The sequence below is a fragment of the Marinobacter sp. 3-2 genome (genome assembly GCF_003751355.1).
GTDB lineage: Bacteria > Pseudomonadota > Gammaproteobacteria > Pseudomonadales > Oleiphilaceae > Marinobacter > Marinobacter adhaerens.
In genome coordinates, this window is the sequence record NZ_RJUQ01000017.1 from 1 (window position 1) to 55,624 (window position 55,624).

Consider the following 55,624-nt stretch of genomic DNA (forward strand, 5'->3'; position numbering starts at 1 on the left):
ACAAGGGGCTGAAAATGAAATCGCCCTGGGAGTACCGGGCGGAACTGGCATCAAACGAATGAGGTGGTGTCCGGTTTAGCGGGGGCAACTACAATTACTCGCGCACACTGCAATGCTTGTGGTCATGAAACTAAGCATTTGGTAATCGCGCGGCGAGAGAAGTCTGATAGTGAACCGGCTGATCCTAGTGATCCATATGGTTTTAACGAGATAAGCTCCCGCACAATATATTCAATGCTTGAGTGCTGTGGTTGTGAAAATATCTCTTTCCAAAAGGTATTTGAATTTTCAGAGTGGCCAGAGCCCACCATCGACTATTACCCTCCAATTACCTCGCGTCCCTTGCCTAAAGCTTGGCTGAGCCATCTACCAGACGAAATGGGAGACTTGCTTTTGGAAGTCTATATTGCGCTGAGCTCAGATTGTCGTCGACTTGCTTTGATGGGAGCCAGGACGCTCGCAGATTTATACATGACAGAGAAGCTTGGTGATATTGGGGGTTTCGCTCAGAAACTTGGGCAGCTCGAAACTCAGGGCTTTGTTAGCAAGGTAAATAGAGAATACTTGGAGGCTGCGCTCGAAATTGGTCATGCCGCCACCCATCGAGGTCACGAACCTAAAGCGGCAGAGGTCGAGCACGTGATGGATATTGTGGAGAACCTTCTTCAAAACTATGTTTTGGAGCATTCTGCCGCTACATTGCGGGCAACAACTCCCCCTAGACGCAAAAAAATCTAACAGGGTGGTCAACGGGAACTACGCTGCGCTCCGTTGGCGCCCATTACAACTGGCGTTAAGCACACGGACGAAAGCATGGATCACCTAATTCAGGAAACTTCAGAATTTTTCAATCGACACTGGTACGGAGAGTTGCCAGTTCCGGCGTGGAACTTTGATTGGAATTGGAAAGGGCCAGTACCAAATTACTTGCTTGGTGGGTTGTATGCGCTATTTTCCGATGAATCTCTCGTATATATCGGGCTTGGGCGCAGCAGTGTAGCTCGCGGTATCAGTGCTAGATTAGAGAGCCATGTTCTTGCAATTAGTGGCGAAGGTGACAATTACGGATACGTGCCACAAGAGAAGTGGAAAAAGCTCGGGGTAAACCGGCTTGCAACCATAGGGTTCCCTCCCGAGTTCAGCTACCTTTCATCTGCATTAGAAGACTATCTGATTGGCAGATTGAAACCTAGTGCAAACTCCGTTGGTAAATCAATCCCTTAAAGAAACTATTAAGGGTGTTCCGAGCCTTCGGCCTTACACCGGACGCCCCGTTCAGGGCGCCATTTATAGCTGGGATTTTGCCCAAGGATTAAGCAATGAGTTCGTACGGAACGTTGATATTCTTCTGCGGGAAGATGGGAGCCGGCAAAAGCACTTTGTCTGGCAAAATCGCTCGCGAGCGGGGAGCCGTGCTTATTTCAGAGGATGAATGGCTGGCCGCCCTATTCCCTGGCGAGATCAATGATTTCAACGATTACATCAGTTACTCATCTCGGCTCAAGCCAGTGCTGAAATCACACGTTGAGCAATTGCTCTTGGCTGGTACCTCTGTGGTTCTGGACTTTCCTGGCAACACCCGCAAGCAAAGAGCTTGGTTCAAGGATATATACTCACAACACGGCATTCCTCATGAGCTGTACTTTTTGTCGGTAGACGATGAAGTTTGTTTAAAACAGCTGAAACAGCGACAGAAAGAACAGCCTGAACGAGCTCAGTTCGACACAGAGGAAGTCTTTAGAATAGTGACGGGGTACTTTGAGCCGCCGGAAGAGTCGGAGGCGTTCAACCTCCAGATTGTTGAAGGAAAGTCCGCATAACGGGTGACTGCTGCCAGACGCATCTACGTTGGCACTCCGTTTCTAGCCAGACAAATTTGGAAATGCCAGCCTGGCGGCAGGTCAACACCACTACTCTCAACCACTCAGACCCATCCTGGCCATCTGGAATGGGAGTAACTTCCTGTCGTTAACCAAAGTCACAACCTCCAGCTCATTAATGAGGCTGGGGGTCGAATACCTGTAAGTCCACCGATAATCGAACCCGTTTTCTGCTGCCTCATATCGATCCAACAATATACGGACATTCGCAATGCCGGCCATACGGATCGCCATGTAACAGAGAGCGCAAGGCTCTCCTGAGGCAATCAACGTCGCCCCTTTTAAAGAGACGCTATTTTCATTCCGTGAAGCGTCCCTTATCGCCTGTATTTCTGCGTGTGCGGTACAATCCAGATGCTCGGCAACCTGATTTACCCCCTTGCCGACAACGTCTCCATCTTGATTGACGATCACAGCGGAAAACGGCAAACCACCGGCTTTTACACTGCTAATAGCCAGATCAATGGCGCTTTCGCCACAGGTTGCCAGACGCTCTTCATCAATTCGGTCACGCATCGGTGACCTCATTTCTTGACGATAACGCCGGGGCTGAAAGGCTCAGCTCTGAAGCAAGGCTCTCGGCTCGAGCTTTGGCGTTGGCGACTGACACGCGGTGCCGCTCGTCGCCAAATTCCTGATATTCAGCGGCGACCTCATAAATGGTGTCCACCCCGAGGTATTTGCTCAACGTTCTGAGGTGCGGAACCAGGTGGCCAGACTCTTCCCTTATTCCGCCTTTTTCAAAGCCAAACTCTCCGCTGGAGGTCACAATGATCAATGTCTTACCGGATAGCAGGGGCTGCAGCGGGAAGTCCCCTCGTTCGAGATCGAAATCAAACGTTTTGCCAATGCGAACGATCTGATCGAACCAGGCTTTTAGCTGAGCCGGCATACCGTAGTTGTACATGGGTGAGGAGATCACAATAACGTCGGCTGCTGAGACCTCGGCGATCAGGGTATCTGAGAGTGCCAGTGTCTCCTGCTGCGCCGGGGTCCTATTTTCCTCAGGGGTAAACACCGCGCCAATCCAATCCTGGGTAATGAAAGCGGGTGGGTTCACGCCAACGTCACGATAGATATATTCATCTTCAGGACGGTTCTGTTTCCAGGTATCAATGAATCGGCGGGCGACATTTTTCGATATGGAATCGTGATCCGGGTTCGGGTTTGTCGCGGCTCTGACGCTTGAATCAATGTGTAATAGTGTGCTCATGTTCATTTCCTTGGCTGATTGATGACAGGAGCTAGTTTGTGGCGCTGAATGGACTTGCACAAACGGAAAAATTACACTTGCAGATGAATTAAACTCATCCAAATGTTCATGAACTCGTGATTGACCTGGAGATTCACATTGCAGGTGTCATTACAGGCGCTGAAAGCCTTTGAGTCGGCTGCCCGCCGGGGTAGTTTCAAGTTGGCGGCAGAAGAACTTTCGCTGACGCCGACAGCCATCTCACACCACATTGGCAACCTGGAAAGCCGATTGAATGTGAGCCTGTTTCATCGGCAGGGAAGACGGATATCCTTGACGGGAACGGGTATCCGATTAGCCAAAGCGACCTCAGAAGGGTTTCGCAAAATCGACAGCGCTTTGGAAGAGGTGGTGAAGGCAGGTAATACGGTCAGGGTGACGACGACATCATCCTTGGCAGCGATGGTACTGATCCCTTCCCAGCACGATTTCGAACAAGCCAACCCCGAGATTTCTGTGGAAATATCGACCGGCGAGTCGGTCGACAGCCAATCCTACATCATTCCCATTCGATTCGGAGATGTCTCAGTTGCTGAGCATTCTGATGTCATTCGATTTGAATCATTCAATGTATTTGGTGCCTATGGAATGACGCCTCCCTCCTGGGAAAATGCCCCCATAACCCTGTTTACCACGGAGTGGAAAAACCAAGCGTTACCGGCCCCTCCCCTCACCGATTGGTTAGAAAAGAATGAACTGCAGGGGGCAAATATTCAACTCAAAACGTTTGATCAGGAGCTTTTCGGGATCCAACAGGCTATGGCAGGTAACGGGCTGGTGTTCTGCTCTACAACGCTCGTCGAAAGGCTGTTGAAGGCCAACGTTCTGCAGCACTTCGACACGCAATCGGTAACATCAGATTTGTGCTATTACGTTCCGGGTAGGGATAGCTTCGAAACGAGGAGTGCGGCCAAATTCCTGAATTGGGTCGAAGATATCCTGAACCAGTAATACATGCAGTCACTTTCATTTTTCATGGACATCAGCCCCATAAAAACCGGAGAACGCCAATGACCGCCTACGTGATCGGTAACATCACCGTAAAAGACCCCGACAAATGGGCAGAATACCGCAGCCTTGTTCCGGAAACGCTGGTTCCCTGGGGTGCGGAACTGGTACTTCGGGGTACACAGGCAAAGGTGCTAAGCGGGCAATACCGGCACACCGATACGGTGGTTATCCGCTTTCCCAATGCGGATTCCGTCGTCGATTGGCACGACTCTCCTGCCTATCAGGCATTGGTGCCGTTGCGCACCCAGGCAGCGGATGTGGATCTGGTGACGTTCGAGGCCGACTAATAACTACTGCCACCGCGGGCAGCCTGGCGCCTATACTGGACAGCAAAACCAACAGAGAAGCGCCATGGAAAACAATTCAACAAGCCTGAGCATGACCGTTCTGATGACGCCGGACAAAGCCAATTTCTCCGGCAATGTGCACGGCGGCACCCTGCTAAAGTACCTGGATGAGGTTGCCTATGCCTGCGCCAGCCGCTACGCGGGGACCTATGTTGTTACCCTGTCCGTCGATCAGGTGATGTTCCTCCAGCCCATCCAGATTGGCGAGCTGGTGACATTTCTGGCCAGCGTGAACTACACCGGCCGTACCTCCATGGAGATCGGCATCAAGGTGGTTACCGAGAACATCCGCGACAAGTTGGTTCGCCATAGCAACAGCTGCTTCTTTACCATGGTGGCGGTTGATGACAACGGCAAAGCCGTTGCCGTGCCACAGCTGGTTCCGAGCACCGATGATCAGATACGGCGATTTGCCAACGGTAAGGAGCGCAGGGCCATTCGTGCCGAACTGGAGGAACGCTACAAGGCACTGCATAAAAAATGAGTCCGGTGCTCTAAACGTCACGCGATGGTATGGTTCAGGAACGGATCGACGCCAGTATTGAAGACGAAGGGATCAACAGGAGATGACCCTATGCACCAAACCGGAAGCTGCCTCTGCGGCGGCATCAAGTACGAAATCCATGGCCCCCTCACAGATGTTCTGAACTGCCACTGCACCATGTGCCGAAAGCTGCACGCGTCAGCATTTCGAACCCGCGCCAAGGTAAGGTCAGCGGACTGGCGCACGGTGCAAGGCGAGGAGCTGATCAAGTTCTACGAGTCGTCGCCCGGCGAACACAAGGTCTTTTGTTCCAACTGCGGCTCCAGCCTTTACACGAGATTTGATGCCCAGCCAGATGTGCTTGGGTTCCCGATGGGATCTCTGGATACTGATCCGGGCGTGAAGCCGGAGCGGCACGTTTACGTCGGAAACAAGGCGCCGTGGTTTGAGATTACGGACGACCTGCCCCAATACACAGAAAATCCCTGAATCGAGAAACAACAACCTTCAATTTTTTGGATCAAGGAAGATTATGAAAGTATCCCCCCTCCCCCTCGTCGTTCTCTGCCTGTTTATGGGCTTCACCTTCTGGGTGATGGCCGGCGCCGAGCAATCGCTCCTGGCCTTCGGCGCCCAGTTGATGTCGAGTCCCGATACCGCACAGGTTGTTATTGATCTCTACATTCTCGCGGTATTGGCTTGCATCTGGATGTACCAGGATGCCAAACGTCGAGGCAAAGGATTGGGTTACCTGATTCCGTTTTTCGTTCTGACAGCAGTGTTTGTCTCCGCCGGGCCCTTGCTGTATCTGGTTCTTCGAGGTGGGCCCGAGACTGAAACCGGTAGGCTCTAACCGTTCGCATCAGCCAAATCAGAGTCGGCCATCTTTGAGCACCCGAGCTACAATGCTAACGTTGAGTGGTTTCAGTCAGCCAGACTTCGGAGGGCCCCATGGCAGGCGGATGGTCTCGTGATGGTGCGGTTCAGGAACAGATCGACGCAAGCGTTGAGGATGAAATCCAGCGCGCACGCAGCCAGTTGGCCAAAGGCGAAAGTGCCGAGGAATGCGATGAGTGCGGAGCACCAATTCCAGAGGCCCGGCGCAAGGCCATTCCAGGTGTTCGTTTGTGCATTGACTGCCAGTCGGCCCATGAAAAGGAGCACAACCAGTCTGGCGGCATCAATCGCAGGGGCAGCAAGGACAGCCAGCTGCGATAGAGACGGCCCACAAAGTAGCCTGGGCGGCGGTTAAAGAGGAATATCACAAGGAGGGCGACAGGTGGGTCAAAGGCAAATCCCGAGATTGAATCGCCATAGCACACCCTCCCGGACTAGCGTTTGAATATGGACATTTCAATCGAACCGGGGCGGGCTGATCATCTTGATGGCATTCACGCTCTGGTCCTCGAATGGGGTTACACAGCCAGCAGGCTCCGAACGAAAGCATGGCTCGAGGCAATCGCTAACTCTCCCGACCATCAGCTTTTCGTCGCCCTTTCCGGAGGTTCGGTCGTTGGATGGATAGCAGTGGAAAAGCGCCTGTTCCTCAGCGAGCTGTTTGTCGCGGAAATTACAGGCCTGGTTGTAGGCTCCCACGCACGGAGGGCTGGTATCGGCCAGTTATTGGTCCAGTCTGCTGAAGACTGGTCCAGCTCTATGGGACTCCCGCGGGTGGTGGTACGCTCTAATGTAACGCGCCTGGAGTCTCATGGCTTTTATCCGGCGGTTGGTTATACGCAAGCCAAAACAACGCATGTCTACATCAAAGACCTCAAGCAGCCCGGATCGGAGCCCTGAACGCCCCGGCATGAAAAACGGCGCGCTCCCAGAAAAGGAAACTGCATGACAATCTATGGCGATACCCAATCCGGCAACTGCTACAAGGTTCAGCTCGTTTGCCAACTGCTGAACATCGACCATCAGTGGATTGATGTCGACATTCTGGCGGGCGACACAAAATCCGATGATTTTTTGAAAAAGAACCCGAATGGCAAGATTCCTCTGCTGGAGCTGGATAGTGGCGAGACGCTGTCAGAGTCCAACGCCATCATCAACTACCTCGCGTTCGGCTCTGATCTGTACCCGAATGACCGCCTCGCTCAGGCCCGCGTTCTGCAATGGCAGTTCTTCGAACAATACAGCCATGAGCCGTTTATCGCCGTTGCGCGCTTTATCAACAAGTACCTGGGACTGCCGGCAGACAAAGCCGACGAGTATGCCGCCAAGCAAACCGGCGGGCACAAGGCCTTGCAGGTGATGGAGCAGCAGCTGGCACAAACGCCATTCCTGGCGGGTGAGAAGGTCACTACTGCAGATATCTCACTCTATGCATACACCCACCTCGCGGATGAGGGTGGTTTTGAGCTGGAAGCCTACCCTGCGATTCGCGCATGGCTGGATCGCGTTGCGGCATTGCCGAATTTCAGGCCTATGGCCTAATCCAGCGCTTGCCTCAATCCCTCACCGATGACTCGGGTAAACTCCCGGATTCTTTTGACCCGTTTCAGGTCAGGATGCGTGAGAATCCAGAGAGGAATACCCAAGTCCGTGATGGGATCAGTCAGACGGCAAAGCTCTGGATCGGCATCCCCCAGGTAGTCTGGTAGCACGGCCACTGCCCTGCCTGATCGTGTCGCGATTTGCATGCCCAGCATTGAGTCGACGCGGTAACTGCAGCATTCACTCACACCGTTTCGGGCCATCCAGGTTTCGAGAGCCCGATTGCCCATGTGCGTATCCGGGCCGATCCACTGGTAACCGGTTAAGGTGTCCAGAGGTGCCCGCCGGTTCTGCCAATGATGCCGTTGCCCATAGACGCTCTGCCGGATAACTCCAACCTTTCGCCCAACCAGGGTTTCTGGGGGATTCCCGGTGGGGCGAATGGCGACGTCTGCTTCGCGTTTGCTCAAACTGTGCACCTGATTCGAGATGACAACTTCCAGCTTGATATCGGAGAAGTCTCCACGAAACTGTTCGAACGATGTGGCCAGCAAACCCGCAAACAGAGTGTCGGTTGTGGTGACCCGGATGGTTCCTGAGAGCTTGAGGTCTTTTCCTGCAAGTCGGCGCTCAACGCCAGTGATATCCTCTTGCACCCTTTTCGCGACGGTGAAAAGGTCTTCTCCGGCGGCACTTGGCGTGTACCCCGTTCGCGCTCGTTCAAACAGAACTACACCCAGCTGACTTTCCAGATTAGTGAGCCGGCGGAAGACTGTCGCATGGCTGATTCCCAGCTGCCTGCCAGCTCCTGATAGCGTTCCCGTGTCGGCAATAGCCGACACAATCTGCAGATCATCCCATCGAATTTGTTGTTCATTCATGCAAACTAGATTCTCGGCTATTGAGAATTTATGTGTATTTAGGAACAGCTTAGGCTATCACCAGATGAATGCAAAAGGAGTGATGGGCTATGAACGTGTTGATTATTCTCGCTCACCCCGAGCGCAAATCGTTCAATGGCGGGCTGGTTGATGTAGCAATAGAGTCCCTTCAGGCTGTTGGACACACGGTGGAACTTAATGACCTTTACCGGCAAGAGTTTGATCCGGTTGAGCGTGCCGGCCACTACCGAGAGCATGTTGATGACACCTATTTCGCCCCGTTGACCGAACAGCGGGCTCATTATGAACGAGGCGCGCTGGCTCCTGAGGTCCAGAGAGAAATCAGCCACCTGGAGTGGGCCGACCTTGTGATCTTCCAGTTTCCCCTCTGGTGGCACGCGCAACCGGCAATACTCAAGGGTTGGTTCGATCGGGTTTTGGTATACGGAGGGCTCTACTCCGGGAGCCGACGTTACAACCGGGGGCACTTCCGAGGCAAAAAAGCCATGTTGTCGGTAACCACCGGGTCTCCGGAGCGGGCCTTCAGGCCCTTCGGCCGCGCTGGCAATATGGTGGAATGGCTGTGGCCCATGCATTCCTCGCTGTATTACGTGGGGTTTGATGTTCTGCCGCCCCAAGTTAGCTACGGCATTCAAGGAGGCGGTATTCGTTACGAAGATGAGTCCAGGTTCAGGGAGCAGCTTGAACGGAAGAAAGCGCTCTGGGCGGAGCGGTTGCCGGAATTATTCGATGAGTCACCCATTCCGTTTACCGGCTGGGAAGACTGGGACGAGGACGGTATGCTTCAACAGACTCATCCTATGCGGTGGCGGCTCTAGGAAATAGAGCATGTTACGAAGAGCTCCATAACCTCATCTGCGGAATGACCGCGACAAGGAATTAGGAATGAAAGGCGAGTGCCTTTGCGGCAGAGTGAAATTCAAGATTGAGGGCAATATCCCCAACCTCTACCAATGCCACTGTTCCCTCTGCCGGAAGGTAACGGGATCGTCGGCGAATGCGGCAACTTTTGTGACGCAGAAGGATTTTCGCTGGCTGTCTGGTCAGGACAAAATCTCTTCTTTCCAGAAGCCAACAGGCTATCGCAGTGATTTCTGCTCGGTATGCGGTAGTCCAGTACCAAACCAACTGAGGGGCATGGAGTTGGTTTGGGTTCCTGCAGGACTCCTGGAGGCGTCATTTGAAGGGGCCATGACCGTAAACGTGCATCTTCACATGGGCTCAGCTGCCTCCTGGGAGCGTGACTCCGGGGAGTGCGTCCGCCTGGAGGCAGGGCCCGAGAGCCTTGAATCTTTGCAGGAAGCTTTACAGGAAAACCCCTGTGCCTGAACTGAAAACCATCGGTCTTTTTCTCGTTACCGCGCTGGCTGAAATCGTTGGCTGCTACCTACCCTATCTCTGGCTTCGCGAGGGAAAGAGCATCTGGCTTCTGGTACCCGGGGCCCTGAGCCTGGCGGCATTTGCCTGGTTACTTTCCCTGCATCCTACTGCCGCCGGTCGGGTTTATGCGGCCTACGGCGGTGTGTATATTTTCATGGCCATTCTCTGGCTCTGGGCTATTGACGGCATCCGGCCAACCGTCTGGGATCTGGTGGGATCCGGCGTAGCACTGCTCGGCATGGCGATTATCATGTTTGCGCCTAGAGGCGCATAAATCTGCATCGCGTACCGGATAATCACCACAGATCTGCTTAAGCCGTGACCTCCTCTCGGCGCGCTGACGTACAGTAGTCATATGATCGACGTTCCACTTACCAAAAGGAAGACGCTAGCGCCTCCTTACACTATGCAACGCTTTTCATATTGGCTTTTCGCACTGCTGCTCCTGGTGACCCCGCCAAGCCACTCGGAGACGGCCGACTGGCAAACAGAGGTGTCCAGAGAGGCTGCAAACCTTGAGCGCCTTCACTCCTTGATTGTTGTCCATGAGGGCCAGGAAGTTCTGGCATTGGATTTGAAAAGTGCCGGGCTCGACACGCCAACCAACATCAAATCTCTCTCAAAGACAGTACTCGCCGCGCTGGTGGGTATCGGCATCGAAAAAGGTGTGTTCGAGGGAACCAATCAACCGGTTGTTGAAACGCTCGGTGACCGCGTACCCGCCTCCGCAACCGAGGGCGTAGACCGGATAACTCTGGGGCACCTGCTGTCTTTGCAGGCCGGGTTGCAGCGGACATCTGGCCGTTACTATGGTCCCTGGGTGAACAGCGATAACTGGGTGCACCATGTGCTCACCCGGCCGTTCGTGGATGAGCCGGGCGGTCGCATGCTCTACTCCACCGGCAGCAGCCACCTGCTCTCGGCGGCGCTCACCGAAAGCGCCGGGCGCAGCACGCTCGACCTGGCGCGGGAATGGTTGGGCGAGCCACTGAATATAACCATTCCTGCCTGGGGCCGGGACCCCCAGGGGATCTATTTTGGTGGCAATAATATGACTCTTTCGCCAAGGGACCTGGCAAAAATCGGCGAGCTTTATCGCAATGAAGGCCGCCTTGGTGATCGGCGCCTGTTTCCGGAAAACTGGGTGCGGGAGTCCTGGATTGAACGCGGAAGGTCCGCCTACACAGATGATCCCTATGGCTACGGCTGGTTCCAGCAGCCGCTCGCCGGCGAAATGGGGTATTACGGGCGTGGGTACGGAGGCCAGGTACTGTATGTGATGCCCGCTCGCAAACTGACCGTGGTGATGACCTCTGACCCTACCCCACCCTCGCCGGGTTCAGCCTTTTTGCGCCGCCAGTTCCAGTTAATTGAGGACCACATAATTCCTGCCGTGAAAAACTGAAGCGGCCGTCACGCATACGTTTCCTCAACTATACTCACTGGTGGCGAACACCAAGGAGGAAACGAAATGAACAGGATCGCAATTACACTGTTTTCAGCTCTGTTGATCGCGCCAGTAGCAGCGATTGCAGAGAGCATGAAGTCTGAGGCGCCGGCCAACGCTGGCGTATATTTCGTGCAACCAACTGACGGCGCAACCGTAGACGAAACCTTTAAAGTCGTCTTTGGTCTGCGGAACATGGGCGTGGCACCTGCGGGCGTGGAAAAAGCAGGCACCGGGCACCACCATCTGCTGATCGATACCGACGTACCGTCCGATCTGAGCAAATCCCTCCCGGCAACAGATCAAATCAGACACTTTGGTGGCGGGCAAACCGAAACCGAGATCACGCTATCACCGGGTAAACACACGCTGCAGCTTTTGGTCGGTGATCACATGCATGTGCCGCACAACCCGCCAGTGGTTTCCGAGAAAATCACAGTGATGGTGGAGTAACGTTCTACCCTGAACGGGATGGCCAGTGCAGAGTTGCATTTCAGTCAATCCCCTGGGCGTTCGATCATGGTACTGTGAGCGCAAATAATCCGAACGAATCCAGGGGATAGCTGATGCGAAAGAACATTCTGATTACCGGTGCCAGCACCGGTCTCGGGGAAGGCATGGCCCGCGAATGGGCGGCCAAAGGCTGTAATCTGGCGCTCTGTGCGCGCCGGGCAGACAAGCTGGAAGCTCTCCAGCGGGAATTGCAGCAGACCTATCCGGATATCCGGGTCCTGGTCCGAGGCCTTGATGTCTGCGATTACGATCAGGTGTTCGAAGTGTTCCGGGGCTTCCGGGATGAACTCGGTAGTCTTGATCGGGTGGTGGTTAACGCAGGTATTGGCAGCTCACAGCCCATCGGCCGTGGGCATTTCGCTGCCAACCGTCACACCGCCGAGACCAACTTCATCGCTGCTATTGCCCAGAGTGAGGCAGCCATGGAGATCTTCCGCGAGCAGAACAGCGGTCATCTGGTGTTGATGTCGTCTGTCAGTGGTGTTCGCGGTTTCCGTGGGCCACTGAACGTATACGCTGCCACCAAGGCCGCCGTAGCCTCTCTGGCGGAAGGCCTGCAACTGGATACCAGGGGCAAGCCCATTAACGTCAGCAACATCATGCCGGGCTACATTCTCACCGATATTAACCGCGATACGAAAAATGCCCCCTTCCGGGTGGATCTGGAAACCGGAGTGAAGGCTCTGGTGAAGGCCATCGAATCGGAGAAGCGCCGGGCCTATGTGCCCTGGTGGCCATGGACGCCGCTGAGCTACGTGATCAAATCCCTTCCCTTTGGATTATTTGCCAGAGCAATGTGAGCAGCTTGGAATATTCAGAATGAACAAATCCTTTGCCCTGGCAGCGTTGATTGCTGTTCTGCTGGGGTTCCTTGGCTTTCAATACTACATCACCTCCGTGCCGGATCTGGCAGAGCCCATTACCGTGGAGGAAACCCGATTCATCGAGCCGGACCAATCCCTTCTGTTAACGCTCCGGGGTGGCGAGGGCCGCCACTTTACCGTAGGCCTGCGCGGAGACATGGCCAACGATCCGGAACAAACCGCCTTGTTCTTTATCAGCAATCCGGATCTGGTGCCCTATGTGTACTGGCCGGGTCTTCGGAGCAACGACGAAAAACGGGTACTGGAGCTGCTGGAAGATATGGTTGAGAAACAAAAGCAGGAGGAAGCGGTCAGGCAGATTTACGAAGTGCTCAAGAACCGGAACTGAAGCCGCCGGATTCTGGGCGGGCTGGAAAAATGGCTGGGAAAGCGGGTCCAAGAACTCCCCCAGCCAGCGCCACGGTTGTGGCGACTTTCTAGCGCACTTTTGAAAGGAACTTCTGGGTGAGCGGGTTTTGCGGATCGGTAATCACCTGGCGTGCTTCACCGATCTCTGCGATCACGCCCTCGTGGAAGTAAGCCACCCGATCAGAGACATCCCGTGCGAACCCCATTTCGTGGGTCACACAGATCATGGTCATCCCCTCTTCTGCCAACAGGCGCAGGGTATCCAGAACCTCGCCGACCAGCTCCGGGTCGAGCGCGGAGGTCACCTCGTCAAGCAGCATGTAGTCAGGCTTCATGGCCAGAGCACGGGCAATCGCCAGGCGTTGCTGCTGGCCGCCGGACATTTTCGTGGGATAGACGTCGAACTTATCACCCAGGCCGACGTGCTCCAACTCTTTCTTGGCGATTTCAATCGCCTCTTCCTTGCTCATCTTCTTGACGATTCTGGGCGCCAGTGCGGCGTTCTCCAGTACAGTCATATGAGGAAAGGAATTCCATTGCTGAAAGACCATGCCCAGTTTCTGGCGCAGCTTGTCCTTGTTGGTCTCTTTGGCATGGACATCCACATCATCAACGAGGATCTTGCCCTTGTTGATGGGCTCAATGGCATTGATGCAATACAGGAGAGTCGACTTGCCACTGCCGGAGCCCCCGATAACGCTCACGACCTCGCCTTTCTTTACATCCAGGCTGACGCCTTTCAGTACTTCAAGATCGCCGAAGGATTTATGGACATTCTGTACGCTGATCATATTGCCATTTTCCTCTCAACATACCGGCCGTAGTGGGACAGCGGGTACGAAATAATGAAGTAAAAGATACCAACACCGATCAGAATCTCGAGCGGTTGCTGGGTTCTTGAAATCAGTTGCTCCGACGTGCGCAGCAATTCCATGTAACCGATGACCGAGACCAGGGCCGAGTCCTTGATGACACTGAGTGCAACACCCAGCCACGAGGGGAACACAGCACGCAAACCAATCGGCAACCGAATGTGGTAGATGGTTTGCCATTTGGTCATGCCCAGTGAGCGCGCTGCCGTCTGCATTGAGGGACTGACACTCTCAAAGCCACTGCGGAAAACCTCGCTCATGAAGGCCATGGTATACAGCGAGAGCACAATGGAGCCCGCAACAAACGGCGCCAGTGGATTCCCCATCGCACCGACAAAGGTGGAAAACAGAATAAGCTGGATGATCAGGGGAACACTTCTCAGCACGTCGAGCACGCTACCGAAAAGGACGTTGACGGCCTTGTTGCTCTCGGCACGGAGAAAGCCGACGATCAATCCCAGAATAGTGCCCACCACGATGGCGACAACGGAGATGATGATGGTATTCCAGACACCGGTCAGGATCAGACCGCTATCGCTCCAGGACAGGGGTGTGAATAAAGAATTCATCAGATTTCCCCCTTGAAGAGTCTACGAGCAAGCAGTGATGATCCGAACAACACGAGTTTGGTGATCACGAAGTACATCACGGCCGCCACAATGAAGAACTCCAGCGTTCTGAACGACAGTGACTGCAGACGCTGAGTCGTGCCAGAAAGCTCGCTCATACCCACCAGAATGCCCAGAGAGCTCATCAGGATGGACCAGACAAACTGGTTGGTCATCGGGTGGTAGATGCGTCTCAGCATCTGCGGAAGGATGATGTATCGATACGTCTGGATACTGGTCATGCCCAGCGACTTGGAAGCGCTGTACTGGGTGCTCGGGATCGACTGGAAACCACCCCGGAACGTCTCCGTCAGGTAGCCCGCGTTGATAAAGACCAGTGCGCTCAGTACCGCCACGTAGGGGCTGAGGTGGATACCAAATGCTCCAAGGCCAAAATAGGCCATGTAGATCTGGAACAGGGCCGGCGTATTCCGGGCGATCTCGACCCAGACCGTAGCAACCTGGCTGAAGAACTTCGTGTTATTCATTTTGGCGATCGCCAACAGTATTGCGATCACAACGCCCAGAAGCATCGCCAGAACGGATACGTGCAGGGTAACGAAGGCACCGTTCAGCAGCTGGGGCATGTTCTGGAACACAACGTTCCAGTGAAATTCGTAGTCCATACCTTGGCCATTTTATGAATGGTAGGAAACTCGACCAGAGCCCGGTAAGAAGGGCCTTGATCAGAATTTTAGATCAGGACACCCGATGGTGAGTGCCCGACCCGGGAACCAATGCAATGACGGCCGCCTGTTTGGCGGCCGTCGGTTCGGCGCTTACTTGTTGTCCCGGAGGGACTTGATCAGATCGGCCGGCGCATCAGTACCGAAGTGCTTGTTGTAAGCTTCGTTCATGTTGCCGTCGCGAATCTGGCGTACCAGGAACAGGTTCAGGTAGTTGATCCAGGCAACCTCATCACGCTTGGCGATGATGCCCACAACGTCGTCGTAGTTGGGAACGTAGGGGCCCGCTTCAAAGTCTGCGAACTCTTCGCTACGCAGTTTGGTCGCAATGTTGGTGTTGGTAGAGATGATTGCGTCGACCTTGCCCTGGTAAAGACCCAGGTACGCATCGTTCTCGGATTTGAAGGAGGTGTAGTTGTCCTTGCCCCAGCCCTGCTGCTCGGCATACGCGAGGTATTCGGTTTCGTAGGTGGTGCCGAGTGCCGCACCGACTTTCAGGTTCTTCAGGTCGTCGAAGGATTCAATGTTCTTGTCCTCGTTGGCGATAACCTGGAATTTGAACACGAAGTACGGGTAGGTGAAGCCAACGGTCTTGGCGCGCTCCAGTGTATCGGAGGTAGAGCCGATAACCACATCAGTCTTGCCGGACACCAGGGAGGGAATCCGCTCGCCCCAGGTCAGGTTGAGAACATTGACGTCTACGCCGAGCGCCTCGCCCAGGTCGTTACAGTAATCGACGTCAAAGCCTGCAGGCTCGTTGTTCTCGTCAAAATATCCCATTGGTGGGAAATCCAGAACCACGCCACAGTTCAGAGTGCCACGTTGAATCACGGTGTCCAGCTGATCGGCTGTCGCGCTTACGGAGGTTACCGCAGCACAAGCGAATACAAGCGGTGCTAGTTTGCGAATCATAGTTATTCTCTCTTTTTCTTTCGTGGGCGAAAAGTGTGTGTCCGTTATGCCTACACAACACGAGTTATGTGCAAAAAGCATACGTAAAAATACTACCGTAGATTATTTAGTGAAAATTTTTGAAATTTGCCATTTGGTAGGCAATTTTCCTTAATTTCCTCAATATAACCGGATTTTTTGAGCCTGCAACTCGTGATAGCGGCCAAAAAACGAACAAACAGTCATTTTTCATGTTCTTAGGTCTATGATTTAACTGATGTTTACACCTCCTTAATCAAAAAGACGAATTTATTACTATAGCAGGCCATTTTAACGGTCTCTGAGCAACACAGCGGGGTTTAACCGCATTGCCCTGAGCGTGGGCAGTAATCCACCCAGCAGCGCCAGCGAACTGACACCTCCGGCAACCAGCGCCCCAATCCACCATAAATCGCCGGCCGGCAGCTTCAAGGCGAGGTCAGCCACAGGTAAAGCAATTAGCGCACCAAGCGCCGTCGCGAAAACCGTTGCCAGGAAGGTCAGCAAACCGGTTTCCAGTAGCATGGATTGGCGGATCGCTCCGTGACGGGCGCCAAGGCAGTGCAACAGGTTGGCCTCGTAAAGCTGCCGCCTGCGGCTGACACTGACCACGCTGGAAAGCACAAGCAGGCTGGCGAGAAGACTGACCGATGCCACAGCCGCCAGGCCCGCGGCTGCCTTGTTCAGCAGATCGCCGGCGGTTTCCAGCCAGTCAGCGGTGCGCAGCGTGATTACATTGGGGATGTTCTGTGCCAGCCATTGCTGGGATTCCCTGGCCGCCTCATCGCTTTGGTAGACCGCACCAACGTAAAGGCTGATCAAGTCGTCCAGTGCGCCTTGCTGCAATATGCCCTCGAACCAGAATCGGGTCTGCAGCCCTTTTTGCCGGTAAATTGCACGGATTTCGACGTCGATGCTCTTATCCTGTGCAGTAAAGGTGAGCTGGTCGCCCACCCCCAGTCCAAGCTGGTAGGCCTCCCGATCCTCCATGGCCATGTACGCAGGCTCCCCCTCGGGGGCCGGCGATTCCCACCAGCTGCCTTCCACCAGTTCCAGTGCTTCGGGGTTGCCCGAGAGATAACTCAGTTTGTATTCATCGCCCATGGCTTCTCGCCGAGCTTCGGCATTATCAGCGAGAACCTCCGCAATCGGCTTCTGGTTAATAGTGTCCAGACGGGAACGGACCATCGGAAGCAACTCGACGCGGCTGGAGGCATCCACCGCTTCCAGGCCGTTTTGCAGCGGTTCCATCTGGTCCGGGAACACTTCATAGAGGATTAGCGCCGGCGACTGTTCCGGTATGGTGGTTTCAACCGCCCTCAGGAGCGTGGTAACCATCAACGTGCAGGCCACCACAAGCGTCAGCGCGGTACCCAGTGACAGCAGGGTTGCCCGGAGCGGCGAATCCGGCCGGTGCAGATTGGCCAGGGCCAACCGCCGGGCAAACCTGCGGTCGGCAAAACCGCCGTTTTCCAAAGCCTTGGCACCGCGGCGCAACCCCTTGATCAAACCTTCCAGGAGGCCCCAGAGCAGCGTAACCGCCAGCAGGAACAGAAAGCCCAGATGAGGCGATGGGAGCCAGAACAGAGTAGCGCCGATGTAGACAGCCAGCAGTAGATAGCTGGCAATCCGCCAGCTGCGGGGCTCGTTGGGAGCCGCCTCGACCTGCCCCCGGAAAAGCCCGGCCGGCGCAGCAGCGAGGGCTCGAGCGAGTGCCGGCAGTGCAAACACGTAAGCAGTAAGAACAGCGAACAGCCAGCTCAGCAGCAAGGGAACCAACCACAAGGACAACCAGCCGCCGGCCCCACCGGGCCCTGCCAGAGCAAAGGCATCGCCCGCCAGGTTGATCGCCAGGGCGGAAAGCCCCAGCCCGATACCACCGCCAATAAGCCCCGCAAGGCTGCCCAATACACCAATCTGCAGGAGGTATATGCCGACAAGCGGTTTGCGACGCAGGCCAAGTGTTTGCAAGGTGGCAATTGTGCCCAGCTTTTCATCGAGGTAGGCGTGGATGCTGTTGGCAACGCCGAGGCCACCGATGAACAATGTAGTGAAAGCGATAAGGATGAGTGCTGTGGCAATCTGGTCCAGACGCTCGGAAATCCGTTCGCTGCGCTCGGCAAACGTAGTGATTTCCCATCGCGCATCCGGGAATGCCTGCTCGAATTCCTCAAGCCAGGTGTCGAGATTCTGTTCGGTTTGTACCCGGTATTCGTAATCCACGCGGCTACCCGGGCGAATCAATCCGGTTGCCTCCACGGCCTGCTCGGAAATCATGATCGGCAGACCTCGCCAATTGGCGTTCAGGCTCCGATCCGGTTGCTTCTCGATAAGGCCGCTGATTCGAAAGGTGGCGGCGCCGATCTCAATCCGGTCACCAATCGACTGGCCCAGGCGTTCTGCCAGCAAAGGATCGATGATAGCGCCCCACTGCCCTTCCTTCTGGCCTGTAAGCGCCCCCAGAGGCTTATCCGGCATTAGCTCCAGCTCGCCGTAGAGGGGATAGAGAGCATCCGGAACCAGTATCTCCGCCCGGAAGAAGCCGTCGCCGCCGCTTCCGCTGACGATGGTATCGAATTCCCGAACCAGTGAAATTTTGCCGGTAGCACGAATCCATTCGAGCGCATCATCGGGCAGCGGCTCGCTGGTATCCAGCTCCACATCGCCACCGAGCAGCGCGCGGGTATCCGCCAGCAAGCTTTGCTCGATCACCCGGTAGAGGCTGGCTGTCGCAGCCACAAGGGTAACGCCGAGAATCAGGCAGGCCAGGAAAATCTTCAACGCAGAGATACGTGACCGCAGATCGGTGATCGCGAATCGGAGCATCCAGAGCGGGTTTGTGGAGCGTTCAGGAGGCATAGAGACGCCCACCGTCCATCCGGACCCTGTGCTGACAACGCTCGGCAACGCGCTCGTCATGGGTCACCAGTACCAGCGTGGATTTGCTGTCCTTGTGCAAGTCGAACAGCAGGGAGAGCACTTTCTCACCGGTTTCATGGTCCAGATTGCCTGTGGGCTCATCTCCCAACAACAGGCTTGGCTGGTGAACCAGTGCCCGAGCAATCGCAACCCGTTGCTGCTCGCCGCCAGAGAGCTGCCCCGGGTAGTGCTGCAGCCGATGGCTGAGACCAACGGCCTCCAACATGGCGAGAGCTCGCTCCCGCGGCCTGGCCTCGCCGGCAATCTCAAGCGGCAGACTCACGTTTCCCAGGGCTGTGAGGCCAGGCAGCAGGTGAAAGGACTGGAAAATAATGCCAAGGTGCTCACTTCGCCAGTCGGCCAGAGCATTGGCGTCCATGTCGCCCAGACGTTGATCGCCGACCAGAATTTCTCCACTGGTCGGTCGCTGCAGGCCGGAGAGCAACAAAAGCAGGGACGTTTTCCCGCTGCCAGAGGGGCCTGTGATTGCCAGTGTTTCTCCCGGGGGCACCATGAGGGAGGCATTTTTGAGTACGGCGACCTTGCCGGACTCTGTGGGGTACTCGAGAAAAATGTCGGTCATTTCAACACTGGTGGACACTGGCGCTCCTCTGGTTTGATGAATTTCCTGCTCTGTTGCGTACTGGTAAATGATCGGCATCCGCATAAAGTTTAGAGTACGAACCCTTTTTAAGAGTGGCGCACTCACGTTTTTTGGCGCCTTCACGGAAAAACAGGAGTCCTGACCATGACCGGACCGCTCGATGGCATCCGCATTATCGATCTGACAGCCATGATTTCCGGGCCTCTCGCGACCATGATACTGGCGGATCAGGGTGCCGAGGTTATCAAGATCGAGAATCCGGCGGGTGGCGACTTTACGCGCTCCGCGGCCAATCGGCAGGGCGATATGTCGGCGCTGTACCTCAACAACAACCGCAACAAGAAATCAGTGGCGCTGAACCTGAAAGAAAAGGCGGGACGCGACGCGCTGCTTCGACTGGTAGCGTCGGCCGATGTCTTTGTGCAGAACTTCCGGCCGGGCGTCATTGAGCGGATGGGGCTCGGCGAAGAGCAGCTGCGCAAAGTGGCCCCGGATCTCGTGATGGTATCAATCAGTGGCTTCGGTGATACCGGCCCCTATTCCCAGCGACCGGTATACGACCCGCTGATTCAGGGCCTCTCCGGATTGGCCACCGTGCAGGCGGGCGCCGATGAACTGCGTCCGCAACTGGTGAGAACCATCTTGCCCGACAAGCTCACCGGTGTAACCGCAGCCCAGGCGATTACCGCGGCCCTGTTTGCCAGGGAACGCACCGGGGAAAGCCAGCATGTCCGGCTGTCCATGCTGGACGCGATCATCGCGTTTCTCTGGAGCTCCGACATGGGCAGCCAGACCTTTGTTCACAGTGAGGTGCCTCAGCAGGAGGCTGCGAGCCTTCAGGATCTCATCTATGAGACCACAACCGGCTACATCACCATTGCGGTTCAGAGCGATCGAGAGTGGCAGGCCCTTATTCGAGCTGTGGACCGCCCGGAGTGGGCGGAGGATCCAAGGTTCCTGACTGCCCGGCTGCGCCAGGAGAATATTGATGCGAGGCTGGAGCTGATCCAGTCGGTCATCAAAACCGATACGGCCGAACACTGGTTGGCAAGGCTCGAGGCCGAGCAAGTGCCCTGCGCCCCGGTGTTGACCCGCACTCAGGTACTCGACCATCCCCAGGTACTGGCCAACGATCTGCTTTCCCACTACGACCACCCCCAGGCCGGCCGACTCCGCCAGGCCAGGGCGCCGTCGCGATTCTCGGCCGCACCGGAGCAGCACTGGCAGGGAGCTCCGCGCCTTGGCGAGCAAACCGGCGAACTGCTGGCAGAGTGCGGGTACTCCGCCGAAGAAATTCAGGCGATGTGTGATTCTGGCATCGCAGCCGTGCCTGCCAAATAACATTCTGACGTCGCAAATCCACTGCAGCCGGACGATCCAATGCCCGTACCCGTGGTTCACCATCCAGACTACAGCTTCCCATTCCCGGCAAAGCACCGATTTCCCATGGAAAAATTCGGGCTCCTTGCCGATTACGCCCGCTCGAGAGGGCTTCTCACTCAAGCCAATAGCTTTCGCCCTGCCCCATGCCGGCAGGCGTGGCTGACCCGTACCCACTGCCCGGATTACCTCGCCCGTTTCGCCGGCGATCAACTCTCGGCACGGGAGAAACGGCAGATGAATCTGCCCTGGAGCAAGGGCCTCGTCCGACGCACTTTCCTGGCTCCTTCAGGCACGGTTCTGACGGCGCAGTTGGCCCTTCAGCATGGCATTGCCTGTCACCTGGCCGGTGGTACCCATCATGCCCATTACGATTACGCCGCCGGCTTCTGCATCCTCAACGATCTGGCGATCGCCGCCAATGTGCTGTTGCAGCAGGAGGACATTGAACGTGTGCTTATCTTCGATGTGGATGTTCATCAGGGTGACGGTACCGCTGCATTGTTGGCGAACGAGCCGAATGCCTTTACCTGCTCGATTCACTGCGAGCGCAACTACCCGTTCGAGAAAAAGGTGAGCGATCTCGATGTCGCCTTACCGGATGGCCTCGAAGACGGGGCCTATCTTGAAGTTGTCAGCGAAACGCTGAACAAAGCACTTGCGTTATCCCGGCCGGATATCGTGCTCTATGACGCGGGCGTGGATGTATTCAGGAATGATCCCCTGGGCCGGCTGAACATTTCCGAACAGGGAATTTTTGAGCGGGACTTTCAGGTGCTCAGTGAATTGAAACGTCGGGACATTCCAGTAGCGACGGTGATTGGCGGCGGCTACGATGATGACCGGGTGAAACTGGCCAAGCGGCACGGGATTGTTGTGGAAGCCGCCAGCCGGGTGTTTTCAGCCGACTGACCTAGTCTTTATTGCTCAAAGCAGAATTAGTCCTCATCACTGAAGGCAGACCGATGGAACTCAGCTGCCTCCTCGGCCTCCGGCACGCCGATCTCATGCACTTCCGGCACCTCTCCTCCGGCCAGCACTTCGAGCACGGCGTGCACCCCTTTGGACAGCGAACTCAGGCTGTAGCCACCCTCCAGAACCAGCGCTAATCGTCCCTCACAGTGTTTGTCGGCAATCGCCTGAACAATGCCTGTGATTACTTTGAAGCCATCGTAGGTGAGGTTCAGGGCCATGTCGTTTCTGTGCGGATCAAAGCCGGCAGAGACCAGCACCAAATCCGGCTGGAAGTAATCCGCCGCCGGCATCAGGATCTCCCGGAACACTTTCTCAAAGGCAACGTCGCCAGCCGTTTCCGGCAGTGGCACGTTGATGGTGTAGCCCTCCCCCAGCCCATCACCGATCTCTTCCAGGTGACCGGATCCGGGATAGAATGGCGCCGCGCAGTGGGTATCGAAAAACAGGACATCGGGGTCTGCCCAGAAAATGTCCTGGGTACCGTTGCCATGATGGGCATCCCAATCGATGATCAGAATCTTCTCACAGCCGAGTTTGGCCTGGGCATGGGCCGCAGCAATGGCCACATTATTGAGCAGGCAGAATCCCCGTGCCCGAACCGGTTCCGCATGATGGCCGGGCGGGCGGATCAGGGCAAACGCGCTGTTACACTCCCCTTTCACAACGCTTTCAACGGCGGCAATGGCGTTGCCGGCCGCAGCCGTGGCGGCTTTGATGCTGTCGGGTGACACCGCCGTAGTATCTTTATCAAGCCACGCCCGTTTCCCGTCCAGTGAGAAGATGTGGTCAAGGTAGGAGGTGGTGTGTACCCGTGCCAGCTGATCGTATGTTGCGGCAGCCGCACCCGATTTGAATTGAGTACCTGCCACAGGGTTTTCATCCAGATACTCCTTGATGGCGCTGATCCGCCCAGGGTGCTCCGGATAGCTCCATTTGAAATCCAAGCCCTGAAGAATGGATCGCACCCGCTTTTCCACCCGGCTGGGCATGAACGGAAGATCCACCTCGGGGTTATGCCCGAGCATGATCTCATCGTAAAACACATTCACACTGCGATCGCCGATCATGGCCTGTTTCCTTTTCTTATCCTTGTGATTCCGCCAGCGCCTGCTTCACCACCGAGGTGAATGCTGCAGCTCTTACCCCGGTCGGTTTGAAACCCAGCTTGGTCCAGGCAGCCTTGGCTTCCTTGTTTGAAGCAGAGTATTCGAGGATTAGCTCCGAGGCGTGATGCTCCTCCGCAAAAGTCACAAGATCCCGCAACAGTGCCTTCAGGATACCAAGCCCCCGGAAGTCCGGCTCTACCCAGATATCATCAATAACGCCAGACTTGAATTCTGCCGCTTCCGACTGCTCCCAGATGCCCTGGCTTCTCCAGATATAAACATAACCCATGCCCACGAGCCCGGCGCTTTTGCTTTCAGCCACAACGAGTCGTCTGTTGGGATCGTCCAGGGCGGAGTGCAGGGTTCGCAGAAGCCGTTTGTACTCGCTTTCCTTCAAGACATGGGGAGGCGCACCCGAAACATGCAGGGCCAGTTTGGCGAGGAAGCCCACCATCTCGGGCAGATCCTCTTCCCGGGCCTCTCTGATCACAAATCCACGCTTCGCTTGATTTACCGCCACTTGCAACTCCCGTTCGACCTTTGCCAAAAGCATGCCAGCCCAATCCCGGAATGATCTGCATTTTCGGGGCGTATACATTTGCGCTACTCTCCAAAGCGTAGTCGCTGGTTGATCGAGCTACAAAAGCGGCAACATCTACACGGTTCTTTTACTCATTCCTGCCCGGGGTAAGTTTCGATGAGAAAACTCCTGTTGATTCTGGGGATTTCGGTGATCGTTGCATTGTTGTCGACGGTCACATCCCGGCCCATGCTGATTGAAGAGCGGCTGATCCAGATTCAGGCGGAAAATACTCTCCGGGAATTCCCTCGGATCGAGAAAGAGCCACTGGAAGTTCAGGCAGCCTTGCTGGATATGGCAGACGACGAACTGCTGCTACTGAAGGCCCGGGCAGCGTATTTGCGATACCCGGCGATGACACGCGAAGTATTTCCCCTATATGGTCCCGAACCGGAATTCCGGGAAATTCTTCGGCTCTATGGCGAAAACATTCTTCCGCCGATTCACTATTTCCTGAGCAAACCTGTTGGCTCTATCGAGCTGATGAACGATCTGGCGAGCAAATATCAGGCGGCTCTTGAGTTCTTTACCGGAGGCGAAGAAACCGATAACAGTACCGGCGGCCAACAAAATACCTCCCGAAAGGAAAAGCTGACTCCGCAAGAGCGCGGGTGGTACGCCGTGCGATTTATTCAGGAGGAAGGGCACGATTTCCTGGGCCAGTTCGTATTTAACGAGCAGGGCGACGTCATCTGGGTTCGAACCGAACGGGTGCTGGAGAACATCAACCAGTTCTTCGCAAGTGGTATACGCAACCTTGAGATTCAGCACCGCACCGGTGACGACGTGACCGCCTCTGATATCGGCTGGGCGTCGGTGGATGTTCTGGTTTTTGCCAGCGCGTTGAAGGTACTTCGGGTAGGACGGGCTGTCGCTGTTTCATCCAGAGGCGCTGCCAGGGGTACCCGGTCCGCAGCACTGGCCGCTCGCCTCACGACTAGCGGGCGCATGCTGATGACGACCGCCCGCTACGCAAAATGGCCCGCCGTGATTGGCGTGGGGTATCTGGTGGTCACACACCCCGGTATCATCAATGACGTCCTGGCAGAGGTAGCGGAAGTAATGGGCTACCCGGTAAAGCTGGTGCAGTTTCTCGGGTGGATGCTGATACTACTGCCGGTGTTGTACATCGGCAGTTGGGTATTTCGATTGATTGTGCGCCCCGCACTCGGATTGCTCGGAGCCCTGATCACTGGCCTGGCACACGTTGGCCGGAAAAAATCACTTAACACACTGGACTGATTCAGAGACCGCTATGTCCTTTTCCCGCATCTACGAACAGGCCGTTCTTCAGAAAGGCGGCGAGGGCGAGGTTCTCGCACGGCTGCCGAGAGTTGCGGCACCCGGCGAGCTTGGGGCTCTTGGTGACGATCGATACCTTTCGGAAATCACCCGGTGCATCTTCAAGGCCGGTTTCGTCTGGCGGGTGATCGAAAACAAATGGCCGAAGTTTGAAGAGGCCTTCGAAGGCTTTGTACCGCTTTACTGGCAGCAGGTTCCTCCCGAAGTGCTTGAGCGTTTGGCGGGCGACGAGCGGATCGTCAGGAACGCGCAGAAAATTCAGACCGTTCCCGAAAATGCGCGGATGATTGTCGATGCCTCCCGGGAACACGGCAGCTTTGGCAAGTTCCTCGCCGATTGGCCCAGCAGTGACCAGGCCGGCCTGCTGATGTGGCTTAAACGCAACGGAGCGAGGCTCGGTGGCAACAGCGCCCAATACTTTTTGCGGCGAGTGGGTTGGGACGGCTTTATCCTTTCACGGGATGTTATTGCCGCGCTGCATAGGGAAGAGGTTTTGGATGCCTCACCCACCAGCAAGAAAGGGCTGATGCAGGCGCAGGAAGCGTTTAATCTCTGGCATGAGGAGAGTGGCCTGCCCTACAGCCACCTCTCGAGAATCCTCTCGTTTACTATCGACTGATCTTGTCACGCGATTTCATTACCTCTTGTTTATTTAATGATAATTGTTATCATTCGCCTCCGCATTAACAACGAAGGCGTATTTTTGTATGAAAGTCATTCGCTCCCGACGCTGCAGCTCTGCAGCACTGGTTTCACTCCTCGGCGCAAGCTCTCTGGCCATGGCGCAATCGCAAACCAACGACGCGACCATACTCGAAGCTCTCGATGTGGTTTCTGATGCGATTACCGCTCCGGACTATATGCCTCTGGAAAAAACGCCGGCCGTTGGAAAACTGAACGTTCCGGTTGAAGAGCAACCCTATTCGGTCTCAATCGTCGATCGCAGCTTCATCGAAGATTCCGGCGCCAAGAACATCCAGGACGCCCTGCTCTACACCCCAGGGGTTAACGCGGGCAACTTCGGTTTTGACACCCGAATCGATTCCGCAAAAGTGCGTGGAGTAGACGCCGGCCGCTACCTGGATGGCTTGCGTCAGATCTACGGTTCCTACAACACCGTCCGCACCAATGTGTACGCCCTTGAGAGCATCGAAGTGCTCAAGGGCCCCTCCTCAATGCTTTATGGCCAGAGCGATCTGGGCGGCATCATCAATGGGGTATCCAAGCTCCCGGAAGAGGAACCGGGCGGCGAGATCTGGGCCCAGTATGGCACCTTTGATCGCAAGCAACTGGCCGTGGATGTAACCGGCCCCGTCAACGAGACCGGTGATTTGTTGTACCGTCTGATCGCACTGGGACGCGACAGCGACACACAGGTGGATTATGTGGAAGACGATGGCTACGTGCTCTCCCCTTCACTGACCTGGCGCGCCACCGATGATACAAGCATCACCCTGCTTTTGAACCGTCAGGAGAACAAAGGCCAGGTGTCTGCCCAGTTCCTGCCACAGGCCGGCACCCTGGAGCCGGGTTCTCAGGGTTTCATCGGTTCCGAGCGGTTTGTTGGCGAACCGGGTTGGGATCGTTACGACCGGGAGAAGACCGAGGCTACCCTGTTTGTCGATCATCAGCTGAATTCCAACTGGGCGGTTTCCGCTACGGCCCGTTATACCGATTCCAGCGCAGAAACTCGTGAGCATTGGATCACTATTCCAAGCGTTCCTGACGCCAACGGTGAGGTATCACGAACCATTTACACGGCAGACACTGAAACCCGTATCTTCAACATGGACGCTCGTCTCGAGGGCGATGTTGATCTGGGCATGACCCGCCACCGTCTTATTATCGGAGCCGACCGCCAGGATGCCCTCTGGGAACAGGACAACTACTTCTACGGCTATGGTCTGGGCGGAACATTCGATGTTTACGACCCACAGTACGGCAACCTGAATGACAGCATCATCAACCCATCCGACCGGCCAGACAACGAGATTGAGCAGATTGGCCTCTACGTTGCCGACCACATGGAAATCGGCCCTGTTGTCGTTTCCGCCGGCCTTCGCCACGACTGGGCCGAGAACCGCAGCCTGGCCGTCTCCGGATCAGACACCGTCAGTGATGAAGAAGCCACTACCGGTCGCGCGGGTCTGATGTACCGGTTTGAAAACGGGATTTCTCCGTACATCAGCTACGCTGAAGCCTTCAGCATGAATCTCGGTACCGACGGCACTCCCGAGGCCAATACCCTGAAACCGACAACCGGCGACCAGCAGGAAGCTGGCGTGAAGTATGTTTCACCGGACGAGTCCCTGGGCATCAGCGCCGCGTATTTCGATATTACCCAGGAGAACCGCGTCAGTGATGGCAATACGCCAGGAGGTGTCGAGCAGACCGGCGCCGTGATCGACGGCTGGGAGCTGCAGGTGAACAAACGCTCGCAGCGTTTCGAAACCCAGTTGGCGTATACCGACATCAGTGCCAAAGACGATGGCACCGGCAACCGTCTTCCCTATGTGGCCGAGCGTCAGGCTTCCTGGTGGAACCAGCTCTATATCGCCAGCAACTGGCGGTTCGGTGCCGGCGTTCGATATGTGGGCGATAACGTTGGTTCAGGCGGCGGGCCCGTCGTGCCTTCCGTTACCCTTTACGACGCCATGATTGGCTACACCTGGCAAAACTGGGACTTCACCGTCGATGCTAAGAACTTGGCCGATGAAGAATACATCACTTGGTGTCGCTCCGAGGGTGCAGACTGCGGATACGGCGAGCGGCGCACTGTGAACGCAAACGCCAAGTATCGTTTCTAACACTTCACCCCGAGGTCTCTGATCGCCGCAACCCGAACATTTCCGCGGCGATCAGCTCTTCTTTTTCTTCTTCTTTTTGGCCTTCTCGTACAACTCGCGCAATGCCTTGGGATTCTTTCCTTTACCCGAGCCGTGGGACTCCAGAATACGTGTCCAGATCGCCTGCTTCTGTTCCGGTGACAGCTGTTTCCACTCTTTCTTCTCCTGACGGGTTCGGCCGCAGGCTTTGCAAATGGCCTTCTTGTTGAACTCGCAGACGTCGATACAGGGTTTCTTGGTGACGGGCTCCATGGATACTTGCTCCCCTCCTTCTTTGAGAAGTGGCTCTACTTAACACTGTAGACGTCGACACCTGGATACAAGGCGTGGCACCAGTGGAAAACCGAGACAAGCTCCTAGTAGGGAATAAACGCTTCCTCATCACCCACGACTTTGGCAAACCGCCCGGCCCTCCAGTCCTCTTTGGCCTTTTCGATTCTGGCTCTGGTGGAAGAAACAAAGTTCCACTCAATAAACCGCTTACCAAGGGGCTCACCACCGATCACAGCGATACGCGTTTCTTCAGTAGCAGTGACCTCAACGCCGGAGCCTCGGGAAAAAACCGTCATGCTATGGGCAGGCAGTTCGGAGCCGTGAGCTCGCAATGCCCCACTGGCGACATAGACGGCCCGTTCGGTCGCCTCCGGCAACTCCAGGGTCTGACCGGCTTTCAGGGTAGCTTCAAGATACAGCGTGTCGCTGAATTGGCGCACCGGTGAGCTCACGCCATAGGCACTGCCGATCATTACCCGGACCGGGACACCGTCAATGTCGATGGCCGGTATCTGATCGCCCGGATAATGATGAAAGGCGGGGTCGGTTTCCTCATGGGATTCCGGCAAGGCGAGCCAGAGCTGGAGCCCATGCAGAGGATGATCCTTGGCCGTGATTTCAGGACGCTCCCGCTCGGAATGGGCGATGCCACTACCGGCCACCATCAAGTTGATATCTCCCGGCCGGATGGGCTGGTAGCTGCCCACCGAATCCCGGTGCAATATTTCGCCTTCAAACAGGTAGGTTACGGTGGCAATGCCAATGTGCGGATGCGGCAATACGTTGATGCCCTCGCCGGCCGGAAATGCCGCCGGACCCATCTCATCAAAGAAAATCCAGGGGCCGACCATTTTCCGTTTTGCCGTTGGCAACAGGCGACGCACAGAAAAGCCGCCCAGATCAGCAACCCTTGGGCTCAAAATGACTTCAATGGCGCTGCACGGCGCATCGGCCGAATCACAGCTCTGTTCGACAGAATTCATCAGATTGCTCATGCATCGCTCCCTAAGCTTCACATCTGCTTGAAGAGATGGGCATTGCTGCGACTGACCGGCAGTCTTCTGCCAATGCCATCCATAAACACCTCATAGTGTCCTTCTTCATCTCGTTCCACCCTGGAAATACGGCCAACCTGAACTATGATCGCCCGATGAATACGCCAAAACTGATCAACATCGAGGGTTTCCGTTAATTCTTTGATGGTTTTGCGAATGAGGAACTCCCCGTTCTCGGTCACCACTGTTGTGTACTTGTCCTCGGCGATAAAGCAACAGACATCGTCCAACCGTATAACATGAACCTGCTGGCCGCGGGTGGCGTTAATCCAGCGAAGTTCGCTGGAGCCTGCAACCGGCATTAGGCGTTTCAGCTGCGCAGCATCCAGCTCATACTTCACTGTTCTTTCATCACGCTTTCTCAGTCTTTCAATGCACTGATACAAGCGGTCTCCGTGCACGGGTTTAAGCAGATAGTCCACCGCTTCATGTTCAAATGCCTCCAAGGCATGTTGATCGTAGGCTGTAACAAATACGAGGTTCCCGGAAAATCCCATATCACGCAGGACACCCGCTGTCTCAACGCCGCTCATACCGGGCATCTTGATGTCCAAAAACACGGTATGCACATCAACTTCATTGATTCGTTCGACCGCTTCCACGCCCGACCCCACACAGATCACCTGCTCTGCTTCATCCCAGAGATCCGTGAGCAGTTTCTGAAGGTGAAATCTGAGTAAGGGTTCATCGTCAACAACCATAACGTTCATGGCGAGTCCCCGGGATTAATCGGCCACCGAACCGTAGCAACGCAACCGGTTACTGAGCCCTTTTCATCAGTATGGTTGGCCAGTATCAGCGATGCATTCTTTCCATAGAGCAGCGACAAACGCTGATGAATGTTGTCAACGGCGATTCCATGCCCGACGCCATTGTTCTTACGAGAATCCTTTCGCAATCCCAGCCCCGTATCACGGATGGTAACGCAGCACCGCTCAGGTCCAACATCTACCAGCACCCGGATATGACCGCCTTCAAGTTTAGGTTCAATGCCATGGATAACCGAATTTTCAACAAGCGGCTGCAGCGTAAATGGCGGGCAGCTCACTCCAGCGATGTCATCCTGCACGACAACTTCAAAGGTCAATCTGTCTCCCATTCTAGTGCGCTGTATCGAAAGGTAAGCTTTCACAAACTCCAACTCTTCAGACAGAGGAATGAGCTGACGCTCAGCCTTGGTCATGGAACCTCTGAGCAACCCTGTAAGGTCATCCAGAACTGTTTTCGCCGTCTCCGGTCGCACGTCAATGAGTACACGTATATTGGCGAGTGTGTTGAATAGGAAGTGCGGCTCAATTCTTGATTGCAACACCTGATAGTTGGATTCCGCCAGCTGTTTTTCCTGCTCAAGCGTTCGCATTCGTTGAGCCTGTAGTTCTCTGCGTTTACGGGTCAAACGATGTGAGTTGTAGAAAACGTAGGTCACCAACAAACTGAACAGGATCTTGAGTATAAGATCAGAAGCCGGCGCCTCCCGCACTTCTTCGAAGGAGCCATAAAGCTGATAAAACAAGTGGACGATGCCAATAACGACTCCCACCAGGTAGCCAATGACCGTGGCCACCAATATGGAAGTCCGGTTTTCAAGATAATGAACACTGACCCGTATCGCACACAGGCAAGACACCCCGAATACTAGAGCAACCTGCAGTGTCAGCCAGAACTCGCCCGCGTCCGTTAGCCAGATTACCATCGAAATCGCGTAGCAGATTGCAAGCGTCTGAAAGGTATCTCGGAGCAGGTCATGGCGCTGCCAGAGGCGTTGAATCTCAGTAATCATGATGTCTGCCCTGCTCCATTAAAAGCCAGATGCATACCCGTGGCCACGAACCAGAGAATGCCGCCAAGCCCGAATACCGCAGCGCAGAACCCTGCCAGTTGCGGCAGTGCAGTAGCCGTGCCGGCAAAACCGACCAACAGTGCGCTCCACTGAATAGCCTCTGGCAACGACTGTTTCTGCCGTGAGGCAAAAAAAACCAGAATCAGCCATACGCCACCTACGAGTTCGTTCCCGCCTCCTAGACCGTTGACGACTATATGGAGCGAAACAAAGGCCCCTGGCGCGAGTTCCGGATGGGCCTGTGCAAGAGTGATCACCATATTATGCCCTACGGTCGCCACCAGCCCCGCTGAAATCACGAGACCTGCCCAGAGATACGCCACGAGCGATGCAGCTTGGCTCAGGGTTGTTCTCGGCACCAAAGCCGACAATCCGAACTGCATGTTGAGCAGCGCAAAGCCGAACAAGAGGTAAATAACAAAATACCATGTATACAGAAAACCGCTGTGCTCCTGCAGGTAAATGAGCTGGGAAGTGATGTCTGCCGATAGATTCCCGAACTGAACTTCCGTCAAGAGCGCGAGGTAAAAGACCATCCCGAACAGAAACGTTAATCCGGCAAGGATACCGGCAAGCCCTCCCGTTCGTTCGCGAGATGAGAAACACAGCTTCATGTCGTTTGCTCCTAGAACTGATAAAAGATTGCAACACCACCAGACCAGAAGCCCTTGCGCTCCACGATTGAACTTTCGCCAGCCCCGTCGCCAAGATGTTCATAACCAAACGCGAACACCGAATGCCAATCGCTACCCAGTTTCTGGACGTGAGAGACCGAAGTCCGCATTACGACCGATTTCTCTCCTTCGTATGCCGCAATATTTGCAGACGCCTCTTGCTGGCTAACGCCGTAGTAGTAATCAACCAGCCTTCGCGATTGCTGACGCACGTCAATGCTTGGCACCAGCGCTCCCCCCCATGCGGGCAATTCCCGGGAAACTGCAATACCCCATTCATGACCGCCATGCCGGTCCAACACATCGGCCGACGCAAAAATGGCAAGATCAACCCAGGGTGTCGCCTGCTCCCATTTGATCAGTAACTCACCGGTGTCATCTCGGTCGTCCAGTGCTGCCAGCACCTTGTTATCGTCCGGGTCGAACACAGACTGGCGTAACTGCGCCATCACCTTGAGCCTGCTAGAAGACGTGGGCGAGGTAACAAGCCCGATACCTTCCGGGTTTGCCATCATCATCCCCCACCGCAGATCGGCATAGGGTACGACGACATGCTGATCATTCTCCCCCTTTACATGGCGCTGGATAGATCCGCCGGAAAGGCCAAGGCTTGCGTCCCAGTCGGAGGCGCTGACAGGGCCTGCAAGAATACACAAGACAAGTGCTGTAAAAGTGAGCCTTGACCGGAGGGCAAGGTGAGTCGCTAACGGGTTCATTTCAATGATCTCCATGTGAATGAATTCAGGGGTGGAATACCCAGACGCACGGACTTTCACACGGATGGAGAATCTCCAAGGAAGCGTGAGATAAACGGTTGGTATGGACGACAAGCCGGCATAAATAGAGATGGACGGTAACGCGCATTCAACCGCACTAGACTGTGCTAGAGTCGTTGGAAACTCTGTTCTGGGATTTCATGTATGAAAACCATTGGCCTTCTCGGCGGCATGAGCTGGGAATCCACGCAAACCTATTACCGGCTTATCAACGAGGGCGTTAAAAACCGCCTGGGCGGGCTGCATTCAGCCAAACTGGTGCTCTTCAGTGTGGATTTCGCCGAGATTGAAGCTCTGCAACACAAAGGCGACTGGCCGGCCACTGCCGACATTCTTGCCGGGGCCGCTCTGTCAGTGCAGAAGGCAGGCGCGGATTTCCTGGTGATCGGTACCAACACCATGCACAAGGTTGCTCCGGAGATCGAACAGGCGATCGGGATTCCATTGCTACACATCGCGGATGCCACAGCGCAGTTACTGAAGAAAGAGGGTGTGACCCGAGCAGGCCTGCTGGGCACCCGCTTTACAATGGAGCAGGCGTTCTACAGGGAACGACTGGAGGCGGCCGGTATCGACGTTCTCACCCCGGATGAAGGCCAACGGGATGAGGTGCACCGTGTTATCTACGAAGAGCTTTGCCAGGGCGAGATCAAGCCTGACTCGCGCCACATCTACCTGGATATCGTTTCGTCGCTTTCCGGGCGCGGGGCCCAGGCGGTCATTCTCGGCTGCACCGAGATCGGATTGCTGATCAGCCAGGCCGACACTGAGGTTCCACTTTACGACACCACGGAGATTCACGCCGCCCGAGCCGTGGAGCTGGCGTTACATCATCCGTAGAAGACCGACCAAGACGAACACCTGCAAAAACTGGATAATGGCCGCCATTAGAAGCCATGGCGCGCCAAATTCTCCGATCCAGGACTCTTTGCAATGGAAATCAACGTCAACTTTCTCGAGAACCTCAGACTTGAAGCCAAGTTTGACGATTTCACCGTCGTAACGGACCAGCCGATTCGCTACAAGGGCGACGGCTCGGCGCCCAGCCCGTTCGACTACTTCCTGGCCTCCTCTGCCCTGTGTGCAGCCTACTTTGTCCGGGTCTACTGCCTGGCACGGGACATTCCCACCGAGAATATCCGCCTGTCCCAGAACAACATCGTGGACCCGGAAAACCGCTACAACCAGATCTTCAAGATCTCCGTGGAACTGCCCGAGGACATTTCGGAGAAAGACCGCCAGGGCATCCTGCGCTCGATCGACCGCTGCACCGTGAAAAAAGTGGTCCAGACCGGCCCGACCTTCGAGATTGAAACCGTCGAGAACCTGGACGCGGACGCCCAGGCACTGCTGATGACCCAGCCGGAAGGCGGCACCCAGACCTTTATCGAAGGCAAGGACCTGCCCCTGGAGCAGACCATCGCCAACATGACCGGCATCCTTGAAGACTTAGGCATGAAGATCGAGATTGCCTCCTGGCGGAACATTGTGCCGCACGTGTGGTCCCTGCACATTCGCGATGCTGCCTCACCCATGTGCTTCACCAATGGCAAGGGAGCTACCAAGGAAAGCGCCCTGTGCTCTGCCCTGGGCGAATTTATCGAGCGGCTCAGCTGCAACTTTTTCTACAACGATCAGTTCTTTGGTGAGGACATCGCCAACAGCGACTTCGTCCACTACCCGAACGAAAAGTGGTTCAAGCCGGGCCCCAACGACGAGCTGCCGGAAGGTATTCTGGATGACCACTGCCTCGCCATCTACAACCCGGACGGCGAGCTTGGCGGCTCCAACCTGATTGATACCAACTCCGGCAGAGCCGACCGGGGCATTGTCTCCCTGCCCTACGTGCGAAAATCGGATGGCGAGGTGGTGTATTTCCCCTCCAACCTGATTGAGAACCTGTTTCTCAGCAACGGCATGAGTGCGGGCAATACCCTGAACGAAGCACAGGTTCAGTGTCTGTCGGAGATTTTCGAACGGGCGGTAAAGAAGCAGATTATCGAAGAGGAGATTGCCCTTCCGGACGTGCCCCGGGAGGTACTGGAAAAATACCCGGACATCCTGGAAGGCATTGAAGCCCTGGAAGCCCAGGGTTTCCCGACTCTGGTAAAGGACGCCTCACTCGGCGGCCAGTTCCCGGTAATGTGCGTTACCCTGATGAACCCGCGAACGGGCGGCGTGTTCGCCTCTTTCGGCGCTCACCCGAGCTTTGAAGTGGCCCTTGAGCGAAGCCTGACGGAACTCCTGCAGGGCCGCAGCTTCGAGGGCCTCAATGATGTGCCGGCACCCACCTTCAACAGCCTGGCAGTGACCGAGCCAAACAACTTTGTGGAGCACTTTATCGATTCCACAGGCGTGGTGTCCTGGCGGTTCTTCAGCGCCAGGTCCGATTATGATTTCGTTGAATGGGATTTTTCCGGCACCAACGCCGAGGAAGCCGAGTGTCTGTTCGGTATCCTCGAGGAGCTGGGCAAGGAAGTCTATGTCGCCGTCTATGAGGAACTGGGCGCGCCAGTCTGCCGAATCCTGGTTCCAGGCTATTCCGAGGTGTATCCGGTGGAAGACCTGATCATGGACAACACCAACATGGCTTTGGACTATCGGGAAGACATCCTCAACCTGCACCGCCTGGACGATGAGCAACTGGCCGATCTGGTGGAGCGCCTGGAAGCCAGCCAGCTGGACAACTACATGACGATCATCACCCTGATCGGCGTGGAGTTCGATGAAAACACCATCTGGGGCCAACTCACGATCCTTGAGCTGAAGATCCTGATCTGCCTGGCCCTGCAGTGGCATGAAGAAGCCCTGGAATTCGTCGACATGTTCCTTCAGTTCAACGACAACACCGTTGAGCGCGGTCTGTTCTACCGAGCGATGTATGCGGTTCTGGAAGTCACCCTTGACGACGAAATGGAGCTGGGCGACTACATCACCAACTTCACCCGCATGTTCGGCGAGGAAACCATGGAAGCTGTTGTTGGCTCAGTGGAGGGCAGCGTTCGTTTCCACGGTCTGGAAGCCACGAACATGCAACTGGATGGGCTGGAGAAGCATCAGCGGTTGATCGAGAGCTACCGGAAGCTGCACGCGGCGCGTGCAGCGAGGGCGGGCCTGCAGCAGTAATCGGACGCCGAGCGAGCCGCGCCGCATTGGCGGCGCGGTCAGTCCTGATTCACACTTGATCATTACAAGTAGCCTATTTGCGTTTAATGCCCGTACACCCTTGTACATTTGTGGCATACGCCAAACAAGGAGCCTTGCAATGAGCAATCCGGTGATCGCTGATAACAAGCCCAAGAAAGTCAGCCTGAAAAAAGGCGAGGAATACGCCTTCTGCGTTTGTGGCCGTTCCAACAACCAGCCGTTCTGCGACGGTTCCCACGGAGATACGGGGTTCAAGCCCAAGGTCTTCAAGGCCGAAAAAGACGAAGAGGCCGTTCTGTGCCAGTGTAAACAGACCGGAAGCGCGCCTTATTGTGACGGCACTCACCAGCAGTTCAGCGATGACCAGGTTGGCAAGGAGGCGCCGGAGCCCGATGATGATGGCGGCGAGGAATCCGGTGATGCGCCGAAGGCCAAATCCACCAAAGAAGAACCCACCGTTGAATTTATTCATCAGTTGGCCCGTGAGGGGCTGAGCAGTATGGGCCACCATGGTCCGACAACTGCCATGGGCGTGCCCCGCCACACCCTGCCCCACTGGGACGACCTCCAACTGATGGTGGCGCAGATGGCCAGTAAACCGCTGGCAGACGACGCCGACGTCTCGACCGAACTGGTAATCGGGCCAGAAGCCCGCAAGCCACTGACACTGAGCATGCCGCTATTCGTTTCCGACATGAGCTTCGGGGCCCTGTCGGAGGAGGCCAAGATTGCCCTCGCTCGTGGCGCCGAGCTAGCGGGCACCGGCATCTGCTCTGGCGAGGGCGGCATGCTGCCCGAGGAGCAACAGGAAAATTCCCGATACTTCTACGAGCTGGCCAGCGCGAAGTTCGGTTACAAGGAAGAATTGCTCAAGAAAGTGCAGGCGTTTCACTTCAAGGGTGGCCAGGGCGCCAAGACCGGCACCGGTGGCCATTTGCCGGGCAACAAGAACACCGGCAAGATCTCAGAGGTTCGCAATATTCCTGAGGGCGAACCGGCGAACTCCCCACCCACTTTCGACGATTTGCGCTCAGTTGAGGATTTCCAGCGCTTCGCCAGCCATGTTCGGGAAGTGACCGGAGGTATTCCCGTGGGCTTCAAGCTGAGCGCCAATCACATCGAGCGGGATGTGCAATTCGCCCTGGATGCCGGTGCCGACTACATCATTCTCGACGGCCGTGGCGGCGGCACCGGTGCTGCACCCGAGATCTTCCGTGATCACATCAGTGTGCCCACCATTCCTGCCCTGGCGCGTGCGCGGCGCTATCTGGATGACCGCGGGGCAAGCGGACGGGTCACATTGATCGTTACCGGTGGCCTGCGGGTCCCTATCGATTTTGTGAAGGCCATGGCGCTGGGCGCTGACGGTATTGCCGTTGCCAACAGTGCCATGCAGTCCATCGGCTGTGTTGCGGCGCGTATCTGCAACACCAACAACTGCCCGGCAGGCATCGCGACCCAGAACAAGGACCTGCGCCAACGGTTGAACGTCGACCAGTCTGCCAAACAGCTGCAGAACTTCCTTGAGGCCTCTGTCTCACTGATGCAGGTGATGGCACGAGCCTGTGGCCACGACAGCCTGAGCAAACTGAACATAGATGACCTGTCCACCTGGCATCGGGAGATGGCCCTGCTCAGCGGCGTTCGCTACGCCGGTGTGCTTGATCCTTCTGCCTGAGGTTCTTCTTCGCTGGCCGCCAGGACTCGAACCCGTTCGAAGTCCTCCTCGGTGAACACACCGTTCACCCCGGAAATGGCGGCCAGCTTCATGCCATGCTTCAGTCCCAGCTTGTAAATCTCCCGCACTTTCTCCCACTCGATATTCCGCCCGAGAGTGAAGTTCTCGAAACGCGCTTCCAGAGCAAGCACAATGGTTTCCGCCAGGCAGGCATAGGCAATGCCGTTCGGGAGCCCGATGTCTTTCATGTGCACTTCACCCGGTAGCTGGATCTCGCCGGATTCGATCACCAGCACATCCGGCCGCTTGGCGACATCCTCCGCCGGGATATCCAGTGGGCGGGCGACGTCGGTTATGACGCAGCCCGGCTTCACTTTCATGATATCCAGGATACGTTTGCCGGCCCCGGAGGTGGCGGTCACGATCATGTCCATGTCAGCCAGATCGCGTTCGGCAGAGCCGGCAACATGTACGATGGCACCCGGCGTTTCCTGTTCGATGCTTTCCTTGAGAGCCAGCAGTTTGGCCGGCTCCGGTGCCGCCAGATAAATCTCGTCCACAGCCTTGGCCAGCAATCTGGCGCAGACAGACCCGATAGCACCCGTAGCGCCCACCACCATGGCCTTGCCGGCCGCTTTGCCACTGGGGCCAATACTCACCCGACCTATTTTCTTCATGGCGTCATGGGCTGCCCACAGGGCACCGGATGCGCTGTAGCTGTTGCCGGTCGTGATCGGCAGCGGCGCCCGCTTGGCCACCGTTATACCGGCATCACCCACGACCTTGGTAAACGCACCCAGGCCCATGATCTGGGCGCCGAGTTTCTTGGCCAGTTTGGCCGCCTGCAGCAACCGGGCGTAGGTAAATTCCGGCCCGTGGGCCATGATTTCCCGAGGGGTGCCACCAACGGTAATGAGCCAGCCCTCCACCTCATCGCCATTGGGTGACCGGATTCCGGATACCTTGGAGTAGATGAACGGTGGCGAATACGCGATGGCCTTTTCCACCAGGTTCATCACCACAGGCGGCGATACGTTGGCAACCCAGTCCAGGGGCGGTGTTTTGGTGAGGTATTGCTGCGACAGGGGGTGAATGACAAACGCAAACCGGTTAACCCGGCGATAACCGTTCGGGTAAAGGATTCGCGGCTCAATCTGCAGGCTCTGAATAACATCCAGATAGTCATCGGGGCCCAACTGGTCCGGCGTCCTGGAAAGCGCCGCACTGATCATCGCCTCCATCACATTCACGCCAACGGGGCGGCCCTCCAGCCAGGGACTGTAATCCACTACCATGGCAACCTTGCGCGAACGCATCCAGTCCATGGCCGCGTCCGTTACCCGCGAGGTAATCACGGTTTTTCCATCCAGCTCTTTCGCCGTGAAATTCTCCAGGTCGCCAATCGAGGCCACGATGACATGCGCCTCGGACACCGCGTGATGGAGCGAACCTTTAACCAGGTTCTCACCCAACCGATACAGCGGTGTTCGGAGAATGGTTTCAACCGCTTTCACCGCTGCAGGCCTGAACATGATGGGGGCAGTAAGCGAGGTATAGGTTTCCAGCTGTTTCAGGGAAGTCAGCAGCCTTGGCACTCCGAAATCCGTGTAAGGATCGGCAAAGAAGAGATTCTCGGTATGTTCGGAAAGGGCCCTGGCAATCCGGTAACCGGCCTGCCCATTCAAAAAGAGCACCCGGGCATTGTCGAAGAAATGCCCGAGCTCAGACTGGGTATGACGCACAGCCCATTCCTGCAGGATAGCCCGCAACCCGGCACCGGTGGTTACCGGCTTATCCGGCACACAGGCCTCAAGGCGGGCAGTATCCGGGTGTTCAAGCTGCTCCCGGCCCACCTCGTAATGATCGTGTACCATGCTCAGACCGATGGCATCTGCCTGCGGATGCACGGACTCCAGAACCGCCTCGGCCCGGGAGAGATCGCCGTCCGTACCGATCCGGATAATCCGGAAAGGCTGCGCAAGAAACGACGTCTCGATATCATAATCGTACTCACCAGATCCCTGGCTGACGCTGACAACGGTTTTCATATTCAGGTCTTCCCGTTTTCCTGTTGTTATCATTTACAGCCTAATTCAGGAGATCGGTTTCTGCCTTAGCGCAGATCAAATTCCAGACCGCTATTCAACGTCTACAATAGAGTGGCGGGCCGAACGACCAACAGACTTTCAAGGATCAACCAGGAGCTCACCATGACCATTCAGGAAGAACTCAACTCTACCGTCCGGGAACTGGTTCAGCCCGGCAAGGGAATTCTCGCGGCGGATGAAAGCCACCCGACCATTGCCAAGCGTTTCAAGGCCGTTGGCGTGGAGTCGAGCGAAGATATGCGCCGGGAGTACCGAAGCCTTATTTTCTCGGCTTCCGGGCTCGGAGAATTCATCAGCGGGGTCATTCTGTTTGAAGAGACTCTCGGCCAGCAGAGCCTGGATAATGTTCCCATGCCAAAGCTCCTGGCCAGCAAAGGCATTGTGCCGGGCATCAAGGTAGACAAGGGCAAAGGCCCTCTTGTGAATGCCCCCGGTGATGAAATCACCTTTGGCCTGGATGGTCTGGAGGACCGCCTGGAAATCTACAAAAACCAGGGGGCCCGGTTCGCCAAGTGGCGGGATGTGTTCCATATATCGGACACCCTGCCCTCACGGCAGGCGATCGAGGCGAATGCCGAGGTTCTCGCCCGCTATGCGGCGATCTGCCAGTCCCTGGGTATCGTGCCGATCGTTGAGCCGGAAGTACTGATTGATGGCAACCATTCCATCGAGCGCTGCGCGGAAGTCAGTGAGGCGGTGATTCGGGAGGTGTTCCACGCCCTTTACCGACACAAGGTGGCACTGGAATACATGATCCTCAAACCCAGCATGGTGACGCCGGGCAAGGAAAGCCCGAAGGCATCCCCGGAAGCCGTGGCGACAGCGACTCTCGATGTTTTTCGTAGGGCGGTACCGGCTGCGGTACCCGGCATTTTCTTCCTCTCGGGCGGTCAGACACCGGAAGAAGCCACTCTCAATCTGAACGCCATGAACAGCATGGGCGCGCAGCCCTGGGAGTTGAGCTTCTCTTACGGACGGGCTTTGCAGGAACCGGCACAGAAGGCCTGGGCCGGCAATCTGGACAATGGTCCGGAGGCTCAGGCAGCAATGCTGAAGCGGGCCCGCCTGAACGGTGCCGCTCGCGCGGGCCATTACCGACCGGAGATGGAAGACTGACCGGCAACAGCCCTGCGTGCCCGTGTTCCCCTAGTCGCAGCCGGAGACGCAGCTCGCCATGCCATTGAACGCCATGGTGCGGCCACTGAGGGGCACATGAACCGGCACTGTCACTGAATCCCGGAACAGAGCCGTGCGCGTTCCTTCCTGCACCATGCCACCGGAGGTCGCAGGTTCGTTGGCGTGGGAGGCGATAACCGCCTTCGGTTGCACGAGGTCATTGATTACGTAGGCGGCCTGTTTCGGTCCGGTGGTGAACGTATCACCGATGTTCATCACCACAAGCCCCGCACCGTAGTGATCCTTCACGACCAGTCTTTGCTCGGCAGTAATGCCAGTGTCACCGGACAGGTAGACCACCAGGCCGTTGGAGAACCTGAGCACGTAGCCCGTGGGTGGTCCGACACTGGCGCCAACACCCGCGGCAGCCAGATACTCTGCCAGTGGCCCGGTGAGGAACGAAGGCGATACGCCATTACTGTGCACAGCCGGCACGGTCGTAATTGCCACGCCGCCAACCTCACGCTCGCCACCGAACCGAACCAACAGCGAGTTTGCAGGATCACCGCCGGCATCTTTCAGCTTGGCAGCAAAGAAGGCGGGCATTTCGCTACCCGTAACAATTTTTGCACCGTGTTTCACTGCAATATCGACGGTATTGGATTGTGGCAATGTTGAAACGCCGGTGTCCGGAGACCCGCAAGTGCCCTGATTGGTCTTGCTGATACGCTGATCACCCACATGGTCCCCATGCATGTGGGAAACCAGAACAACATCAATTTTGCCCAATCGGGGATCATCCGGACCGGCGACCGTTCTGCCGGCGTCATAGAGAATTCGGGTGCCATTGGGATCTTCAAAGACCAGCGCCCGGTCCCGGCCACAGAACTCACCATCGTGGCTTCCCAGGGGTGTGACTCTCACCACGTGGTCGTCTGCGGCAGCCGGCATAGCGGCGCCGACTAGCATACAGACTGACACTCCGGCAAAGGCCATCGTGTTGCGCAAACCTGCTCTGAACATGTTGTTCGTCCTCCCACTCGTTTTTTATTGGTACGGGTATTGATACGAACGACAATCCCGTTGATACCAGTTTAGGCGGCGGGAAGGTCAACGCGTGGGGATTGAGTCAGTGCGCTTGAATGAGGATCAGGCAGCGCGGGAGTCCGTCAGGATAACCCGCTGTTCCAGGCATGCCATCATGGGCGCCACCTGACGGATTTTCCTGGCTTCGGGCCAGAGCGCCTCTGCCTCGGCGAAACCCTGGCGGAGAAAGTTAAGCCATTGTTTGATACGACCGGTCACATAGCGGTCCTCAAGCCAGCCCTGAAGAACCGTAGCGTACTCACGAACCAGGGCTACAGCTTCCGGCCAGGTCATATCCGGGACCGTTTCGCCCTGCTGGCTGGCCTTGATCTGCCGGGCGAGGTCTGGCCGGGCGATCAGGCCACGGCCAATCATCACGTCATCGCAGCCGGACACCTCACGGCAACGCCAGTAGTCCGCGACACTCCAGATTTCGCCATTAGCAATTATGTGGGTTTTGACAGCTTCCCGGGCCCGGGCGATTTCCTCCCAATAGGCCGGCGGCTTATATCCGTCTACTTTACTACGGGCATGAATGACAATCTCCGCCGCGCCTGCCGCTTCCAACGCCTGGGCACAAGCCACACCCATGGATCGGTCGTCATACCCCAGCCGCATCTTGGCTGTGACCGGCACATGCGCTGGTACAGCCTGACGCACAGCAGCCACGATCTCATGCATGAGCTCCGGCTCGCGCATCAACACACAGCCACCCTTGTGCTTGTTGACCGTTTTGGCCGGGCAACCAAAGTTGATATCCACCTGGGTGGCACCGAGTTCTGCCGCACGCACGCCGTGGCGCGCCATCTGGTGAGGGTCTGAACCCAGCAGCTGAACGGCAACGGGGGTGCCCACGTGAGTGAGCGACCGGTTGTACAATTCGGGGGCGTATTTGTAGAACACTCTCGGTGGCAGCATGCCATGGGTGACACGAACGAACTCCGTTACGCAACGGTCGATGCCGCCTACCCCGGTCAGGGTTTCACGGATGGGTGCGTCAACCAGCCCTTCCATTGGGGCGAGAATGATGCGCATGAGTGCTCCAGCAATTACAGGGTCTGTTCGGGGTGAGACTGATCAAAAATCAGACGGAGCGGATTGTAAGGAATTTGGCGGGAAGTTGATAGACGGACACCCCGAAACCGGGGTGTCCAATCGCTTGCTTACAGGTCTTATTCGACGTCGAATCGGTCGGCGTTCATGACCTTGGTCCAGGCTGCAACGAAGTCTTTCACGAACTTCTCTTCGTTGTCGTCCTGGGCATACACTTCTGCGTAGGCACGCAGGATCGAGTTGGAACCGAACACGAGATCAACACGGGTCGCAGTGAACTTGGTATTGCCACTGTTGCGATCCACGATGTTGTACGAGTTCTTGCCAGTCGGCTCCCAACGATTCGACATATCAGTCAGATTGACGAAGAAATCATTGGTCAATTGGCCAACGCGATCGGTGAAGACCCCGTGCTTGGTGCCGCCGTAGTTGGTACCGAGCACCCGCATGCCACCCAGCAGGACGGTCATTTCAGGCGCTGTCAGTCCCATCAGCTGGGCACGATCCAGAAGCATTTCTTCCGGTTTTACCACGTAGTCCTTCTTCTGCCAGTTGCGGAAGCCATCAGCCAGCGGCTCCATCGGATCGAAGGATTCGGCATCCGTCATCTCGTCGGTAGCGTCACCACGGCCCTTCAGGAAGGGCACGTGAACCTCGTGGCCGGCTGCTTTGGCTGCCATCTCGATGCCAAGGTTACCGCCAAGCACGATCACGTCAGCAACGCTGGCGCCAGTGTCAGCCGAAATCTGCTCGTAAACCTTTAGCACCTTATCCAGACGATCGGGCTCGTTACCCTCCCAGTCCTTCTGGGGCGCCAGGCGAATCCGCGCACCGTTTGCACCACCACGCATGTCTGAGCCGCGGAAAGTACGGGCACTGTCCCAAGCGGTGCAGATCAGCTCGTTCAGGCTCAAACCGGCCCCGGCAATCTTTTGCTTGACCACTTCCTCAATATAATTGGTCTCGCCCTGGGGAACAGGATCCTGCCAGATCAGATCTTCATCAGGCACACCCGGTCCGATGTAGCGGGACTTGGGCCCCATGTCGCGGTGGGTCAGCTTGAACCAGGCACGGGCGAAGCAGTCTTTGAAGTACTCGGGATCTGCCATGAACTTCTCGCAGATTGCGCGGTACTTCGGATCTACCTTCATTGCCATGTCGGCATCGGTCATCATCGGCTTGCGACGGACGGACGGATCAGTCGGATCAACCGGCATGTGCTCTTCTTTGATGTCGATCGGCTCCCACTGGTTTGCACCAGCCGGGCTCTTGGTCAGCTGCCACTCGTAGCCAAACAGCAGATCAAAGTAGCCCATGTCGAACTTGGTCGGATTCGAGGTCCAGGCACCTTCGATGCCAGAGGTAACCGCGTTGGTCGCCTTGCCGTCGAGGTTCGGGTTCATCCAGCCAAAGCCCTGGGTTTCAACGTCAGCCCCTTCCGGCTCCGGGCCGAGGGCATCGGCGTCGCCATTACCGTGAGCCTTGCCCACCGTATGGCCGCCAGCGGTCAGCGCTGCGGTTTCTTCATCGTTCATCGCCATGCGGGCAAAGGTCGTTCTCACCTGCTCCGCGGTCTTCTGCGGATCCGGCACACCGTTCACGCCCTCAGGATTCACATAAATCAGGCCCATTTGCACTGCAGCGAGCGGGTTCTCCATGGTGTCGGGCTTGTCGACGTCTTCATAACGGCTGTCAGACGGCGCCAACCACTCTTTTTCCGCACCCCAATAGATGTCTTTTTCCGGATGCCAGATGTCCTCGCGGCCATAAGAGAAACCAAAGGTCTTCAGGCCAAACGACTCATAGGCAACATTACCGGCCAGGATAAACAGGTCGGCCCAGCTCACCTTGTTGCCGTATTTTTTCTTAAGCGGCCACAGAAGGCGGCGTGCCTTGTCGAGGTTGCCGTTGTCGGGCCAGGAGTTCAGCGGAGCGAACCGCTGGTTACCGGTGCCGGCACCACCACGACCGTCGGCCAGGCGATAGGTACCAGCGGCGTGCCACGCCAGTCGAATCATCAGGCCGCCGTAATGCCCCCAATCGGCAGGCCACCATTCCTGACTGTTGGTCATCAGCTCGTGCATGTCTTTTTCGAGGGCTTCGTGATCAAGCTTTTTGACTTCTTCCCGGTAGTCGAAGTCTTCACCGAGAGGATTGGTTTTGCGGTCGTGCTGATGAAGGATGTCGAGATTGAGGTTCTCAGGCCACCAGCCGGCTACATCGGCTTTTTCCTGAGTGTTTGAACCGTGCATTACGGGACACTTTCCGCCCGCACTGTTGTTGTCTGTCATTTTTCTCTCCTCATTGGGGTTGGCAAAACGACACTGCTTTGATTCAGGCACTTCTAACTATAGGACACACCCAATAATCTGCTCTGAGTATTTCTTATGTCCCGGATAGCGTGCGCCTATAGGATTTCCCGCAATGCTTGCGGGTTCTCTGCCTTACTTGGCACAAGCGTAATCACTTGAATATCTCGCCAGAATGTCTAGAAAGTCCGGCCATGCGATTGAACGACTGAGTGACATTACATTGGACATGGATCTGCTCCTGCCTAACGAGAACAGCTCCACCGTAGCGCGGGACCGATGGCGCAATACAATTAATTAAAAATAAATTTGTGAGAGTTTTTATTTATGGATGGAGCTCTGGTCGGTCAGAGCCGCTCAATGGATGAAAACTTGCCGGCGTCGTCAAAGACGATGCGGAAACTGCCGCGAATGCCATCGCGAAGGTAAAAACGGGAGAGGATACGGGCCGGGAATCGGACAGAGCGTCCGTCCCGGGCCGTGGTGTGAACATCTGTGGCAACGCCCTGATAGAGCTTGATCCACTCATCAGGGCTGATGCTGATATCCACAATAATCTGCTGCATTGGCGATCAGTTCGCCAGTTCAAGCAGCAGGCGGTTCAGACGGGTGACATAGGCACCGGGGTCCGGGAGTTGCTCTCCGCTGGCCAGGGTGGCCTGGTCCAGGATAACGGCTGAGAGCTCATTGAACCGCTCTTCGCCCTTCTCGCTTTCCAGTCGCTGGACCAGCGGATGATCAACATTGATCTCGAAGATCGGTTTGCTGTCCGGTACTTTCTGGCCGGCCGCTTCCATGATCTTCTTCATCTGGGCGCCCATATCGAAATCGCCCACCACCAGACAGGCCGGTGAATCGGTCAGGCGGTTGGTTACACGCACCTCCTGCACCCGGTCGCTCAGGGCATTCTTGATGCGCTCCAGCAGGTCCTTGTGCTCTTCAGCCGCCTCTTCCTTGTGCTTCTTGTCTTCCTCGGTCTCGACCTCGCCCAGGTCCAGATCGCCACGGGCAACATCCTGCAACTGCTTGCCGTCGTATTCGCTGAGGTAACCCATCATCCACTCGTCGATGCGATCTGTAAGGATCAGCACCTCAATGCCCTTCTTGCGGAACACTTCCAGATGCGGGCTGCTCTTGGCGGCTGTGAAGTTGTCGGCGGTGATGTAGTAAAGCTTTTTCTGCCCTTCCTTCATCCGGCCGATGTAGTCATCCAGCGACACTTTCTGTGTGCTTTCCCCGGTGTGGGTAGAGGCGAAGCGCAGCAGGCCGGCAATTTTCTCGCGGTTGCTGAAATCTTCCGCCGGGCCTTCTTTCAATACCGTGCCGAACTCCCCCCAGAACTTCTGATACTGCTCGGAATCCTTCTTGGCCAGCTTGGACAGCATATCGAGGACCCGCTTGGTGAGAGCGGTGCGGATGCTTTCCACGGTGCTGTCGTTCTGCAGGATCTCACGTGACACGTTGAGGGACAGATCGTTGGAATCAATCACACCCTTGGCAAAACGAAGGTAAAGCGGCAGGAACTGCTCGGCGTCGTCCATGATGAACACGCGCTGCACGTACAGTTTCAGGCCACGAGGCGCTTCACGGTTGTACAGATCAAACGGTGCACGGGCCGGGATATACAGCAGGCTGGTGTAATCCAGCTTGCCTTCCACCTTGTTGTGGGACCAGGTGAGCGGGTCTTCAAAATCGTGGGCGATGTGCTTGTAGAACTCCTTGTACTCCTCGTCTTTGATCTCGGTACGGGGGAGTGTCCAGAGCGCTGTCGCATCGTTGACGGTTTCGTACTCGTCCTTCTTCTCACCTTCCTCGGATTCGGCCTTCATGACAACCGGGAAGGAAATATGATCCGAGTACTTCTTCACCAGACTGCGCAGCTTCCAGCCGTTGGCGAATTCCTTGGCGTCTGGCTTCAGATGCAGGACGATCTGGGTGCCGCGGTTATCCAGATTGACCTGCTCGATGGAAAACTCGCCGTCACCCTTGGACTCCCAATGCACACCTTCTTCTGCAGGCGCACCCGCGCGGCGGGTAAATACATCCACCTTGTCGGCCACAATAAACGCCGAATAGAACCCAACACCGAACTGACCGATCAGCTTGCTGTCCTTCTTCTCATCGCCGGACAACTGCTGGAGGAATTCGGCCGTACCGGAACGGGCAATGGTGCCAAGATTCTGGATAACATCGTCACGGGTCATACCGATACCGTTGTCGGTGAGCGTGACGGTATTCGCCTCTTCGTCAAAATCCAGGCGAATCTTCAGCTCAGGATCGCTTTCATAAAGGCTGTCGTCCTTCAGCGCTGCGAAACGCAGTTTGTCTTCGGCATCTGAAGCGTTGGAAATCAGCTCACGAAGGAAGATTTCCTTGTTGGAATACAACGAGTGAATCATCAGGTGAAGCAGTTGCTTCACTTCGGTCTGGAATCCAAGCGTTTCTTTATTGGCTTCAACCGTCATGGCGTTTTAGTCTCCTGAAACGAATAAACAGGCACGGCGTTGTGCCCGAGTTACCTCATAGTTTTGAGAGTGAGCGCGGAGGCACAAAAATCTCAGTCTGAGCAAAAAGTGGGGGCACACCGGGGCATTTCAAGCCCCGGAGTATAGGCAAGATCAGTCTTCGAGGAGGAAGTGCGCCCTGGCAGTCGCAATGGGTTGCGAGCGGGATTTCTGCCAGGCGCTGACCATCACGTTGGCAACGCGGTTGCCCTGGCGGGTCAGGCGGCATTCGGCGTAGGTCTCGCGATTGAGACCGGCCCTGAGGTAATCCAGGGAAAAGTCGACGATACGGGGCATGCGCAGACTTTCCTGGGACATGATCAGGTAGATATTGGCGGACATCTCCATGAAGCCACCGATCACGCCACCGTGGATGGCCGGCAGGATGGGATTACCCAGGTTGGAGTCTTTGCAGGGCAGACGGAAAATCAGGTCGTCTCCAAACTGCTCGCACTGAAGACCAATCCAGGTGGCGTAGGGAATGCTGCTGAGCATGCGGCTGAAGTCACCGGTCTCCTGGGTGTAACGCAGGATTTCAGGATCGGTCATTCTTCACCTCCGGTAATCAGGTCCCGGTAATGTTTCGGGCTGGCATCCTTCCCGATACGCATGAAGGTGGCCACGCAGTTGGCGATGGTTTCACCGCCTTCCTGGTAAGCCTCACAGCGGGTAAAAATGATGTTCCGGGTTACCCGGTAGGTTTCAGCCCGGGCATAAACCGGCTTGCGTGGCTGGGCCGGGCGCATGTAGTCCACGCGCAGGTCCAGCGTCGGGCAGAGTTCAAAATCTTCCAGGGCACAGAGGATCACGCACCCTGACGTGGTATCCATCAGTGTGGTGATGGCCCCACCGTGAATTACCCCGGTGTCCGGGTTACCGATAATGCGGTCACTGTAGGGCAGGCACAGTGTCAGGCTGCCTTTTGTGGCCTCGGTAACCGACAGACCAAGCTCGTTGGCCTGGTTGAGGGTGGCTATAAAACGGCTAACCCGTTTCCGTCGGATATCATCATTCATTCAGATTCAACCTGTGGATCAGCTTTTAGGTTTTGGGCTGTTTTCCGCCTTGCCGGGCAGCGGCTCCTCGAAGACCTTCCCTGCCCTCAATGCTTCCAGTGCCGTCGAACAGAACTCGCGTCGATAGAGAACGACAACAACCAGCGTGGACGCCGCCATGAAGACAATCGGGTGAATAAACCAGCCTACCACGGCAAGTGCGTAATAGTAGGACCGCAGCCCAAGGTTAAAGGCATCGCCGGCAAGATTGCAGATGTTGCCGGCACTTCGTGCAAACGCCTCCCTGCCAGCGGGGCTGGTTTTGGTGTCGTCTGGCGGAGGGGCACTGCCCACCATCACCGACACAAAGTTGTACATCCGCATGGACCAGGTGAATTTGAAAAAGGCGTAGATAAAGACCACCAACAGCACCACCATACGAAGTTCCCAGATTTCCCGGGTCGGCAATGTTCCGAAGGGCATGGTACTGAATACTTCCATGACTTCCTGGGTGTAGCCGAGGGCGGTGATAATACCCGCGAGAATCAGCAGGCAGCTGGAGGCGAAAAACGCACCGTTGCGCTCCAGGTTTCCGACCACAGACGCATCGGCAATCCGGTTTTCCCGCCGCAACATGACGCGCATCCAGTCCTCCCGGTAAAGGTCGAGGGTGTTGGACAGGCAGGGACGGTCCGCAGCACGGCGTTTCGAGTATTCGGTATAACCCAGCCAGCAGACGAGGAACCAGAGCAAAGCGATCAGTTCGAGTAAATTACTCATGGGTTGCCTTGGGTGCGAAGTTGGTGAAACAGAGCAGGAACAGACGCTTATGATACGCCAAGGGCCTGCTCGTCACCACCGCCGGGCAGGTTGCGGTAATCCACTGATGGCCGATCATGTGCTATAAACTGCCCATTCAGGAAGCGGGCAACTGTTTTGAACGAACCCGACATCGCATCATCCAAAAGGGAGCTTACTGTGAACCTGTCTGCCATCAAAAACAGCCTGGTAGCCATTGCGCTGGCACTGACACTCAGCGGCTGCTCGGTCAATCCGGTTACCGGGGAAAATCAGCTTTCGCTGATCGGTGAAAGCCAGGAGCTCGCCATGGGCGCCGAGCAGTACGTGCCCACCCAGCAAACCCAGGGCGGTCGGTTTTATGTGGACCCGGAGCTGACGCTCTACGTGAGCGAAGTTGGCCAGAAAATGGCCAGGGTCAGTGACAGACCAGACCTGCCCTACGAATTCGTGGTTCTGAACAGCAGTGTACCCAATGCCTGGGCCCTTCCCGGAGGCAAGATCGCCATTAACCGTGGCCTGCTGACAGAGCTTGAGGACGAGGCTCAACTTGCCTCGGTTCTGGGACACGAGATTGTTCATGCGGCGGCCCGGCACAGCGTACAACGCATGCAGAATGCCCAGATGATCAGCCTCGGTGTTGGTGTCTTGGGCATGGCAGTAACGGATAACGAATGGGCCGGCCTGATCATGGGTGGTGCTGCCCTTGGGGCGCAACTTGCCCTGGCGCAATACAGCCAGGGCGATGAACTGGAATCCGACCATTACGGCATTCTCTACATGAAAGAAGCCGGCTATGACCCACAGGCAGCGGTGGAGCTTCAGGAACTGTTCCTGAAACTATCCGAAGGGCGTCAGTCCGGTTTCATTGATGGCCTGTTCGCAACCCATCCGCCCTCAGCGAAACGCGTGCAGGAGAACCGCGAACTGGTGCAGAAGGTTGGCGCGGGCGGCTACCGCGGTGAGGACGTCTATGAACGCAAGATGGCCAAACTCCGTTCGCTGAAACCGGCTTACGATGCCCATGACAAAGCCATGGAGATGGCCTCCAAAGGCGAGATGAAGCCTGCGCTGGACAAGATCAACGAAGCCATCCGTCTGCTGCCACGGGAAGCCATGTTCTATGCCCTTCGCGGCCGCATTTATCAGGACCAGAAGGAAACAGAGAAGGCCGCGGCCGACTTTGAAAAGGCGGTGGAGCTCTACCCCGAGATGTTCAAGTATCGCCTGTACAATGGCCTGAATGCTCTGAGGCTCAACAATCTGGACAAGGCCAGGGAGAATCTGACCAAAGCCAATGAAACCGTCCCCACTTCCATTGCCTTCCTGCGACTGGGCGATGTTGCGGTAAAACAGAATAACCGGAATGAAGCCATTGCCTATTACAGCAAGGCCGCCGAAGCCGGTGGAGACGTAGCTGAAGAGGCCAAACGTAAACTGGCGGCACTCACGCAATAATTGCCGCCGGAATCGTTGACTTTAGAAGGCCGGAGTCCCGAGGGGTTCCGGCTTTTTTATTGCCCGGGATCAAGATTGCCGGTCTGACGCACATCTTCTGTCATCGCCTCCATTGACTTTTAGAGCAATAACTCTAAAAATCAGATGACATCAACAACGATTGGATGACGGACATGCTAGCGAAACGTATCCAGCCCATGGTCTTCCAGGCGCGCCGACTGTACGTGGAACTGATGTTCCAGGTGATGGGGCGAGCCCTGCAGGCTGTGAGCGAGGTGGACGAGAAGGTTCAGAACGAAGCCCGGGCACTGCCTGACGGTTTCCTGTTCGAGATGATGGTGATGCCGGATGGCTCAAAGCTGATCGTCGAGCATACCGGCCAGGGGCGTTTCCGTTACCACGGTGACAAGGCCCCACGGCCGATCGACCTGTCGATTCAGTTCAAGCACATCGCCCACGCTTTCCTGGTGCTGTCTTTCCAGGAAAAAACATCAGTGGCTTTCGCCAATGACCGCATGCTGGTGGATGGCGACATCAGCTATGCCGTGCGGATGACGCGGGTACTGAACCGGCTTGAGTCCTTCATCCTGCCGAGAATGGTCGCCGAGCGCGCCGTAAAGGAATACCCGGCCGACCTCCACCTGCCGGAAAAGCTGATCAGCGCCGCGCGCATTTACCTGAAAGTTGCCACCAATTTCGTTGAGACAGTGAGAGCGTGATGACCAATAAATACTATGAGTTCTTCTGCCCGGTAAAAGTCATTGCCGGCAAGGCTGCCCTTGAACACATCCCTTACGAGCTGACCGGAATGGCTGCCAAGCGGCCAATGATCGTAACCGACAAGGGCGTGCGGGCTGCGGGCCTCCTGGAACCCGTGATCGCAGCTTGCGAGGAAAGCGGGCTGGAAATAACCACCATCTATGATGACGTTCCGCCCGACTCCTCGACCACGGTGGTACGCGATATCGCCGGCATCTATCGTCAGGAAAAGTGCGACTCCATCATCGCCGTGGGCGGCGGTTCGGCGATCGATACCGGCAAGGCCGTCAACATTCTGGTTTCCGAGGGTGGTGACGATATCGCCAAGTACAGCGGTGCCGGTGTGCTCAAGCATCCGCTCAAGCCCTTCTTCGTGGTGCCGACAACAGCCGGGACCGGTTCGGAAGTTACATCGGTTGCGGTCATCACCGATGAAGCCAAGGGCGTCAAGCTGCCCTTCACGTCGTCGTTCCTGCTGCCAAACGCGGCCATCATTGACCCGCGCATGACCCTCACCCTGCCGCCGCACATTACTGCCGCGACAGCCATGGACGCCATGACCCACGCAACCGAAGCGTTCACCTGCATGGCGAAAAACCCATTGAGTGACGCCTACGCGACCGCGGCCATCAAGAAAATCAGCCACTCGCTCCTTCAGGTCATGGACAACCCGAAAGACAGCGACGGACGACTGGAGCTGGCGCAAGCCTCAACCATGGCCGGCATCGCCTTCTCCAACTCCATGGTGGGTCTGGTGCACGCCCTGGGGCACGCCACCGGCGCCGTCTGCCACCTGCCCCACGGCCTTTGCATGAGTCTTTACCTGCCCTACGCCCTGGAGTACAACCTTGAAACCATCCGGGAACCCCTGGGTGAACTTTTGCTGTATCTCGAGGGCCCCGAAGTCTTTGCAGCAACACCGGCAAGCCGACGGGCAGAGGCCAGTATTTCCGCGATCCGGAAGTTGCGGGATGCTTTGTACAAGCGCTGCCAGCTGCCCCGGACACTCAAGGAAACCGGTAAGGTAACCGAGGCACAGCTGGACCACATCGCTGAAATGGCGTTGGATGATGGTTCCATCATGTTTAATCCGAAGGAAGTAACGCTGGAGGATGCCCGCTCGGTTCTGCGCCGCGCCTGGGCGTGACTGTTTCGCCGGGGGCTCTGCCTGGCCCCCGGCGTTTGCCTTGTGTGAAGATAGAATTCACATCATTGAAATTGATCAAGCAAGAGAGGAGAATTAGCCAATTCTGGCAGGGATGATAGCCGGGTTCATTATCCACCTACAGTACTGTTCCGTAGAGAGCCCCACCACATGCAAAACCGATATCCCCGCCCTGTTAATGCCACTCTTGGCGTCCTTCTTCTTGTACTGACTGCACTTTCCTCGCCAGTTTTTGCCTCACAGGATGCCTCTGGCGAACAAGAGGTTTTCCGCTTCAATATTTCGCCCAATGGTTACCCACCCTATCTCATCGGTGACCAGAGCCAACCATCAGGAATCATTTGGGATGTGGTGTCCGAGGTAGCCCAGAGGCTCGGATACCGGGTAATCGCTGAGCAAATCCCCCGTAAACGTGTAGATCAGATGCTGCTTGATGGATACATCGATGCCACACCAAGGGCTCGCGAGTGGGCTGACGACCCGGAGAAATTCCTGTTTACCGATGCGATAGTCGACATCGAGGAAGTGTTTTTTGTACCAGCACAATCCAGCTTTTACTACGAGAGCCCGGACGATCTGATCTCCAAAACCATTGTCACCCATCTCGGCTACCGATATCCGCTGCTTGAGCCCTACTTCGAGGAAGGTCGGATTCGCCGCTTTGATGTTTCCAGAGACAAGGACATGTTCACCTTCGTGCTGCACGGTGACCGCTTCGACGCCGCCGTCGCCGACCGGCTCGTCGGAAAGTGGATTCTCAGAAACGAGGGGCTGCGGCAGCATTTCGACATCAGCAACGAAAGCATCAGCAATTACGGGTTCCGGCTAATGCTGCGGAAAGACTGGCAGTCCTTTGCCAGCCAGTTCAACGAAGAACTGGCGAAGATGAAGGCGAATGGCGAGCTGGATGCCATTCTCGCCAACTACCGCTGAAGCCGCCCGGCGCTACTCGAGGCGTCGCAACAACAGCATCGGCGATACACTCAACACCGGCCGTAGCTGCCAGCGGCCGAACAGGGCAAGAACAACGGCGCTTACGATTGGAATCGGCAGCACCACGTGCCAGTGCCACTGGAATGTGCCCTCGAACATCCTGAACTGAAGCGCCCAGACTGCCGCCTCGGCGGCGACCACTCCGAGCACACCTGCGAAACCACCCAGCAACGCAAATTCGAGCATGGTGCTGCGAACCAGCAACCTCTGGCGCCCGCCAAGTGTTCGCAGCAGCGCGCCTTCCCGCTGTCGATCCTGAAGCGTCGCACTGACGACTGCAGCCATCACCACAAGCGCGGCGGCAAGGATCAACGCCAGAATGGCTTCAATCGCCTGGGTGACCTGCCGGACGATCTCCTGGATCCGCTCAATCACATGATCAATTTCCAGAACGGAAACCGTCGGGAACTGCCGGGAAAATTCGTTCAGGGCATCTTTCTTGTCCTTGGGCAGGTAAAAACTGGTAATCCAGGTCGCTGGCATCTCGGTGAGCCCGCCCTCCGGCGGGAACGCCATATAGAAATTGGGCTTCATGCTATCCCACTGAACCGTCCGAATACTGGTGACGGCTTCTGTCACCTTTTCCGAGCCAATGGTGAACGTCAGTTCGTCGCCCAGTGACAGCCCCAGCTTTCCGGCCAGTTCCGCTTCCACCGAGACACCATCCTTCTGGTTTTCGCCAAACCAGGCGCCCTCGACTACCTCGTTGTCGTCCGGCAAGGCCGACATCCAGGTCAGGTTCAGTTCGCGGTTAAGAGCGTTAACATTTTCATCCTTGCTGACTGTCTCCTTGACCGGCTGACCATTGAGTTCGGTCAAGCGCCCTCGCACCATCGGGTAAAGTTTGTCCAATGGCTGGCCACGCTCCTGCCAGAACGCATCGACGTCCTCGACCGCCTCCGGTGCAATATTGATCAGGAAATGATTGGGTGCGTCATCCGGCAACTGGGCCTGCCAGTCTGCCAGCAGAGAGGTCCGCACCAATATCAGCGTGGCCGCCAGCATCAACGTCATCGCAAATACGGCAATCTGGGAAAGACTGGCCCGGCGATGTCGGTACAGCCCCACCAGGGCCAAACGCCAGGCGTTACCACCGCCACGGACCTTACGCAGTGTTGCCACCAACAGCCAACCCACCAGGCCGAGTGCCCCGAGCAGCAACGCAAGCCCCCCCAGAAGGGAAACCACCAGCGCAAGTTCGCCTGCATACATCCATACCAGCCCGAAAACCGCCACAATGGCAATTATCATATCCGGCAGGGCCTCACGACCGGTTTCACCGGGCTGGCTGCGCAGTACACGCATCGCCGGAACGTTGCGAAGCCTGCGAACGGGAGGATAGGCAAACGCAAACAGAGAGACCAGTGCCGTCAGCAAGGCGGGCACCAATGCAGACGGATCGAGCTGAAATTCCACCGGGCGCTCAAGCACTTGGCTGAGCATGTGAATCAGCAACCAGTACAGCGGCATCGCGACCAACAGTCCGCCCACAATCCCGGTGACACCCCAGAGCGCGAGGCGCTTGAGGTACAAACCGCCAATCCCTGCACCGTTGAGCCCCAGCGTTTTCAGAAGTGCCACGGTATCGCGCTGGGAAAGGGCATACTGCCTACTCGCCACAGCCACTGCCACGGCTGCAAGCAGGACCGCAAGACTGCCACCCAACAGAAGGAATCGCTCGGCTCGCTCGAGTGAGCGCGAAAAGGTCTCGCCATCCCGGACACCCGCCCATTCATGACTGGGCTCGAGTCTGGGTTCCAGCCATTGGTAGTACGATTCCAGCGCAGCTTCATCACCGGCAAACAGGTAGACGTATTCAACCCGGCTGCCCTCCTGGATGACCCCGGTGGCGGCCACATCATCCACATGCATCATCACGCGGGGGGCCAGTGCCGACAGCCGGAAACCGCCGTCCGGCTCCCGGATGAGCAGGCCGGACACGGTAAGATTCAGATTACCAACTTCAAGCGACTCGCCGACTTCGAGATCCAGCAGCCTGAGCAAGCGCGGGTTGATCCAGACCTCTCCCGGCCCGGGCCCCTGATTTACCAGCTCCCGGGTACCTGTCGGGTTCCGCTGGATTTCGATATCGCCGCGAAGCGGATATTCATTGCTCACGGCCTTGACTGACACCAGCTGGAA

60 protein-coding genes (1 of these 60 cut by a window edge) are annotated in these 55,624 nt (G+C 56.4%); 32 read left to right on the forward strand and 28 right to left on the reverse strand.

Going from position 1 to position 55,624, the window contains the following annotated elements:
* Positions 1–66 precede the first annotated feature (66 nt).
* The 3 genes from EDB94_RS20800 to EDB94_RS16810 all read left to right on the forward strand — a co-directional run bounded on the left by EDB94_RS20800 (position 67) and on the right by EDB94_RS16810 (position 1,820).
* Positions 67–738: a DUF4145 domain-containing protein gene (locus tag EDB94_RS20800; protein WP_219908268.1), complete on the forward strand. Its 672-nt coding sequence runs from the start codon at positions 67–69 to the stop codon at positions 736–738.
* Positions 739–813: 75 nt separating this feature from the next.
* Positions 814–1,224: a hypothetical protein gene (locus EDB94_RS20635; RefSeq protein WP_146162218.1), complete on the forward strand. Its 411-nt coding sequence runs from the start codon at positions 814–816 to the stop codon at positions 1,222–1,224.
* Between the two features lie 95 nt (positions 1,225–1,319).
* The gene (locus tag EDB94_RS16810) at positions 1,320–1,820 is read left to right on the forward strand and encodes an ATP-binding protein (protein ID WP_108018995.1); all 501 of its coding nucleotides are present in this window, start codon (positions 1,320–1,322) and stop codon (positions 1,818–1,820) included.
* Between the two features lie 96 nt (positions 1,821–1,916).
* Here the strand turns inward: EDB94_RS16810 and EDB94_RS16815 are convergent, their stop codons facing one another.
* A complete protein-coding gene (locus EDB94_RS16815) occupies positions 1,917–2,396 on the reverse strand; it encodes a nucleoside deaminase (protein ID WP_108018996.1) in 480 nt (159 codons plus the stop codon).
* Positions 2,389–3,093, reverse strand: a complete 705-nt coding sequence (locus EDB94_RS16820) for an FMN-dependent NADH-azoreductase (RefSeq protein ID WP_108018997.1) — start codon at positions 3,091–3,093, stop codon at positions 2,389–2,391. The genes EDB94_RS16815 and EDB94_RS16820 overlap by 8 nt, the downstream gene beginning before the upstream one ends.
* Positions 3,094–3,237: 144 nt before the next feature.
* Between EDB94_RS16820 and EDB94_RS16825 the strand changes: the two genes are divergently transcribed.
* The 9 genes from EDB94_RS16825 to EDB94_RS16865 all read left to right on the forward strand — a co-directional run bounded on the left by EDB94_RS16825 (position 3,238) and on the right by EDB94_RS16865 (position 7,413).
* On the forward strand, positions 3,238–4,083 hold the full coding sequence (locus EDB94_RS16825) for a LysR family transcriptional regulator (protein ID WP_260312626.1): 846 nt from the start codon (positions 3,238–3,240) through the stop codon (positions 4,081–4,083).
* A gap of 59 nt (positions 4,084–4,142) precedes the next feature.
* Entirely contained in the window at positions 4,143–4,430 is a 288-nt protein-coding gene (locus EDB94_RS16830; RefSeq protein ID WP_108018999.1) for a DUF1330 domain-containing protein, read from the forward strand.
* Between the two features lie 64 nt (positions 4,431–4,494).
* Positions 4,495–4,974: an acyl-CoA thioesterase gene (locus tag EDB94_RS16835; protein WP_014576853.1), complete on the forward strand. Its 480-nt coding sequence runs from the start codon at positions 4,495–4,497 to the stop codon at positions 4,972–4,974.
* 90 nt (positions 4,975–5,064) lie between these two features.
* Complete coding sequence (locus tag EDB94_RS16840; protein ID WP_108019000.1) at positions 5,065–5,463, forward strand: GFA family protein; 399 nt, start codon at positions 5,065–5,067, stop codon at positions 5,461–5,463.
* A gap of 43 nt (positions 5,464–5,506) precedes the next feature.
* Positions 5,507–5,827 (forward strand): DUF2834 domain-containing protein, encoded by a 321-nt coding sequence (locus EDB94_RS16845; protein ID WP_108019001.1) that lies wholly within the window; start codon positions 5,507–5,509, stop codon positions 5,825–5,827.
* Positions 5,828–5,925: 98 nt separating this feature from the next.
* Positions 5,926–6,192, forward strand: coding sequence for a DksA/TraR family C4-type zinc finger protein (locus tag EDB94_RS16850; protein WP_108019002.1), 267 nt, complete (start codon positions 5,926–5,928; stop codon positions 6,190–6,192).
* The gene (locus EDB94_RS16855) at positions 6,189–6,281 is read left to right on the forward strand and encodes a ChaB family protein (RefSeq protein WP_108019101.1); all 93 of its coding nucleotides are present in this window, start codon (positions 6,189–6,191) and stop codon (positions 6,279–6,281) included. The genes EDB94_RS16850 and EDB94_RS16855 overlap by 4 nt, the downstream gene beginning before the upstream one ends.
* Before the next feature lie 37 nt (positions 6,282–6,318).
* Positions 6,319–6,771, forward strand: coding sequence for a GNAT family N-acetyltransferase (locus EDB94_RS16860; RefSeq protein WP_108019003.1), 453 nt, complete (start codon positions 6,319–6,321; stop codon positions 6,769–6,771).
* Positions 6,772–6,816: 45 nt separating this feature from the next.
* Positions 6,817–7,413 carry a glutathione S-transferase family protein gene (locus tag EDB94_RS16865; RefSeq protein WP_108019004.1) on the forward strand — a complete coding sequence of 199 codons (597 nt, stop codon included), beginning with the start codon at positions 6,817–6,819 and terminating at the stop codon, positions 7,411–7,413.
* Here EDB94_RS16865 and EDB94_RS16870 read toward each other — a convergent pair.
* Positions 7,410–8,294, reverse strand: coding sequence for a LysR family transcriptional regulator (locus EDB94_RS16870; protein ID WP_108019005.1), 885 nt, complete (start codon positions 8,292–8,294; stop codon positions 7,410–7,412). The genes EDB94_RS16865 and EDB94_RS16870 overlap by 4 nt on opposite strands.
* A gap of 89 nt (positions 8,295–8,383) precedes the next feature.
* On the opposite strand from EDB94_RS16870, the gene EDB94_RS16875 reads away from it, so the two are divergent.
* The 7 genes from EDB94_RS16875 (at position 8,384) to EDB94_RS16905 (ending at position 12,867) form a co-directional block, all read left to right on the forward strand.
* The gene (locus EDB94_RS16875) at positions 8,384–9,133 is read left to right on the forward strand and encodes an NAD(P)H-dependent oxidoreductase (protein WP_108019006.1); all 750 of its coding nucleotides are present in this window, start codon (positions 8,384–8,386) and stop codon (positions 9,131–9,133) included.
* 67 nt (positions 9,134–9,200) lie between these two features.
* Positions 9,201–9,644 carry a GFA family protein gene (locus EDB94_RS21030; protein WP_108019007.1) on the forward strand — a complete coding sequence of 148 codons (444 nt, stop codon included), beginning with the start codon at positions 9,201–9,203 and terminating at the stop codon, positions 9,642–9,644.
* Positions 9,637–9,969, forward strand: coding sequence for a YnfA family protein (locus tag EDB94_RS16885; RefSeq protein ID WP_008169514.1), 333 nt, complete (start codon positions 9,637–9,639; stop codon positions 9,967–9,969). Before EDB94_RS21030 ends, EDB94_RS16885 begins: the two co-directional genes overlap by 8 nt.
* Before the next feature lie 174 nt (positions 9,970–10,143).
* On the forward strand, positions 10,144–11,100 hold the full coding sequence (locus tag EDB94_RS16890) for a serine hydrolase (protein ID WP_260312618.1): 957 nt from the start codon (positions 10,144–10,146) through the stop codon (positions 11,098–11,100).
* Positions 11,101–11,175: 75 nt separating this feature from the next.
* Complete coding sequence (locus tag EDB94_RS16895) at positions 11,176–11,595, forward strand: DUF4399 domain-containing protein (protein ID WP_373274854.1); 420 nt, start codon at positions 11,176–11,178, stop codon at positions 11,593–11,595.
* 113 nt (positions 11,596–11,708) lie between these two features.
* Positions 11,709–12,455: an SDR family oxidoreductase gene (locus tag EDB94_RS16900; RefSeq protein ID WP_108019009.1), complete on the forward strand. Its 747-nt coding sequence runs from the start codon at positions 11,709–11,711 to the stop codon at positions 12,453–12,455.
* Positions 12,456–12,474: 19 nt separating this feature from the next.
* A complete protein-coding gene (locus EDB94_RS16905; protein ID WP_108019010.1) occupies positions 12,475–12,867 on the forward strand; it encodes a hypothetical protein in 393 nt (130 codons plus the stop codon).
* 88 nt (positions 12,868–12,955) lie between these two features.
* Here EDB94_RS16905 and EDB94_RS16910 read toward each other — a convergent pair whose 3' ends face one another.
* From EDB94_RS16910 to EDB94_RS16935, 6 genes are all read right to left on the reverse strand, one after another.
* Positions 12,956–13,678: an amino acid ABC transporter ATP-binding protein gene (locus tag EDB94_RS16910; protein WP_014576841.1), complete on the reverse strand. Its 723-nt coding sequence runs from the start codon at positions 13,676–13,678 to the stop codon at positions 12,956–12,958.
* Entirely contained in the window at positions 13,675–14,328 is a 654-nt protein-coding gene (locus EDB94_RS16915) for an amino acid ABC transporter permease (protein WP_008169529.1), read from the reverse strand. The genes EDB94_RS16910 and EDB94_RS16915 overlap by 4 nt, the downstream gene beginning before the upstream one ends.
* Entirely contained in the window at positions 14,328–14,993 is a 666-nt protein-coding gene (locus tag EDB94_RS16920) for an amino acid ABC transporter permease (protein ID WP_008169533.1), read from the reverse strand. The genes EDB94_RS16915 and EDB94_RS16920 overlap by 1 nt, the downstream gene beginning before the upstream one ends.
* A gap of 153 nt (positions 14,994–15,146) precedes the next feature.
* Positions 15,147–15,965, reverse strand: coding sequence for a transporter substrate-binding domain-containing protein (locus EDB94_RS16925; protein ID WP_008169535.1), 819 nt, complete (start codon positions 15,963–15,965; stop codon positions 15,147–15,149).
* 309 nt (positions 15,966–16,274) lie between these two features.
* Complete coding sequence (locus EDB94_RS16930; RefSeq protein ID WP_108019011.1) at positions 16,275–18,842, reverse strand: ABC transporter permease; 2,568 nt, start codon at positions 18,840–18,842, stop codon at positions 16,275–16,277.
* Positions 18,832–19,485, reverse strand: coding sequence for an ABC transporter ATP-binding protein (locus EDB94_RS16935; protein WP_206076561.1), 654 nt, complete (start codon positions 19,483–19,485; stop codon positions 18,832–18,834). The genes EDB94_RS16930 and EDB94_RS16935 overlap by 11 nt, the downstream gene beginning before the upstream one ends.
* A 165-nt stretch (positions 19,486–19,650) precedes the next feature.
* On the opposite strand from EDB94_RS16935, the gene EDB94_RS16940 reads away from it, so the two are divergent.
* Both EDB94_RS16940 and EDB94_RS16945 read left to right on the forward strand, forming a co-directional pair.
* The gene (locus EDB94_RS16940; RefSeq protein WP_108019012.1) at positions 19,651–20,847 is read left to right on the forward strand and encodes a CaiB/BaiF CoA-transferase family protein; all 1,197 of its coding nucleotides are present in this window, start codon (positions 19,651–19,653) and stop codon (positions 20,845–20,847) included.
* A gap of 39 nt (positions 20,848–20,886) precedes the next feature.
* Positions 20,887–21,798 (forward strand): histone deacetylase, encoded by a 912-nt coding sequence (locus EDB94_RS16945; protein ID WP_104271370.1) that lies wholly within the window; start codon positions 20,887–20,889, stop codon positions 21,796–21,798.
* Positions 21,799–21,824: 26 nt separating this feature from the next.
* Here EDB94_RS16945 and EDB94_RS16950 read toward each other — a convergent pair whose 3' ends face one another.
* A complete protein-coding gene (locus EDB94_RS16950; protein ID WP_108019013.1) occupies positions 21,825–22,928 on the reverse strand; it encodes a histone deacetylase in 1,104 nt (367 codons plus the stop codon).
* Positions 22,929–22,944: 16 nt separating this feature from the next.
* A complete protein-coding gene (locus tag EDB94_RS16955) occupies positions 22,945–23,487 on the reverse strand; it encodes a GNAT family N-acetyltransferase (protein WP_260312619.1) in 543 nt (180 codons plus the stop codon).
* A gap of 177 nt (positions 23,488–23,664) precedes the next feature.
* Between EDB94_RS16955 and EDB94_RS16960 the strand changes: the two genes are divergently transcribed.
* The 3 genes from EDB94_RS16960 to EDB94_RS16970 all read left to right on the forward strand — a co-directional run bounded on the left by EDB94_RS16960 (position 23,665) and on the right by EDB94_RS16970 (position 27,656).
* A complete protein-coding gene (locus tag EDB94_RS16960; protein ID WP_108019015.1) occupies positions 23,665–24,789 on the forward strand; it encodes a hypothetical protein in 1,125 nt (374 codons plus the stop codon).
* A 13-nt stretch (positions 24,790–24,802) separates the two neighbouring features.
* The gene (locus EDB94_RS16965; RefSeq protein WP_108019016.1) at positions 24,803–25,468 is read left to right on the forward strand and encodes a DNA-3-methyladenine glycosylase I; all 666 of its coding nucleotides are present in this window, start codon (positions 24,803–24,805) and stop codon (positions 25,466–25,468) included.
* A gap of 88 nt (positions 25,469–25,556) precedes the next feature.
* The gene (locus EDB94_RS16970) at positions 25,557–27,656 is read left to right on the forward strand and encodes a TonB-dependent siderophore receptor (RefSeq protein WP_108019017.1); all 2,100 of its coding nucleotides are present in this window, start codon (positions 25,557–25,559) and stop codon (positions 27,654–27,656) included.
* Between the two features lie 51 nt (positions 27,657–27,707).
* On the opposite strand, the gene EDB94_RS16975 is transcribed toward EDB94_RS16970, so the two are convergent.
* The 6 genes from EDB94_RS16975 to EDB94_RS17000 all read right to left on the reverse strand — a co-directional run bounded on the left by EDB94_RS16975 (position 27,708) and on the right by EDB94_RS17000 (position 32,253).
* Positions 27,708–27,947, reverse strand: a complete 240-nt coding sequence (locus EDB94_RS16975) for a DUF1289 domain-containing protein (RefSeq protein ID WP_062784747.1) — start codon at positions 27,945–27,947, stop codon at positions 27,708–27,710.
* A gap of 104 nt (positions 27,948–28,051) precedes the next feature.
* Complete coding sequence (locus EDB94_RS16980) at positions 28,052–28,963, reverse strand: pirin family protein (RefSeq protein WP_108019018.1); 912 nt, start codon at positions 28,961–28,963, stop codon at positions 28,052–28,054.
* 17 nt (positions 28,964–28,980) lie between these two features.
* Positions 28,981–29,733 carry a LytTR family DNA-binding domain-containing protein gene (locus EDB94_RS16985; protein WP_014576829.1) on the reverse strand — a complete coding sequence of 251 codons (753 nt, stop codon included), beginning with the start codon at positions 29,731–29,733 and terminating at the stop codon, positions 28,981–28,983.
* A complete protein-coding gene (locus tag EDB94_RS16990) occupies positions 29,730–30,803 on the reverse strand; it encodes a sensor histidine kinase (protein WP_064226837.1) in 1,074 nt (357 codons plus the stop codon). The genes EDB94_RS16985 and EDB94_RS16990 overlap by 4 nt, the downstream gene beginning before the upstream one ends.
* Positions 30,800–31,477 carry a hypothetical protein gene (locus tag EDB94_RS16995; RefSeq protein ID WP_108019019.1) on the reverse strand — a complete coding sequence of 226 codons (678 nt, stop codon included), beginning with the start codon at positions 31,475–31,477 and terminating at the stop codon, positions 30,800–30,802. Before EDB94_RS16995 ends, EDB94_RS16990 begins: the two co-directional genes overlap by 4 nt.
* Positions 31,478–31,488: 11 nt before the next feature.
* The gene (locus EDB94_RS17000) at positions 31,489–32,253 is read right to left on the reverse strand and encodes a MipA/OmpV family protein (RefSeq protein WP_181259062.1); all 765 of its coding nucleotides are present in this window, start codon (positions 32,251–32,253) and stop codon (positions 31,489–31,491) included.
* Positions 32,254–32,457: 204 nt separating this feature from the next.
* Between EDB94_RS17000 and EDB94_RS17005 the strand changes: the two genes are divergently transcribed.
* The 3 genes from EDB94_RS17005 (at position 32,458) to EDB94_RS17015 (ending at position 37,138) form a co-directional block, all read left to right on the forward strand.
* A complete protein-coding gene (locus EDB94_RS17005; RefSeq protein WP_108019021.1) occupies positions 32,458–33,153 on the forward strand; it encodes an aspartate/glutamate racemase family protein in 696 nt (231 codons plus the stop codon).
* A gap of 93 nt (positions 33,154–33,246) precedes the next feature.
* Positions 33,247–35,439 (forward strand): OsmC domain/YcaO domain-containing protein, encoded by a 2,193-nt coding sequence (locus EDB94_RS17010; RefSeq protein ID WP_108019022.1) that lies wholly within the window; start codon positions 33,247–33,249, stop codon positions 35,437–35,439.
* A 139-nt stretch (positions 35,440–35,578) separates the two neighbouring features.
* Positions 35,579–37,138: a glutamate synthase-related protein gene (locus tag EDB94_RS17015; RefSeq protein ID WP_108019023.1), complete on the forward strand. Its 1,560-nt coding sequence runs from the start codon at positions 35,579–35,581 to the stop codon at positions 37,136–37,138.
* Here EDB94_RS17015 and EDB94_RS17020 read toward each other — a convergent pair.
* Positions 37,108–39,186: a dehydrogenase gene (locus EDB94_RS17020; RefSeq protein WP_108019024.1), complete on the reverse strand. Its 2,079-nt coding sequence runs from the start codon at positions 39,184–39,186 to the stop codon at positions 37,108–37,110. The two genes, EDB94_RS17015 and EDB94_RS17020, sit on opposite strands and share 31 nt — an antisense overlap.
* A 162-nt stretch (positions 39,187–39,348) precedes the next feature.
* Between EDB94_RS17020 and EDB94_RS17025 the strand changes: the two genes are divergently transcribed.
* A complete protein-coding gene (locus EDB94_RS17025; RefSeq protein ID WP_008171996.1) occupies positions 39,349–40,362 on the forward strand; it encodes a class I fructose-bisphosphate aldolase in 1,014 nt (337 codons plus the stop codon).
* Between the two features lie 30 nt (positions 40,363–40,392).
* Here EDB94_RS17025 and EDB94_RS17030 read toward each other — a convergent pair whose 3' ends face one another.
* The 9 genes from EDB94_RS17030 to EDB94_RS20940 form a co-directional block, all read right to left on the reverse strand.
* Positions 40,393–41,385 carry an MBL fold metallo-hydrolase gene (locus EDB94_RS17030; protein WP_260312620.1) on the reverse strand — a complete coding sequence of 331 codons (993 nt, stop codon included), beginning with the start codon at positions 41,383–41,385 and terminating at the stop codon, positions 40,393–40,395.
* 126 nt (positions 41,386–41,511) lie between these two features.
* The gene (locus tag EDB94_RS17035) at positions 41,512–42,483 is read right to left on the reverse strand and encodes a tRNA-dihydrouridine synthase (protein WP_108019025.1); all 972 of its coding nucleotides are present in this window, start codon (positions 42,481–42,483) and stop codon (positions 41,512–41,514) included.
* 137 nt (positions 42,484–42,620) lie between these two features.
* Positions 42,621–44,792, reverse strand: a complete 2,172-nt coding sequence (katG, locus tag EDB94_RS17040; RefSeq protein WP_041645165.1) for a catalase/peroxidase HPI — start codon at positions 44,790–44,792, stop codon at positions 42,621–42,623.
* A 365-nt stretch (positions 44,793–45,157) separates the two neighbouring features.
* Entirely contained in the window at positions 45,158–45,376 is a 219-nt protein-coding gene (locus EDB94_RS17045; protein WP_008172004.1) for a DUF2835 domain-containing protein, read from the reverse strand.
* Between the two features lie 6 nt (positions 45,377–45,382).
* Positions 45,383–47,275 carry a molecular chaperone HtpG gene (gene htpG, locus EDB94_RS17050; protein ID WP_108019026.1) on the reverse strand — a complete coding sequence of 631 codons (1,893 nt, stop codon included), beginning with the start codon at positions 47,273–47,275 and terminating at the stop codon, positions 45,383–45,385.
* 153 nt (positions 47,276–47,428) lie between these two features.
* On the reverse strand, positions 47,429–47,863 hold the full coding sequence (locus EDB94_RS17055; RefSeq protein WP_008172009.1) for a PaaI family thioesterase: 435 nt from the start codon (positions 47,861–47,863) through the stop codon (positions 47,429–47,431).
* A complete protein-coding gene (locus EDB94_RS17060; RefSeq protein WP_014576817.1) occupies positions 47,860–48,330 on the reverse strand; it encodes a PaaI family thioesterase in 471 nt (156 codons plus the stop codon). Before EDB94_RS17060 ends, EDB94_RS17055 begins: the two co-directional genes overlap by 4 nt.
* 18 nt (positions 48,331–48,348) lie before the next feature.
* Positions 48,349–49,089, reverse strand: coding sequence for a DUF599 domain-containing protein (locus EDB94_RS17065; protein ID WP_008172012.1), 741 nt, complete (start codon positions 49,087–49,089; stop codon positions 48,349–48,351).
* Positions 49,090–49,136: 47 nt separating this feature from the next.
* Positions 49,137–49,262 carry a hypothetical protein gene (locus tag EDB94_RS20940; RefSeq protein WP_008172013.1) on the reverse strand — a complete coding sequence of 42 codons (126 nt, stop codon included), beginning with the start codon at positions 49,260–49,262 and terminating at the stop codon, positions 49,137–49,139.
* 25 nt (positions 49,263–49,287) lie between these two features.
* On the opposite strand from EDB94_RS20940, the gene EDB94_RS17070 reads away from it, so the two are divergent.
* The 4 genes from EDB94_RS17070 to EDB94_RS17085 all read left to right on the forward strand — a co-directional run bounded on the left by EDB94_RS17070 (position 49,288) and on the right by EDB94_RS17085 (position 53,422).
* Entirely contained in the window at positions 49,288–50,565 is a 1,278-nt protein-coding gene (locus EDB94_RS17070; protein WP_108019027.1) for a M48 family metalloprotease, read from the forward strand.
* Between the two features lie 173 nt (positions 50,566–50,738).
* On the forward strand, positions 50,739–51,284 hold the full coding sequence (locus EDB94_RS17075; RefSeq protein ID WP_108019028.1) for a hypothetical protein: 546 nt from the start codon (positions 50,739–50,741) through the stop codon (positions 51,282–51,284).
* Complete coding sequence (locus tag EDB94_RS17080; RefSeq protein WP_108019029.1) at positions 51,284–52,471, forward strand: iron-containing alcohol dehydrogenase; 1,188 nt, start codon at positions 51,284–51,286, stop codon at positions 52,469–52,471. The genes EDB94_RS17075 and EDB94_RS17080 overlap by 1 nt, the downstream gene beginning before the upstream one ends.
* A gap of 168 nt (positions 52,472–52,639) precedes the next feature.
* Positions 52,640–53,422 (forward strand): ABC transporter substrate-binding protein, encoded by a 783-nt coding sequence (locus tag EDB94_RS17085; RefSeq protein ID WP_108019030.1) that lies wholly within the window; start codon positions 52,640–52,642, stop codon positions 53,420–53,422.
* 12 nt (positions 53,423–53,434) lie between these two features.
* Here EDB94_RS17085 and EDB94_RS17090 read toward each other — a convergent pair whose 3' ends face one another.
* Positions 53,435–55,624 carry the 3' portion of an ABC transporter permease gene (locus tag EDB94_RS17090; protein ID WP_108019031.1) on the reverse strand. 297 nt of this gene lie beyond the right edge of the window, so 2,190 of the gene's 2,487 nt are visible here — the last part of the coding sequence; its start codon lies beyond the right edge, outside the window; the stop codon is at positions 53,435–53,437.

Bases quoted from the DNA above. Each gene is read 5' to 3' on its own strand.
- EDB94_RS17065 (WP_008172012.1), bottom strand. From the start codon at position 49,089: ATGAGTAATTTACTCGAACTGATCGCTTTGCTCTGGTTCCTCGTCTGC.
- EDB94_RS16930 (WP_108019011.1), bottom strand. From the start codon at position 18,842: ATGCCTCCTGAACGCTCCACAAACCCGCTCTGGATGCTCCGATTCGCG.
- EDB94_RS16935 (WP_206076561.1), bottom strand. From the start codon at position 19,485: ATGACCGACATTTTTCTCGAGTACCCCACAGAGTCCGGCAAGGTCGCC.
- EDB94_RS20635 (WP_146162218.1), top strand. From the start codon at position 814: ATGGATCACCTAATTCAGGAAACTTCAGAATTTTTCAATCGACACTGG.
- EDB94_RS16900 (WP_108019009.1), top strand. From the start codon at position 11,709: ATGCGAAAGAACATTCTGATTACCGGTGCCAGCACCGGTCTCGGGGAA.
- EDB94_RS17030 (WP_260312620.1), bottom strand. From the start codon at position 41,385: ATGTTCAGAGCAGGTTTGCGCAACACGATGGCCTTTGCCGGAGTGTCA.
- EDB94_RS17035 (WP_108019025.1), bottom strand. From the start codon at position 42,483: ATGCGCATCATTCTCGCCCCAATGGAAGGGCTGGTTGACGCACCCATC.
- EDB94_RS16845 (WP_108019001.1), top strand. From the start codon at position 5,507: ATGAAAGTATCCCCCCTCCCCCTCGTCGTTCTCTGCCTGTTTATGGGC.
- EDB94_RS16945 (WP_104271370.1), top strand. From the start codon at position 20,887: ATGCCCGTACCCGTGGTTCACCATCCAGACTACAGCTTCCCATTCCCG.
- EDB94_RS16830 (WP_108018999.1), top strand. From the start codon at position 4,143: ATGACCGCCTACGTGATCGGTAACATCACCGTAAAAGACCCCGACAAA.
- EDB94_RS17085 (WP_108019030.1), top strand. From the start codon at position 52,640: ATGCAAAACCGATATCCCCGCCCTGTTAATGCCACTCTTGGCGTCCTT.
- EDB94_RS16820 (WP_108018997.1), bottom strand. From the start codon at position 3,093: ATGAGCACACTATTACACATTGATTCAAGCGTCAGAGCCGCGACAAAC.
- htpG (WP_108019026.1), bottom strand. From the start codon at position 47,275: ATGACGGTTGAAGCCAATAAAGAAACGCTTGGATTCCAGACCGAAGTG.
- EDB94_RS17000 (WP_181259062.1), bottom strand. From the start codon at position 32,253: ATGAACCCGTTAGCGACTCACCTTGCCCTCCGGTCAAGGCTCACTTTT.
- EDB94_RS16840 (WP_108019000.1), top strand. From the start codon at position 5,065: ATGCACCAAACCGGAAGCTGCCTCTGCGGCGGCATCAAGTACGAAATC.
- katG (WP_041645165.1), bottom strand. From the start codon at position 44,792: ATGACAGACAACAACAGTGCGGGCGGAAAGTGTCCCGTAATGCACGGT.
- EDB94_RS16940 (WP_108019012.1), top strand. From the start codon at position 19,651: ATGACCGGACCGCTCGATGGCATCCGCATTATCGATCTGACAGCCATG.
- EDB94_RS16990 (WP_064226837.1), bottom strand. From the start codon at position 30,803: ATGATTACTGAGATTCAACGCCTCTGGCAGCGCCATGACCTGCTCCGA.
- EDB94_RS16975 (WP_062784747.1), bottom strand. From the start codon at position 27,947: ATGGAGCCCGTCACCAAGAAACCCTGTATCGACGTCTGCGAGTTCAAC.
- EDB94_RS17080 (WP_108019029.1), top strand. From the start codon at position 51,284: ATGACCAATAAATACTATGAGTTCTTCTGCCCGGTAAAAGTCATTGCC.
- EDB94_RS17005 (WP_108019021.1), top strand. From the start codon at position 32,458: ATGAAAACCATTGGCCTTCTCGGCGGCATGAGCTGGGAATCCACGCAA.
- EDB94_RS16810 (WP_108018995.1), top strand. From the start codon at position 1,320: ATGAGTTCGTACGGAACGTTGATATTCTTCTGCGGGAAGATGGGAGCC.
- EDB94_RS17055 (WP_008172009.1), bottom strand. From the start codon at position 47,863: ATGACCGATCCTGAAATCCTGCGTTACACCCAGGAGACCGGTGACTTC.
- EDB94_RS16835 (WP_014576853.1), top strand. From the start codon at position 4,495: ATGGAAAACAATTCAACAAGCCTGAGCATGACCGTTCTGATGACGCCG.
- EDB94_RS20940 (WP_008172013.1), bottom strand. From the start codon at position 49,262: ATGTCGGGTTCGTTCAAAACAGTTGCCCGCTTCCTGAATGGGCAGTTT.
- EDB94_RS17025 (WP_008171996.1), top strand. From the start codon at position 39,349: ATGACCATTCAGGAAGAACTCAACTCTACCGTCCGGGAACTGGTTCAG.
- EDB94_RS16950 (WP_108019013.1), bottom strand. From the start codon at position 22,928: ATGATCGGCGATCGCAGTGTGAATGTGTTTTACGATGAGATCATGCTC.
- EDB94_RS17045 (WP_008172004.1), bottom strand. From the start codon at position 45,376: ATGCAGCAGATTATTGTGGATATCAGCATCAGCCCTGATGAGTGGATC.
- EDB94_RS16910 (WP_014576841.1), bottom strand. From the start codon at position 13,678: ATGATCAGCGTACAGAATGTCCATAAATCCTTCGGCGATCTTGAAGTA.
- EDB94_RS16995 (WP_108019019.1), bottom strand. From the start codon at position 31,477: ATGAAGCTGTGTTTCTCATCTCGCGAACGAACGGGAGGGCTTGCCGGT.
- EDB94_RS16960 (WP_108019015.1), top strand. From the start codon at position 23,665: ATGAGAAAACTCCTGTTGATTCTGGGGATTTCGGTGATCGTTGCATTG.
- EDB94_RS17010 (WP_108019022.1), top strand. From the start codon at position 33,247: ATGGAAATCAACGTCAACTTTCTCGAGAACCTCAGACTTGAAGCCAAG.
- EDB94_RS16865 (WP_108019004.1), top strand. From the start codon at position 6,817: ATGACAATCTATGGCGATACCCAATCCGGCAACTGCTACAAGGTTCAG.
- EDB94_RS16815 (WP_108018996.1), bottom strand. From the start codon at position 2,396: ATGCGTGACCGAATTGATGAAGAGCGTCTGGCAACCTGTGGCGAAAGC.
- EDB94_RS17020 (WP_108019024.1), bottom strand. From the start codon at position 39,186: ATGAAAACCGTTGTCAGCGTCAGCCAGGGATCTGGTGAGTACGATTAT.
- EDB94_RS17015 (WP_108019023.1), top strand. From the start codon at position 35,579: ATGAGCAATCCGGTGATCGCTGATAACAAGCCCAAGAAAGTCAGCCTG.
- EDB94_RS16970 (WP_108019017.1), top strand. From the start codon at position 25,557: ATGAAAGTCATTCGCTCCCGACGCTGCAGCTCTGCAGCACTGGTTTCA.
- EDB94_RS16965 (WP_108019016.1), top strand. From the start codon at position 24,803: ATGTCCTTTTCCCGCATCTACGAACAGGCCGTTCTTCAGAAAGGCGGC.
- EDB94_RS16920 (WP_008169533.1), bottom strand. From the start codon at position 14,993: ATGGACTACGAATTTCACTGGAACGTTGTGTTCCAGAACATGCCCCAG.
- EDB94_RS16860 (WP_108019003.1), top strand. From the start codon at position 6,319: ATGGACATTTCAATCGAACCGGGGCGGGCTGATCATCTTGATGGCATT.
- EDB94_RS16985 (WP_014576829.1), bottom strand. From the start codon at position 29,733: ATGAACGTTATGGTTGTTGACGATGAACCCTTACTCAGATTTCACCTT.
- EDB94_RS16870 (WP_108019005.1), bottom strand. From the start codon at position 8,294: ATGAATGAACAACAAATTCGATGGGATGATCTGCAGATTGTGTCGGCT.
- EDB94_RS21030 (WP_108019007.1), top strand. From the start codon at position 9,201: ATGAAAGGCGAGTGCCTTTGCGGCAGAGTGAAATTCAAGATTGAGGGC.
- EDB94_RS16980 (WP_108019018.1), bottom strand. From the start codon at position 28,963: ATGAGCAATCTGATGAATTCTGTCGAACAGAGCTGTGATTCGGCCGAT.
- EDB94_RS17075 (WP_108019028.1), top strand. From the start codon at position 50,739: ATGCTAGCGAAACGTATCCAGCCCATGGTCTTCCAGGCGCGCCGACTG.
- EDB94_RS16915 (WP_008169529.1), bottom strand. From the start codon at position 14,328: ATGAATTCTTTATTCACACCCCTGTCCTGGAGCGATAGCGGTCTGATC.
- EDB94_RS16905 (WP_108019010.1), top strand. From the start codon at position 12,475: ATGAACAAATCCTTTGCCCTGGCAGCGTTGATTGCTGTTCTGCTGGGG.
- EDB94_RS16850 (WP_108019002.1), top strand. From the start codon at position 5,926: ATGGCAGGCGGATGGTCTCGTGATGGTGCGGTTCAGGAACAGATCGAC.
- EDB94_RS16925 (WP_008169535.1), bottom strand. From the start codon at position 15,965: ATGATTCGCAAACTAGCACCGCTTGTATTCGCTTGTGCTGCGGTAACC.
- EDB94_RS16875 (WP_108019006.1), top strand. From the start codon at position 8,384: ATGAACGTGTTGATTATTCTCGCTCACCCCGAGCGCAAATCGTTCAAT.
- EDB94_RS17060 (WP_014576817.1), bottom strand. From the start codon at position 48,330: ATGAATGATGATATCCGACGGAAACGGGTTAGCCGTTTTATAGCCACC.